The organism is Campylobacter australis, assembly GCF_050586305.1.
Classification (GTDB): Bacteria; Campylobacterota; Campylobacteria; order Campylobacterales; family Campylobacteraceae; genus Campylobacter_A.
The window spans coordinates 346029-403699 of the sequence record NZ_JAXUAA010000001.1 but is presented as its reverse complement, the minus strand read 5'-3'; the positions used below and the strand labels follow the sequence as shown (position 1 = coordinate 403699).

55 protein-coding genes (2 of these 55 cut by a window edge) are annotated in these 57671 nt (G+C 37.7%); 25 read left to right on the top strand and 30 right to left on the bottom strand.

Annotated features, from left to right (window positions below):
* A protein-coding gene (locus tag U5B17_RS02065) for a potassium/proton antiporter (RefSeq protein WP_430803699.1) crosses the window boundary here: on the top strand, nt 1-786 show its 3' portion. The gene continues 651 nt to the left of window position 1, outside the view; the window shows 786 of its 1437 coding nt (coding positions 652-1437); its start codon lies beyond the left edge, outside the window; its stop codon occupies nt 784-786.
* 30 nt (nt 787-816) lie between these two features.
* On the opposite strand, the gene U5B17_RS02060 is transcribed toward U5B17_RS02065, so the two are convergent.
* Nucleotides 817-2232, bottom strand: coding sequence for a Do family serine endopeptidase (locus U5B17_RS02060; protein WP_430803698.1), 1416 nt, complete (start codon nt 2230-2232; stop codon nt 817-819).
* A gap of 147 nt (nt 2233-2379) precedes the next feature.
* Between U5B17_RS02060 and U5B17_RS02055 the strand changes: the two genes are divergently transcribed.
* The gene (locus U5B17_RS02055; RefSeq protein ID WP_430803697.1) at nt 2380-3258 is read left to right on the top strand and encodes a DnaJ C-terminal domain-containing protein; all 879 of its coding nucleotides are present in this window, start codon (nt 2380-2382) and stop codon (nt 3256-3258) included.
* Between the two features lie 3 nt (nt 3259-3261).
* Nucleotides 3262-3636, top strand: a complete 375-nt coding sequence (locus tag U5B17_RS02050; protein ID WP_430803696.1) for a heat shock protein transcriptional repressor HspR — start codon at nt 3262-3264, stop codon at nt 3634-3636.
* A gap of 26 nt (nt 3637-3662) precedes the next feature.
* On the opposite strand, the gene U5B17_RS02045 is transcribed toward U5B17_RS02050, so the two are convergent.
* Both U5B17_RS02045 and secA read right to left on the bottom strand, forming a co-directional pair.
* Nucleotides 3663-4862 carry an ABC transporter permease gene (locus U5B17_RS02045; protein ID WP_430803695.1) on the bottom strand — a complete coding sequence of 400 codons (1200 nt, stop codon included), beginning with the start codon at nt 4860-4862 and terminating at the stop codon, nt 3663-3665.
* Nucleotides 4863-4993: 131 nt separating this feature from the next.
* Nucleotides 4994-7585: a preprotein translocase subunit SecA gene (secA, locus tag U5B17_RS02040; RefSeq protein ID WP_430803694.1), complete on the bottom strand. Its 2592-nt coding sequence runs from the start codon at nt 7583-7585 to the stop codon at nt 4994-4996.
* A 99-nt stretch (nt 7586-7684) separates the two neighbouring features.
* Here secA and lolA point away from each other — a divergent pair, with 99 nt between their 5' ends.
* Nucleotides 7685-8197 carry a LolA-like outer membrane lipoprotein chaperone gene (gene lolA / locus U5B17_RS02035; protein ID WP_430803693.1) on the top strand — a complete coding sequence of 171 codons (513 nt, stop codon included), beginning with the start codon at nt 7685-7687 and terminating at the stop codon, nt 8195-8197.
* Here the strand turns inward: lolA and U5B17_RS02030 are convergent, their stop codons facing one another.
* Entirely contained in the window at nt 8198-8737 is a 540-nt protein-coding gene (locus U5B17_RS02030) for a hypothetical protein (RefSeq protein WP_430803692.1), read from the bottom strand.
* A complete protein-coding gene (locus tag U5B17_RS02025) occupies nt 8734-10074 on the bottom strand; it encodes an ATP-dependent DNA helicase (RefSeq protein WP_430803691.1) in 1341 nt (446 codons plus the stop codon). The genes U5B17_RS02030 and U5B17_RS02025 overlap by 4 nt, the downstream gene beginning before the upstream one ends.
* 70 nt (nt 10075-10144) lie before the next feature.
* On the opposite strand from U5B17_RS02025, the gene U5B17_RS02020 reads away from it, so the two are divergent.
* From U5B17_RS02020 to U5B17_RS02010, 3 genes are read left to right on the top strand one after another with little or no spacing between them, the layout of a single operon-like run.
* Nucleotides 10145-12076, top strand: coding sequence for an SH3 domain-containing protein (locus U5B17_RS02020; protein ID WP_430803690.1), 1932 nt, complete (start codon nt 10145-10147; stop codon nt 12074-12076).
* Nucleotides 12073-12954, top strand: a complete 882-nt coding sequence (locus U5B17_RS02015) for a hypothetical protein (protein WP_430803689.1) — start codon at nt 12073-12075, stop codon at nt 12952-12954. The genes U5B17_RS02020 and U5B17_RS02015 overlap by 4 nt, the downstream gene beginning before the upstream one ends.
* Nucleotides 12935-13462, top strand: coding sequence for a DUF4139 domain-containing protein (locus U5B17_RS02010; RefSeq protein WP_430803688.1), 528 nt, complete (start codon nt 12935-12937; stop codon nt 13460-13462). Before U5B17_RS02015 ends, U5B17_RS02010 begins: the two co-directional genes overlap by 20 nt.
* 64 nt (nt 13463-13526) lie before the next feature.
* Here the strand turns inward: U5B17_RS02010 and U5B17_RS02005 are convergent, their stop codons facing one another.
* The 7 genes from U5B17_RS02005 to U5B17_RS01975 all read right to left on the bottom strand — a co-directional run bounded on the left by U5B17_RS02005 (nt 13527) and on the right by U5B17_RS01975 (nt 22434).
* Nucleotides 13527-16088, bottom strand: coding sequence for an autotransporter outer membrane beta-barrel domain-containing protein (locus U5B17_RS02005; protein ID WP_430803687.1), 2562 nt, complete (start codon nt 16086-16088; stop codon nt 13527-13529).
* Nucleotides 16089-16317: 229 nt separating this feature from the next.
* A complete protein-coding gene (locus U5B17_RS02000; RefSeq protein WP_430803686.1) occupies nt 16318-17604 on the bottom strand; it encodes a dihydroorotase in 1287 nt (428 codons plus the stop codon).
* 1 nt (nt 17605) lies between these two features.
* Entirely contained in the window at nt 17606-18535 is a 930-nt protein-coding gene (locus U5B17_RS01995) for an aspartate carbamoyltransferase catalytic subunit (protein WP_430803685.1), read from the bottom strand.
* Nucleotides 18536-18579: 44 nt separating this feature from the next.
* Nucleotides 18580-18810: a hypothetical protein gene (locus U5B17_RS01990; RefSeq protein ID WP_430803684.1), complete on the bottom strand. Its 231-nt coding sequence runs from the start codon at nt 18808-18810 to the stop codon at nt 18580-18582.
* Entirely contained in the window at nt 18807-19826 is a 1020-nt protein-coding gene (locus U5B17_RS01985; RefSeq protein ID WP_430803683.1) for a DHH family phosphoesterase, read from the bottom strand. The genes U5B17_RS01990 and U5B17_RS01985 overlap by 4 nt, the downstream gene beginning before the upstream one ends.
* A gap of 9 nt (nt 19827-19835) precedes the next feature.
* Entirely contained in the window at nt 19836-22034 is a 2199-nt protein-coding gene (gene flhA, locus U5B17_RS01980; RefSeq protein ID WP_430803682.1) for a flagellar biosynthesis protein FlhA, read from the bottom strand.
* A 1-nt stretch (nt 22035) separates the two neighbouring features.
* Nucleotides 22036-22434 (bottom strand): RrF2 family transcriptional regulator, encoded by a 399-nt coding sequence (locus tag U5B17_RS01975; RefSeq protein ID WP_430803681.1) that lies wholly within the window; start codon nt 22432-22434, stop codon nt 22036-22038.
* A gap of 163 nt (nt 22435-22597) precedes the next feature.
* Between U5B17_RS01975 and rpsO the strand changes: the two genes are divergently transcribed.
* The gene (rpsO, locus tag U5B17_RS01970; protein WP_230056214.1) at nt 22598-22870 is read left to right on the top strand and encodes a 30S ribosomal protein S15; all 273 of its coding nucleotides are present in this window, start codon (nt 22598-22600) and stop codon (nt 22868-22870) included.
* Nucleotides 22871-23694: 824 nt separating this feature from the next.
* On the opposite strand, the gene U5B17_RS01965 is transcribed toward rpsO, so the two are convergent.
* The 7 genes from U5B17_RS01965 to U5B17_RS01935 are packed head-to-tail and all read right to left on the bottom strand — an operon-like array spanning nt 23695 to nt 29276.
* Nucleotides 23695-23976, bottom strand: coding sequence for a FlhB-like flagellar biosynthesis protein (locus U5B17_RS01965; RefSeq protein ID WP_230056212.1), 282 nt, complete (start codon nt 23974-23976; stop codon nt 23695-23697).
* Nucleotides 23976-25655, bottom strand: coding sequence for a flagellar hook-length control protein FliK (locus U5B17_RS01960; protein ID WP_430803680.1), 1680 nt, complete (start codon nt 25653-25655; stop codon nt 23976-23978). Before U5B17_RS01960 ends, U5B17_RS01965 begins: the two co-directional genes overlap by 1 nt.
* Nucleotides 25642-26838, bottom strand: coding sequence for an MFS transporter (locus U5B17_RS01955; protein ID WP_430803859.1), 1197 nt, complete (start codon nt 26836-26838; stop codon nt 25642-25644). The genes U5B17_RS01960 and U5B17_RS01955 overlap by 14 nt, the downstream gene beginning before the upstream one ends.
* 39 nt (nt 26839-26877) lie before the next feature.
* Nucleotides 26878-27354, bottom strand: a complete 477-nt coding sequence (locus U5B17_RS01950; protein ID WP_430803679.1) for a hypothetical protein — start codon at nt 27352-27354, stop codon at nt 26878-26880.
* Nucleotides 27355-27624 (bottom strand): AtpZ/AtpI family protein, encoded by a 270-nt coding sequence (locus U5B17_RS01945; RefSeq protein ID WP_430803678.1) that lies wholly within the window; start codon nt 27622-27624, stop codon nt 27355-27357.
* Between the two features lie 9 nt (nt 27625-27633).
* A complete protein-coding gene (gene hemL / locus U5B17_RS01940; RefSeq protein ID WP_430803677.1) occupies nt 27634-28908 on the bottom strand; it encodes a glutamate-1-semialdehyde 2,1-aminomutase in 1275 nt (424 codons plus the stop codon).
* Complete coding sequence (locus U5B17_RS01935; protein ID WP_430803676.1) at nt 28905-29276, bottom strand: c-type cytochrome; 372 nt, start codon at nt 29274-29276, stop codon at nt 28905-28907. Before U5B17_RS01935 ends, hemL begins: the two co-directional genes overlap by 4 nt.
* 86 nt (nt 29277-29362) lie before the next feature.
* Here U5B17_RS01935 and folD point away from each other — a divergent pair, with 86 nt between their 5' ends.
* From folD to U5B17_RS01885, 10 genes are all read left to right on the top strand, one after another.
* Nucleotides 29363-30226: a bifunctional methylenetetrahydrofolate dehydrogenase/methenyltetrahydrofolate cyclohydrolase FolD gene (folD, locus tag U5B17_RS01930; protein WP_430803675.1), complete on the top strand. Its 864-nt coding sequence runs from the start codon at nt 29363-29365 to the stop codon at nt 30224-30226.
* On the top strand, nt 30223-31083 hold the full coding sequence (gene lepB, locus U5B17_RS01925; protein WP_430803674.1) for a signal peptidase I: 861 nt from the start codon (nt 30223-30225) through the stop codon (nt 31081-31083). The genes folD and lepB overlap by 4 nt, the downstream gene beginning before the upstream one ends.
* Nucleotides 31070-31714: a site-2 protease family protein gene (locus U5B17_RS01920; protein ID WP_430803673.1), complete on the top strand. Its 645-nt coding sequence runs from the start codon at nt 31070-31072 to the stop codon at nt 31712-31714. Before lepB ends, U5B17_RS01920 begins: the two co-directional genes overlap by 14 nt.
* A 36-nt stretch (nt 31715-31750) precedes the next feature.
* Nucleotides 31751-32194 (top strand): ribose 5-phosphate isomerase B, encoded by a 444-nt coding sequence (gene rpiB / locus U5B17_RS01915; protein WP_430803672.1) that lies wholly within the window; start codon nt 31751-31753, stop codon nt 32192-32194.
* A 2-nt stretch (nt 32195-32196) separates the two neighbouring features.
* Nucleotides 32197-32529 (top strand): hypothetical protein, encoded by a 333-nt coding sequence (locus U5B17_RS01910; RefSeq protein ID WP_230056201.1) that lies wholly within the window; start codon nt 32197-32199, stop codon nt 32527-32529.
* Nucleotides 32530-32545: 16 nt separating this feature from the next.
* Nucleotides 32546-33094 (top strand): adenine phosphoribosyltransferase, encoded by a 549-nt coding sequence (locus U5B17_RS01905; RefSeq protein WP_430803671.1) that lies wholly within the window; start codon nt 32546-32548, stop codon nt 33092-33094.
* Nucleotides 33095-33685, top strand: a complete 591-nt coding sequence (locus U5B17_RS01900) for a DedA family protein (RefSeq protein ID WP_230056199.1) — start codon at nt 33095-33097, stop codon at nt 33683-33685.
* The gene (locus U5B17_RS01895; protein WP_430803669.1) at nt 33682-35136 is read left to right on the top strand and encodes a leucyl aminopeptidase; all 1455 of its coding nucleotides are present in this window, start codon (nt 33682-33684) and stop codon (nt 35134-35136) included. Before U5B17_RS01900 ends, U5B17_RS01895 begins: the two co-directional genes overlap by 4 nt.
* Before the next feature lie 107 nt (nt 35137-35243).
* Nucleotides 35244-36347, top strand: a complete 1104-nt coding sequence (gene ychF / locus U5B17_RS01890; RefSeq protein ID WP_430803668.1) for a redox-regulated ATPase YchF — start codon at nt 35244-35246, stop codon at nt 36345-36347.
* Between the two features lie 151 nt (nt 36348-36498).
* The gene (locus U5B17_RS01885; RefSeq protein ID WP_430803667.1) at nt 36499-38730 is read left to right on the top strand and encodes a nitric-oxide reductase large subunit; all 2232 of its coding nucleotides are present in this window, start codon (nt 36499-36501) and stop codon (nt 38728-38730) included.
* Nucleotides 38731-38769: 39 nt separating this feature from the next.
* Here U5B17_RS01885 and lon read toward each other — a convergent pair whose 3' ends face one another.
* Both lon and U5B17_RS01875 read right to left on the bottom strand, forming a co-directional pair.
* Entirely contained in the window at nt 38770-41178 is a 2409-nt protein-coding gene (lon, locus tag U5B17_RS01880; protein ID WP_430803666.1) for an endopeptidase La, read from the bottom strand.
* Nucleotides 41179-41187: 9 nt separating this feature from the next.
* A complete protein-coding gene (locus tag U5B17_RS01875; RefSeq protein WP_430803665.1) occupies nt 41188-41835 on the bottom strand; it encodes an outer membrane protein assembly factor BamD in 648 nt (215 codons plus the stop codon).
* 108 nt (nt 41836-41943) lie between these two features.
* Here U5B17_RS01875 and fliW point away from each other — a divergent pair, with 108 nt between their 5' ends.
* The 7 genes from fliW to hpf all read left to right on the top strand — a co-directional run bounded on the left by fliW (nt 41944) and on the right by hpf (nt 47401).
* Nucleotides 41944-42354 carry a flagellar assembly protein FliW gene (fliW, locus tag U5B17_RS01870; RefSeq protein WP_489699215.1) on the top strand — a complete coding sequence of 137 codons (411 nt, stop codon included), beginning with the start codon at nt 41944-41946 and terminating at the stop codon, nt 42352-42354.
* A 4-nt stretch (nt 42355-42358) separates the two neighbouring features.
* The gene (locus U5B17_RS01865) at nt 42359-44527 is read left to right on the top strand and encodes a hypothetical protein (RefSeq protein WP_430803664.1); all 2169 of its coding nucleotides are present in this window, start codon (nt 42359-42361) and stop codon (nt 44525-44527) included.
* Between the two features lie 46 nt (nt 44528-44573).
* Entirely contained in the window at nt 44574-44945 is a 372-nt protein-coding gene (locus U5B17_RS01860) for a hypothetical protein (protein ID WP_430803663.1), read from the top strand.
* A gap of 8 nt (nt 44946-44953) precedes the next feature.
* On the top strand, nt 44954-45547 hold the full coding sequence (locus U5B17_RS01855; protein ID WP_430803662.1) for a prepilin-type N-terminal cleavage/methylation domain-containing protein: 594 nt from the start codon (nt 44954-44956) through the stop codon (nt 45545-45547).
* Nucleotides 45544-46374, top strand: a complete 831-nt coding sequence (locus U5B17_RS01850) for a prepilin-type N-terminal cleavage/methylation domain-containing protein (protein ID WP_430803661.1) — start codon at nt 45544-45546, stop codon at nt 46372-46374. Before U5B17_RS01855 ends, U5B17_RS01850 begins: the two co-directional genes overlap by 4 nt.
* Complete coding sequence (locus U5B17_RS01845; protein ID WP_430803660.1) at nt 46371-46808, top strand: hypothetical protein; 438 nt, start codon at nt 46371-46373, stop codon at nt 46806-46808. The genes U5B17_RS01850 and U5B17_RS01845 overlap by 4 nt, the downstream gene beginning before the upstream one ends.
* Nucleotides 46809-46873: 65 nt before the next feature.
* On the top strand, nt 46874-47401 hold the full coding sequence (gene hpf, locus U5B17_RS01840; RefSeq protein WP_230056188.1) for a ribosome hibernation-promoting factor, HPF/YfiA family: 528 nt from the start codon (nt 46874-46876) through the stop codon (nt 47399-47401).
* 46 nt (nt 47402-47447) lie between these two features.
* Here the strand turns inward: hpf and U5B17_RS01835 are convergent, their stop codons facing one another.
* The 9 genes from U5B17_RS01835 to purL all read right to left on the bottom strand — a co-directional run.
* Nucleotides 47448-48278 (bottom strand): CheR family methyltransferase, encoded by an 831-nt coding sequence (locus tag U5B17_RS01835; protein WP_430803659.1) that lies wholly within the window; start codon nt 48276-48278, stop codon nt 47448-47450.
* Nucleotides 48268-48831 (bottom strand): CheB methylesterase domain-containing protein, encoded by a 564-nt coding sequence (locus tag U5B17_RS01830; RefSeq protein WP_430803658.1) that lies wholly within the window; start codon nt 48829-48831, stop codon nt 48268-48270. The genes U5B17_RS01835 and U5B17_RS01830 overlap by 11 nt, the downstream gene beginning before the upstream one ends.
* 57 nt (nt 48832-48888) lie before the next feature.
* Complete coding sequence (locus U5B17_RS01825; protein ID WP_430803657.1) at nt 48889-49314, bottom strand: fatty-acid--CoA ligase; 426 nt, start codon at nt 49312-49314, stop codon at nt 48889-48891.
* Nucleotides 49315-49323: 9 nt separating this feature from the next.
* Nucleotides 49324-52440: a cytochrome c biogenesis protein gene (locus U5B17_RS01820; protein ID WP_430803656.1), complete on the bottom strand. Its 3117-nt coding sequence runs from the start codon at nt 52438-52440 to the stop codon at nt 49324-49326.
* Between the two features lie 267 nt (nt 52441-52707).
* Nucleotides 52708-54240, bottom strand: a complete 1533-nt coding sequence (gene purH, locus U5B17_RS01815; protein ID WP_430803655.1) for a bifunctional phosphoribosylaminoimidazolecarboxamide formyltransferase/IMP cyclohydrolase — start codon at nt 54238-54240, stop codon at nt 52708-52710.
* A 13-nt stretch (nt 54241-54253) separates the two neighbouring features.
* Nucleotides 54254-55141, bottom strand: a complete 888-nt coding sequence (locus U5B17_RS01810) for a hypothetical protein (RefSeq protein WP_430803654.1) — start codon at nt 55139-55141, stop codon at nt 54254-54256.
* The gene (locus U5B17_RS01805; protein WP_430803653.1) at nt 55141-55911 is read right to left on the bottom strand and encodes a DnaJ domain-containing protein; all 771 of its coding nucleotides are present in this window, start codon (nt 55909-55911) and stop codon (nt 55141-55143) included. The genes U5B17_RS01810 and U5B17_RS01805 overlap by 1 nt, the downstream gene beginning before the upstream one ends.
* A 3-nt stretch (nt 55912-55914) precedes the next feature.
* Nucleotides 55915-56976 (bottom strand): SDH family Clp fold serine proteinase, encoded by a 1062-nt coding sequence (locus U5B17_RS01800; RefSeq protein WP_430803652.1) that lies wholly within the window; start codon nt 56974-56976, stop codon nt 55915-55917.
* On the bottom strand, nt 56976-57671 hold the 3' portion of the coding sequence (gene purL, locus U5B17_RS01795) for a phosphoribosylformylglycinamidine synthase subunit PurL (protein ID WP_430803651.1). Its footprint extends 1500 nt past the window's final position; the window shows 696 of its 2196 coding nt (coding positions 1501-2196); its start codon lies beyond the right edge, outside the window; the stop codon is at nt 56976-56978. The genes U5B17_RS01800 and purL overlap by 1 nt, the downstream gene beginning before the upstream one ends.

Below are 57671 nucleotides of genomic sequence, written 5' to 3'. Positions count from 1 at the left end.
TCTGGACTTTACCCAGTTTTTTCGGTTGCTTGGATACTGCTTTTATATACAGTTTGTGCAAAATTAGGAGGTAATGGGTATTTAGCTGTTTATATGGCTGGAATTTTCATAAACAAAAAAGAGTTTGTGCATAAGAAAAACTTGATTGGCTTTCACGATGGTATAGCATGGGCTATGCAGCTTGTTGTATTTTTAACACTTGGACTTTTAGTAACACCTTCTGAGCTTCCTAGCATAGCACTAATGGCATTTTTACTAGCCCTATGGCTCATCTTTGTTGCTAGACCTATAGGCGTTTTTGTATCGCTAGCATATTCAAGATTTGGGCTTAAAGATAAACTTTTTATCTCTTGGGTTGGTCTTAGAGGGGTAGTTCCTATCGTGCTTGCAACCTATACATATGGTGGCGGATTAGAGCATGCAAATATGATATTTAATATTATATTTTTCATGGTCTTAATCTCCATTTGTCTTCAAGGCGCAAGTATCCCATATGCTGCAAGAAAATTTGATGTCGTTCTTGAAGAAGAAACAAAACAGCCACCCCTTAGTAGCTCGCCGATACTCACATACGCCCTCAAGCAGTTTTGCATACAGCCAAACTCAACTCTTGTGGGCAAAAGCCTAGCAGAGATAAATTTACCAACAACTTTGCTAGTCATTATGATAAAACGCAACAATGAATACATAAAACCAACTGGCTCATTTATCTTTGAAATCGCAGATACATTGCTAATACAATGCGAAAGTAGTGAAATTTACGATGAGTGTATGTCTAAATTTTAAAAGAGCCAAGACGGCTCTTTATATTTGAGATTACCTTATAACTAGTCCTTGAGCCACGCCTCGTCTATTTACCCAAACTAGCTTTTTGCCTTTATGTTTTTTAATGACTTTTGTAAAAGTATCTATATCAACAATAAGCTCATCAGCCACTTGCATGATAATATCACCACGCTCAAAGCCGTACTCTTCAGCCTTTGAGCCACTTTTTACCTCAGTTACTAAAACGCCATTTGTCTCTTTTGGTATTTTGTATTTATATTTTATGTCATCAGTCAAATTTGAAATTCCAAGCCCATCAACAACACTTTCATCAGCCTTTGCTACCTTTGCTCCGATATCCATGCTAGAAAGCTTTAGTTTGTTTTTATTCATCTTGCCATTTCGCTCAAAAGTTACCTCTACTTCACGATTTGGTGAAAGCGATCCGATATAGTTTTTAAGATCATTTGCATCTTTTATATTTTTATCATCTATCTTAACGATAAGATCACCGCGCTTTATACCAGCTTCATCAGCTGCAAATCCCTTTTCTACGCTACTAACAAGCGCTCCTTCTTTGTTTTCATAAAGCTCTTTTTGGTCATTTGTCAAATTTGCTATCATTACGCCAAGATATCCGCGCTCTATCTTACCGTCATTTATAAGTCTTTGAGCAATATCCTTTACCATACTTGAAGGTATCGCAAAACCTATACCGCTACTATCTCCGCCACGAGAAAGAATGGCTGTATTTATACCCACCAAAGCTCCACGACTATCAACCAACGCTCCGCCCGAATTTCCAGGATTTATCGAAGCGTCGGTTTGGATAAAATTCTCATATTGATTTAAACCTATGTTGTTTTTATTTAACCCAGATATAATGCCTCTCGTAATCGAGGAACCAACGCCAAATGGATTTCCTATCGCAAAAACCACATCACCTTCAAGCACCTTTGATGAGTCTGCAAATTTTATCGCATTTAACCCCTTAGCATCTATCTTAATAACGGCTAGATCAGTCTTTGGATCAAGCCCTACAACCTTTGCCTTGTACTCTTTATCACTGCCTGAAAGCACGACTGCTATCTCATCACTATCCTCCACAACATGGTTATTTGTAATAATGTATCCATCGCTTGAAATGATAACGCCAGAGCCTAAAGAGCTACTTTTTTGACGCTCTTGCGGTATACCAAAATTAAAGCCAAAAAATTCTCTAAACATAGGATCGTTTAAAAACTCATCAAAGCCATGCGATCTTACTTTGCTTGTTTTTGTGGTTGAGATATTAACAACCGTTTTTTTCGCATCGGCAATTGAGTTATGATACGAAAGGATCGCATTATCGTTACCATTTTGCAAAGGTGAAACTCTTGAAATATTAGAATTTGCCTCTTCGATATTTACGCTTGCAGCCACAAGCATAGTTGAAAGAAATATTGACGAATATATTATTTTTTTCATTTTTTATCCTTAAGACTTGAAATTTTGGTTATTATAAGACATTGTTCGCAATAAATTTTTAATGGCAATTTTTAGCAAAGTAAATACAAACTTGATTGACATACACTAAAGTTTTATGATACAATACATATAAAAAAGAGGTGAAAAATGAGCGAAAGTTTATATGAAACACTAGGTGTTTCAAAGTCGGCTTCTGCTGATGAGATAAAAAAATCATACCGTAGACTAGCCAGAAAATACCATCCAGACATCAACAAAGATGCTGGTGCAGAGGAGAAATTTAAAGAGATAAACGCAGCGTATGAGATTTTAAGTGATGAGAAAAAACGCGCACAATACGACCAATACGGCGATAGTATATTTGGTGGGCAAAATTTCCATGACTTTGCTAGAGGCTCTGCAAATATGGGCGATCTCAATGAAATTTTACGCAATATCTTTTCTGGTGGTTTTGGAGCTGGCAGTTTTAGTCAAACAGGTGGCTTTGGTGGCTTTAGCCAGCAAGGTTTTGGTGGTTTTGGTGGCGTAAATCTTGATATAAATGCCAGAGTTAGTATACCTTTTGATGTTGCGATTATGGGTGGAGAACATAAGATAAATATAAATTCAGAAAGTCTAAAGATAAAAATTCCAGCCGGTATAAACAACGATGAAAAACTACGCGTCAAAGGCAAAGGCAAGAGCTCCATGGGGCAAACTGGCGACCTTATACTTAGTGTAAATATCGAGGATAGTGATGAGTACGAAAGAGATGGTGATGATCTTATAAAAGATGCGTTAATACCGCTTAAAACTATGCTTTTTGGTGGAAAATTTGATGTAAAAACTTACAAAAAAGATGTTACAATAAAAATCTCCCCCGACTCTAAAACTGGTACCAAAATTCGCCTAAAAGGCTACGGTGCTCAAAACAGAAAGAGTGGGATTTATGGGGATTTATACCTTAAAACAAGGGTGCTACTGCCAAATATTGATGAACTTGATGACGAGCTTGTAAAACTTTTAAAAGAAAAACTTCCGGAGTAAAATATGCAAAATTATGATGAGCCACTTTATCTAATAAGTGTCGTAGCAAAAGTTCTTAGTGTGCATCCTCAAACCTTACGCCAATACGAAAGAGAGGGGCTTGTCGAGCCATCACGCACTGATGGACGAATGCGTCTTTACTCACAAAGAGATGTTGATAAGGTAAAGATGATACTACGACTAACAAGGGATCTTGGCGTAAATTTAGCTGGAGTTGATGTGATACTTCAACTAAAAGACAAGATGGATGAATTTGAAGCTACTATTAATGAACTAAAGGCCCAACTTGGACAAAAAAATACAATCATACCTAGCAAAAAAGCTCTTGTAAAGCGCAAAAATAACTTTGATATTATTTTTTACGAGAGTAAGAGTTAAATTTAAGGGGTTACCCCCTCTTAAATTTATTCATTTCGCAATGTTTGTAAAACATCAACTTGGGCTGACTTTTTAGCTGGATAGTAAGATGACATGCAAACTATCACGATAGCCCCCACAACTATCATCGTAAAATCCCCCAAAGAAAGCTCCATGGGTAGTTTTGAGCTTCCATAAACATCTGCTGGCAGATCAATTATATTAAAACTACCAAGCAACCAGACGCCAAAAAGACCAAGAAGCAAACCAAAAACTATCCCACTTCCACCTATAACTAGCCCCTGATAAAAAAAGCTTTTTTTTATCTCGCTCTTACTAGCGCCAAGTGCCAAAAGAAGAGCGATCTCTTGACGACGGTTCATAACTGTCATAAGAAGCGAGCTAATAATATTTAGTGAAGCTACCAAAATAATAAGCATTAAAACAATAAAAAGTGCTCGCTTTTCAAGCGCAAGAGCTGAGAAAAAATTTCCATTTTGCTCCCACCAGCCTATGGCTTTCATACCAGCAGGCAGGGCAGCTTGCACTCGCTTTATGTCATCAAATGGTTTTTGTGAATAGATATGTATGCCATCATAAGCATCATTAGGGTATTCTAAAATTTTCCTAAGTGCGCTTGCTGAAGTATAACTATAAGCCTTGTCATAAGCAACAAGTCCAGAGCTAAAATTTGCCACCACATCAAAGCGCTTCATTTTTGGGATAAGTGCAAAACCGCTTGGATCAGCCTTAGTAAAAATAACCGTAGTCTTTTCACCGTTTGGTAAATTTAGCCCCTCGCTTAAACCTTTGCCAACAAGGATCTCAAACTCATTTAACTCAAGCTCCCCAAGCCCATCTGCTATGACTTGATTTATCTGCTTCTCATCTTTTGAATTTACGCCAAAAAGTAGCCCACCTTCAAGCTTATTTGCCCCACGCAAAATGACTTGCGTACTTATAAATGGGCTAAAGCTTAACTCTGGAAATTTTTGTTTAAGCTCATCTACAAGCTTATCATTTACTGAGCCTTGAAATGGGCTAAGTATAGATATTGGGTAGTTCATAGTAAAAAGCTTACGCTCAAATTCTTTGTCAAATCCATTCATAATAGCCATCGCAACGATTAAAACCATAAGACCTATACTTACACCAAGAAACGCAAGCACGGCACTTAGCGTGATAAATGGCTGACTTTTATCAAAACGCAAATATTTAAAAAGTAGATATTTTGGCAAGCTTTGCAAAGATAATCCTTGAAAATTTATTTAAGATAAACATACAAAAACAAAGAAAAAATAGCAAGCCCGCTTAAGAAAAGATCTAAAATTTTAAGCAAAATTTAGATCAACCAAAACAAGCTTGCTACAACTCACTTTTATGCAAAAACGCCTTTTTTAGGGCCGCTTTTGCCGTGACACTCTTTGTATTTTTTACCGCTACCGCATGGACAAGGGGCATTGCGTGGAATTTTTTTATTTCCACTTAACTGCTCCTCTGCTCTTAACATCTCATTTTGCTCATCTTGCATGCGTGATCTCATAGCAGCAGCCTCATCTTGCAGTGCTTCATCACGAGGCTTTAGCCTTAAAAGACTTAACATCTTTACGCTCTCAGTTTTTAACCGAGTTACAAGCTCTACAAAAAGGTTATAACTCTCTTTTTTATACTCGGTAAGAGGATCTTTTTGGTTATACCCACGAAGTCCGATACCTGTTTTTAGTATATCCATCTGATATAAATGCTCTCTCCATGCACCATCAAGCACCTGCAGGTAAAGCACTTTTTCGATCTCTCTCTTTTGCTCAGCACTTAATATACTCATCTTTTTAGCATAACGCTGCTCTAAAATCTCACAAATTTTAGCCACAAGTTCATCGTAATCAAGCCCCGCAAGCTCGCTCTCATCGATACTTTCAGAGCTATCACTCTCAAGATGTGAAACTAAAGCTTTAAGATCAAAATCCTCTTTCATAGTAACCTCAAATATCTCAACACTTTCAAGCAAATTTGTAACATATGCGAGTCTATTTTCGGCTATCTTTTCACTCATGTCATACTCTTTATCAAGAAGCTCATCGCGGTATTTATAGATAGTCTTTCTTTGCTCATTTGCCACATCGTCGTATTCAAGAAGGTGTTTTCTAGCTTCAAAGTGTAAATTTTCAACCTTTTTTTGTGCATTTTCAACCGCACGAGTAACAAGTTTACTCTCTATACTTTCACCCTCATCAATACCAAGTCTATCCATGATAGCCTTTATGCGATCAGCACCAAAAATTCTAAGGAGATTATCCTCTAAACTAAGATAAAAGCGACTCATACCAGGATCGCCTTGACGACCAGCACGACCACGGAGTTGATTATCTATGCGACGGCTTTCGTGACGCTCTGTACCGATTATATAAAGTCCGCCAAGGGCACGCACTTCATCATCTATGCGTATATCAACACCCCTTCCAGCCATATTTGTAGCGATCGTTACCGCACCTTTTTTGCCAGCTTCAGCGATGATCTCTGCCTCTTTTTCATGGTTTTTAGCATTTAGAACAGAGTGTGCGATACCAGCCTTAACAAGCATTTCATGCAACATCTCACTTCGCTCAATACTTGCCGTTCCCACAAGAACTGGCTGACCTTTTGAATTTGCCTTTTTTATCTCATCTATAACAGCTTTAAATTTTTCAGCCGTTGTCTTATAAATAAGGTCGTTTGCATCTATTCTCTTAACAGGGACATTTGTGGGAATAGAGATGACTTCTAGCTTATAAATTTGCGAAAACTCAGTAGCCTCGGTCTGCGCTGTACCAGTCATGCCTGCCATTTTTTTATACATTCTAAAGTAGTTTTGATAAGTTGTATCAGCTAGAGTTTGGCTCTCTTCTTGAATTTGCACCCCTTCTTTTGCCTCAAGTGCTTGGTGCAAACCCTCGCTAAAACGCCTACCCTCGCTTAAACGCCCAGTAAATTCATCAACTATGACTATCTCATTACCACGCAAGACATAATGGACATCTTTTTCAAAGAGATTGTGAGCTTTTAGGGCTTGGTCTAGATGATGGCTTAAGATAGCATTGTTTAGATCATACAAATTTTCAACGCCAAATAGCTTCTCAGCGTTATTTATACCCTCTTCTGTGATGATGATATTGCGGTTTTTCTCATCCACAACAAAGTCACCAGTAGGTTTTGAGCCTGGCACGCTTAGATCAGCTGGCTCACCGCGCACAAGCTTTTTAGCCACCTCGTTTGCTTTGATGTAGCCATCAAGAGTGCGATTAGTAGGTCCTGAGATGATTAGTGGGGTTCTTGCTTCGTCAATTAATATACTATCAACCTCATCAACTATGACAAAGTTATGCCCACGCTGAACCTTATCGTTTGCATCAAATTTCATATTATCTCGCAAATAATCAAATCCAAATTCAGAATTTGTTCCATAAGTTATGTCTGCGTCATAGGCTGCTTTGCGAATACTGTCACTATTTTGACCGCTTAAAGCAACATCAACGCTAAGCCCAAGAAAGTTATAAAGCACACCCATTTGAGTCGCGTCACGCTTTGCAAGATAGTCATTTACAGTTACTACATGCACGCCCTTACCACTCATCGCATTTAACACAACAGGTAGTGTCGCCACAAGGGTTTTGCCTTCGCCTGTCTTCATCTCAGCTATGCGACCCTCGTGAAGTACCATGCCACCGATGATCTGGACATCAAAATGACGCATACCAAGCGTTCTTTTGCTAGCTTCTCTGACGATAGCAAAGACATCATTTAGCATCTCATCTTCGCTTTTTCCAGCTCTAACTTCATCTTTTAAAGCGTTAAATGCGGCTTTTAGCTCATCATCGCTCATTTTTTCATATTTTGACTCAAGCTCATTAACGCCTTTTAGTCTTTTATAATATTTTTTAACCTCTCTATCGTTTTGTGTTCCAAAAATTTTCTGAAATATAGTTGAGATCATTCATAACCTTTTTACAAAATTTTTAACTTTTGATTGTACCATAGTTTAACTATTTATTTAATTAAACTTAGTTAAAATAGCGCATTTTAAGGAGAAAAAATGAGAAAATTTTTATTATCATCACTTTTAGTGGTTGGAGTATTTTGTTCTGATCTTAGCTTTAAAAGCTTGCAAAGTGAATTTACACAGGTTGTAAATAGCAAAGATGCTAGCGTGAGCTATGTTGGAAAATTTTATGCAAATGCTGATAATACCGCGCTTTGGATATATTCATCTCCGACACCAAAAAAGATATATTTTAGCGACACACATGTTGTTGTGATAGAAGATGAGCTTGAGCAAGCTATCGTCTCAAAGCTTGACTCAACACCAAATTTAACGCAAATTCTAAGCTCTGCAAAAAAGATAACCCCAGATCTTTACAAGGCGAAATATGACGATGTAGAGTATCTGATCACCATGAAAAATGGGCTACCTTTAGTCATAGACTACAAAGATAAGTTAGAAAATAAGATAAAAGTTACCTTAAAAAATGTCATCAAAGATAAGGCAATCTCAAAAGAGCTTTTAACCCCAAATGTCCCAAAAGGCTATGACATCATCACTCAATAATCAAGGCTCGCCAAAGTCAGAGCCAAAATTTTCGATACTGTTTAGGTCGATTGGGCGATTTATATCATTTAAATTTGGCGAGATGATTATATTGTTTGAGTTATTTTTATTTGTTCTTGTTGAATTTTCATTATGAGAAGTCGGCGCTCTTAAGCCACATAGATCGCGCATTTTTATAGCATTTATTATATCCTCTATCTCGACCTTTTCGACAACTTTCATAGCTATTATCAAAACATCATCGATAGTTAGACCGTGCTTTTTTGCAGCATATTTTATATATGCTTCTTTAAATTTTTCCTTACCAAGCGAAGTAAGAAGATCTTCTGCATAAAAACTTCCAATAATAACATTTAAAGCATCTAACACATAAGCTTCGTTGGAATTTAGATCATTGCCAATAAGCTCCAAGCTAAGTCGCATCTTTTTTGTAGTACCTTGTGCCATTTTTGAATAAACATCAACTTCAAATTCATTTACTCTAATGGCATCTGCACTTGCAAAAACTGCCAAAAATATAGCCAAAAATATCTTTTTCAAAAGCTCTCCTTGATGTTTTTAAACTCATTTTCTGCGTAAAATTTACGAACTTCATCGTCTATTTTAACCACACTTTGTAAATATCTACTAAAGTCAAGCCGTTTATTATAAAAAAGCTTAAGATAAGCTGGATCAATAGCGCGCGAAAGTGCGACATAAAGCTGACCATTTGCAAAAATGTTATTTAGATCGCACATTAAATTTTTTATACTCATGCCCTGCGATTTGTGAATGGTAAGAGCGTAAGCTAGTTTAAAAGGAAACTGTGAGAAGGTCGCAAGCGTCTCTTGCCAAATCTCTCCGTCGCGCATAACAAATTCCATAAGCTCAAAGACATTTCGTCCGACTTCACAAAGCTCCCCATTATCTTTTTTGACTATCACCTCGCTTATCTCATTGCCATCACGCACGACTTGGACTATCTCGCCACGCTCGCCGTTATAATAACTACCCCATTTATTAGTGGCAAATATCACCTTTGCTCCAAGCTTTACTTCAAGCGCTTCTGGGACATTTAGCGAGTTTTTAAAACTTTGCAAGCGCTTTTGGTTTAGGGTTTCGTCTATGATTTTTAGCTCTGCTTTTAGGGTGAAATTTTGAGAATTTAGACGCGCTAGCATTATGTTATTTAACCTATCAACACCAAAATTTGTCCCAAAAAGTACGCTTGTGTTTGCATCTGGCTCAAATTTAGGCGTTAAAAGTGAAGAGATATATCTTATCACATCATCGCCTACATCGCCCACTCGAAGCTTTGAGAGCATGGTGTAAAATCGCTCATCTTGTGTGCGTTTTGAAATTTTTAGCTCAACATTTACGAGTTTAAAAGCCTGCCAAGCATGCGAGCTAAATGCGTATTTAAAGCTAAAAAGCGCATTTTGGTTTTCATTTTTTTTCACCGGTGGAAGCTGATAAAAGTCGCCCACAAACATCAAGCGACCCTTAAATTTTGAACTATTAAGCCTTAGATATATCATTTCAAGGATATTTGCACTAATCATTGAAATTTCATCAAATACGATAAGATCGGCACTATCAAGTATCGCTCTAAGTTTGCTTAGCTTATCTTTTTGTCTTTTATCATAAGCTTTTAGCTCATTAAAGTCATTACAAATGCCAAATTTAAAGAAGCTATGTACGCTCACTCCGCCGATATTTACGGCGCTTATACCAGTGCTACCAAGCACGATGACATTTTTAAGCTCGCTTTTATAGTGGGCTATGACCGCGCTTGTAAGGTAGCTTTTGCCAACCCCTCCGCCACCGGTTAGAAAAAGATTTGAGTTTTTTAAAATTTGCAAAATTTCTTCTAGCAATACTTGACCTATTTTTTGCAAAATTATACCAAAATAAGTCATAAATTTACATTTTTAAGATAAAATCATAACTTTAATCTCAAGGAAATTCATGAAAAAAAAACTTATTTTACCGCTTTTTATAGTTCTATTTTTAGGGTGTTCTGATAAAAATCAAAAACTAAACGACCATACTTTAAGTCAAATACCAACCTCAAGCATAAGCCTTATATATCTTGGCGAACAAAGTGTAAAAAATTTGCCTCAAAGCACGATAAACGAGCAACTTGATGGAGCTGCGTTACTTAAAAAAAGATTTAACACATTTGATACAAAAATTAGTAAAAAAGAGAAAAAAGATGCCTTTTGGGCACTTGATATATATAAATTTAGAGAAAAACGCCCATATTATGGCTCAAATTTTCGCCCCGTTACAAAAGAGTGGTTTGATCAAGCTCATCAAAACGCCAACAAAGAGAGCTTCTTAGCGCTAAACACACTCGCAATAACCACGGCAAATACGGCACTTCGCAACCTTCCAAGTAGTGATCCGCTATTTTATAACCCACAAAATGCCGGAGAGGGCTATCCTTTTGACTACTTGCAAACCTCTGCACTAAGCATTGGTTTTCCGCTTTTTGTCTCACACCTCTCAAAGGATGGCGCATGGGCAATGGTACGAGATGATGATGTTTGGGGTTGGGTAAAAGTAGAGGATATAAGATTTATCTCACATTCAGAGGCACAGACATATAAAAACTCGAAATTTTTAACAATGCTAAAAGATAAAACTCCAGTTTATAACGATCGTGGCTGGTTTTTATTCTATGCAAGACTTGGATCAATACTGCCATTTTTAAGTGAGGATACACAAACTTTTTATGGCGAAATTTACACAAGAGCTGGCAAGCATAAATTCAAAATTCCCAAAACACAAGCAGCGCACTTCCCACTTGCTTTAAATCAAGCAAATATAAATATAATGGCTAGCTCGCTTTTAAATGAGCCTTATGGTTGGGGTGGCGTGGATAATCTACGCGACTGCTCCTTGCTTACTAAAGACATGATGGGCGCATTTGGAGTTTGGCTGCCTAGAAACTCTAAAGCTCAAGCAAACATCGGCAAAAAAGTTGAGCTTTCGTTTTTAACAAACGAACAAAAGATAGAAGTTATAAAAAAACAAGCTGTGCCCTATATGACACTACTTCACTCTCCAGGACATATCATGCTTTATGTGGGCATTAAAGATGATCAAATTCTTATATTTCACGACGCGTGGGGGATAAAAACCGCAACAGATGGACGCGCACTTATAGGTCAAACCGCGATAACAACACTTGATGTAGGACGAGATGTTGTTGGAGTAGAAACTGGTTCGTTACTACTTTCAAAGATAAAGTCGATGAATATCTTGCTGGCAAAAGATGACAGACTTACAACATTAAATGACTTTTCAAAAGAGCCAGCTTTAGTTAGCGTAAACACCAAAACCATCAAAGATGAGCCGTGCAATGACGCTGACGCAAATGCCACATATCCCGCTCTAAGCCACATAAATGCGCCACTTGTCGATGCTGGTAGATGTAGAGACTACGAGCTACTTCAAAGCCTGTACGGAGATAGCGAAGCAAGCGTGAAAGCAAACTTAGTCGATGTCATTTGGCTAAAGGACTTTGGTGCAAAAAAGCTTAAATTTAACATACAAAACGGCGCCGCTAAGGCACTTCAAGCGGTGAGTGACGAGCTAAATGAGCTAGCCAAAAAAGATGAAAAAATCCTAAAATTTTTAAAAGACAGCGGAACATTTAAGTGGCGTCCAATCGCTGGCACAAATCGCTTAAGCACCCACAGCTACGCCATTGCGATTGATATAAATGTAGATGGTAGTAGCTACTGGAGATGGAGTAAAGAATACAAAAATACCTTACCACAAGCCGTCGTGCATGCATTTGAACGACACAAATTTATCTGGGGTGGGCGCTGGAGGCACTTTGACAGCATGCATTTTGAGTATAGACCTGAGCTTTTTAAGGAGAGCAAATGAAGAAAATTTTACTTTTTCTAACGGCGTTTGTCTGGCTAAATGCGGATAAAAATTTGATGGAAATTTATCAAAATGCTGAGTTTTTACACCAAAGCTTTGATAATGTAAAAGATGAGCTTATCGTTGCCGTACCAGATGGTGTGCAAGTGGATGATGTAGATGTGCGCTCAACTTGCGATGTGACAAAAATGAGCCTTAGTAAGCCTCTTAGTACACAAAATGCAAAAGTGAGCGAGCTAAAACTTCAAATGTCAAAGATTGAAAATGAGATTTTAGCGCTTAATGACAAGCACGAATTTTTGCATAGCATTGCACCAAAAGCGAGCGATTTTGAGACACTAAAGGCAAGTGGTGAGAAATTTTACGAGCTTATTTTAGCTGATAAAACAAAGCAAAATGAGCTAAAAGAATGGCTTTTAGAGCTATCTAAAGAGCTAGATAAACAAACACAAGAGCTAAGGTATCAAAACCTTACTATAAATTTTGCTTGCGAGCCAAAAAGTGTGGATGTGAAATTTGAGCTATTTGAGCCAAGTTTGCTAAAAAATGAAGTCCGCGCTAGCACGCTTACTCAAAAGCTTGAAATTTCACAAAGTATAAGCGTCTTTAACCCTCTACCAACACCACTTGACAACTTAAGTATCGCCGTTTATCCATTTAACTACGACGCTAGATTAGCACCCGATGAGTTTGTGCCTAGATACTATGATGAAAGTGCAATAAACTACGATATGCATCCTCACATGGCTGTAACTATGAGTGCAAAAGATAGTGCAAAATTTGAAAAAGCTCGTGCAAAAAGCGAGCAACTAAGCCTTGCGGATACCTACAAGCTTGAAGGGCTAAATATCGGTGCGTTTGAGCAAAAAAAACTTTGAGTACGATAGGCAAAGCGTGGAAGCTAAATTTAGCATATTTATAGATGGTTATGCAGATGTCAATGCCTTTTTAGTAGCAAATTTCACTCCTAAAAATAGGCTAAATACGGCAAATGCCAGCTATAAAGTAGATGGCATAAATATAGGTGAAAGCCTCGCGCAAGGCTTTGAAGCAAACGCGCCAAGCGTGCTATATCTAGGCAAAAATCCGCTCATAAAAGTAAGCAAAAAAGTTGATGAAAAGATGAGTAAATCTAGCTTTTTTGGCAACACAAAAACAACTACAAACTCTTGGGACTACGAGATAACAAACGGCTCAAACCGCACTTGGGAGATAACTTTAGCCGAGCGCATACCATTAAGCACAAGCGATGACATAAAGATAAGTGAAAAAAGCAACGACAAAGCAAGCACAGACAAAGAGGGTAGAGCTGAGTATAAATTTAGCCTAAAAGCAAGCGAGAAAAAGAGTATAAACTTTGGCTATGAAGTGAGCGAGCCAAAGTAGCTTTAAGCTAAAACGGAGTTTGATCCAAAATAAATCAAACTCCGCGCTTAAGTCAAATTCTCACTTAAAACTTATACCTTACACCCACGGTGCCGTTGTAGTAGTTTTCCTTACTCTTGCTTTTATATCCAAAGTTTATGTTTGTAGATAGATTTGGAGTTATAGCAAAATCAACCCCCGTCTGCATAGTGGCGTAAGTCTTTTTCTTATCGTCATTGCCGATGATGATTTGATTATTTGAGCCTATGAAATTTGCCATAAAGTCATCACCATGCTTGTAAATTTCACGCTCAATACCTGGAGTAATGTATGCAAAACTTCCGTCATTTATATATGCCCTAAACTCTGCTCCAAGCTTTAATGATAGTATTTTTGAACTTGTTTTATCATAGTTTAGTCCAGCCGCGCCACTCTCGCTAAATGCGTCATTTTTGACATAAGAGTATGAAACTCCAGCTAATGGCTTGATAAATTTCCCCTCATTTATCTCATAAACATAGCCGTATTCTAAATCAACACTTGCAAATTTTGAGTCATATTTTGCGTCGCGTTGCTGTGATGTGAGGCTATCTGTGCGCTTAAAATCATTTTTGCCAAAGCCAAATGATACTTTCGCATCTATCTCATGAGCGTCTATAAAACTTCGTGAATACACACCAAACTGATAGTTATCAGCGTCGTTTTTGACTACTTTATTATCGCTTTTTGACTTAGCATATGTCATGAAGCCACCTACGATGGTGTTATCAAACGCTTTATCATATCCGAGTGTAAAGCCGTAAATTTTAGGATTTGCTCCGCCTTTTATCTTTGCTTTTCCGCCCATTAGCGTTCCCCAAAGGTTATTGTCATACTTAAAGAGGTCTGTATAAGCTCTAACGACTGAGCTTAGCGCGCTGTGATCGCCACTGGCAAATGTCGTACCGCTTAGGCTATTTATCGCACTTGCAAGAGCTAGGTTGTCATTATATGGGTTGCTAAGTTTAGCAAGGCGTGTTGTGGTAGCTAGGTTTGTGTTAAATTTTATTATATCGGTTGCAATACCGCGATTTAGCGAGTCTGAGACGCTTTGTATTTCGTTTTGCACGGTTCTTACAGCCTCAATGATAGTAGCCTTATCCTCGCTCATAATGGCTAGAATTTGATCATTTCCTGAAATTTCACCGAGTGATTTTACGATGTTTTGCTCGTTTGTAGTTAGGGCGTTATCTTTATTTTCAGCGATTGCTTTTGCTTTTTGTGTAGCGGCTGCAACTTGCTCTTTTTTAACCTCAGCTACCTTTTCCTCTACCTTAGCAAGCTCACTTTTTGCCTCATCAAGTGCTTTTTGTTTAGCACTTACATCGCTTGCACCAGTTTTTTTCGCCTCATCTAAAGCCTTTTTAGCCTCATCAAATTTAGTAGCAGCTTTTGCTTGTTCTGATTTTACAGCCAAAGCGCTATCGTTGATAGCTTCTAGCTTTTCGGTAGCCTCTTTTTCTGTCACACTTATTGCCGCTGGAGTTGGCTTAGGTGTCGGCTCTTTTAGACCTAAAATTTCTAAAATTTTGTCTTTATTGTCAGCAAGTAGTTTATCTGCCTCATCATAGACTCTATATAGCTCAGCCTCTTCTAGTCTTGAAATTTCAACTAGCTTTAGCAAAGTATCCATATCGGTGTTTTCATCTATTTTAGTAAGAAATCCATCGTAATATTCTCTACTACCTGCCGCACCTGCACCTATTGTTATATCATTGTCTCTTAGATATTTATTAAGCGTTGCAATACTTTGAGTTTTATCGCCAGTAGCCGACTTGATAGCCTTTGCTAACTTTTCTATCTCATCTACATGCTTTTTCTCTTTTACACTTTCATTTTTCATTGTCTCCTTGCTTTTTAGTATGGCATCCACATCACCAAATTCAGATAAACGAGCACCGTACTCTTTTAAAAGAGCATTATCAGTATTTTGCGTCTTTAAAGCTACATAAATAGCCTCAAAAAAGCCTTCTTTTATGACATTTTCTTTAAAGCCTGCTACGGTTTGTGTCATCTTATCTTTTATGGCACCTGATAAAATTTCTAAGTCTCTTTTGCTAAACTCTAATGATGATGAACCGTATCCTTTAACCTCAACCTCACCATTGCCATTTAGGCTAAAATTTACACCATTGCCATTTTCATCTGCAAGCCATATATCATTACCCCATGTATTTATACGAACTTTTACACCATCTTCTTTAGTAAAAGTAAAACGATTTTTGGAATTTATACTAATATGACCATACTTATCCTCAAGCTCAACAAAGCCATCATCTTCCCTAGAAGACCCATAGTCAAAGCCCTCTTGAGCTGTCTTTACAAGTGAAAAATATCCATTTAGCAACTTACCAAGAGCCGCATTTTCTCCACTTTCTTTTATGCTATCGGTAGTTAAATTTTTTACACCATTATACCCAGTGATCTCATCTGCATATTTTGAGACATTTTCACTAAGTGGCTTTAGGGTATTGTTATAAAATTTTAAATTCTTACCCAACGACTCTGCGGCTTTTGGATTTTCTTTTATCGTCGGTGAACCGGCAAAAGCACTTGAGCTAATAGCTACGCTAAGCAAGATACCGCTTGCAACTTTTGAAATTTTCATGCAAAACTCCTTATAAAAAAGATAATGTTAATTATACCCCCCCCCCCCCCCTTAAATTAAACTTAAATTTAGCTTAATTATTAAAAATTTGTCTAATAGAAAGTATGATTTAAAATAATATGATAATTGATATAATTTTTTGTATTTTTAGATATAAGGAAGAGTAAAATTTTAATTTACTAAATACCAAAAAGCAAAAGTAAATTAAAATTTCTATAAAAAATAATACTTAAATCCCAAACTCTGCAAAATCAAATACAACTCGTCCACTTTTAATCGTTTTTACAGCTGAGCCTTTTATCTTTTTGCCAAAAAGTGGTGAGTTTATCGACTTTGAACGATTTACTTTCTCATCGTAGATATACTCTATATCAGGATCGATTATAGCGATATCAGCTAGCATACCAGCGGCTATCTTGCCTTTGTTTGTAGCTTTGATAATATTTGCTGGATTATATGAAGTAAGCGCGCTCATTTGCTCTAGGCTTATCACACCCTCATTTACTAGGCGCAAGGTCAGCGGCACTAGCGTTTGAAGCCCGATGATACCAAATGGCGCCTTGTCAAACTCCACTATCTTCTCATCGCTGTGGTGCGGGGCGTGATCGGTAGCGATGACATCTATAAGCCCACTTTTTAGCCCATCTCTTACCGCCTTTACATCGCTTATCTCGCGAAGAGGCGGGGACATTTTAAAATTCGTATCATAGGCGTTTCGTAAAATTTCCTCATCGCTAAATGTAAAGTGGTGTGGCGTCGCCTCGCATGTTATGCGTATGCCATCACGCTTTGCCATTTCGATGATCTTAAGCGAGTAAGCCGAGCTAACATGCGCTATGTGAATGTGTCCACCTGTAAGCTTGGCTAAGAGCATATCGCGACTTACTGAAATTTCCTCTTTCTCGCGCGCCATACCACGAAGACCCAAAATCGCCGAGACTTTACCTTCGTGCATCACACCACCGCGACACAGCGAGCAGTCCTCTGAGTGGCTAATGCAAAAGCTACCAAACATATTTGAGTACTCAAGCGCGGCACGCATCACAGACGAGCTAGTCACCGGCAATCCATCATCGCTAAACGCCACAGCTCCAGCACTTATAAGATCGCCCATCTCAGTTACTTCATTACCTTTTAGGCTCTTTGTGATGGCAGCGATTGGCAAAAGATCTATGAGTCCTAACTCTTTAGCTTTTGCGATCATCGCACTTGTGATGTAGGCGTTGTCATTTACTGGGTTTGTATTTGCCATAGGCATGCAGGTAGTCACGCCTCCCGCTACCGCCGCGCGAGAGCCTGAGATGATGTCATCCTTATACTCCTGTCCTGGGTCACGAAAATGCACATGCATATCGATAAGCCCTGGAAATACCAACTTACCGCTTGCATCTATGACGGTGTCAGCTTGCGGGGTGGCGTTTGAAATTTCAGCGATATTTTCACCTTTGATGATGATGTTTGACTTTATAATGCCGTCGTGATTTACGATAGTTGCGTTTTTTATAAGCGTTTTCATTTTAACTTCTATTTTTCATCAGTGTGTTAAGTATCGCCATACGGATGGCAACGCCGTTTTCGACTTGATTTAGAATGCGTGAGTTTAGGCTATCTGCGACATCTGAGTTTAGCTCAACACCACGATTTATAGGGCCTGGGTGAAGCACTAGCGCGTCAGGCTTTGCTAGCTTTAAGCGCGTACTGTTAAGCCCAAAAAATTTAGAGTACTCGCGCGAGCTAGGAAACGCCACCTCGCCATCGCCCCTTTCAAGCTGAATTCGAAGCATGATGATAGCGTCCACCCCCTCACACGCCTCTTCCATACTCTTTGCTATCTCACAGCCAAAAACTCCTGCCTCAAGTGGCATCATCATCGCTGGCGCAAAAAGACGGACATTTATGCCAAGCTTTCTCATCGCCCAAATATCCGAGCGAGCCACCCTACTTCTAGCGATATCGCCGATGATCGCCACAGTCGTTGAGCCATCTAGCCTTTTACCGTTTTCTCTTAAGGTAAAAAGGTCTAGCAGGCACTGGCTTGGGTGCTCGTTCGTGCCATCTCCGGCATTTACGATACTAGCATCAGTGTGCTGTGTGGCTAGAAGCGCAGCGCCTGAGCTTGGGTGACGAAGTACGATGATGTCGCTTCGCATGGCTTCTAGGTTGTTCATGGTGTCAATTAGTGTTTCGCCCTTATTTACACTTGAGCTTGATGCAGTGAAATTTATCGCGTCTGCACCTAGCCTTTTTGCTGCTATCTCAAAGCTCGTACGCGTGCGAGTTGAGTTTTCGTAAAAAGCATTTATCGTGGTCTTTCCGCGCAGATGATCGCTCTTTTTGATCTCTTGTAAATTTAAATTTTTAAACTCCTTTGCGGTATCTAAAAAATGCATTATCTCGCTAACTTCTAAGTCTCTCGTGCCTATTAAATGTTTGCGTGTGTAGCTCATTGCCTTACCTTAAATTTATCTGATACTAGCGTAAAACGCGACCTTTATTTCTCAAAAAGTTTTGAATGGTGTTTTTTCATGTACTCAACTATAGCTATAACCTCATCAACACCCTCAGCATCAGAGCCCTCAAGCGCGTCATCTATGCACTCTACATAGGTACTTGCCGCCTCTTCAAGCTTTGATTTTTTTACTCCAGCATAGTAAAGCAACCCCTCCAAAACAACGCTAAGCTCGTAGCTTAACTCCTCTACGCTCACATCTTGCTCTCTCATAAATCCTCCTGTGTTTTTTTGTTTATCAACTCAACTATCTGCTCTTTTATCGCAGCGTAGCTGTATCCATCTTTAAAATTTGCGTATAGTCCGCCACTGGCATTGACATGTCCGCCACCACCCACCAAATGCCTTGCCATCGCGCTCACATCGACTTTGCCGTTTGCGCGAAAGCTTAGTGTTTTTTTATTTGTTACATCAATGAAAAAGTCAAAATCAGGATTTGCCACTAAAAAATCGTTGCCAATAACTGAGGTATTGCCGATATTATAGGTTAAAATCCCTCTGTGTTCATTGTAGGAGATTGCGAATTTTTCGCGGTTTTGTTTGAGCAAATTTACAACATAAGCCGAAATTAGGTTGCTAAGCGTATCATCTTTGTCAAATTTAAAAAACTCTTTTTTGATCGAATGAACCGCACTATCAAGCCCGATATAGTCGTTTTTCTCATCAAAAAACTTGCTTGCTTGAGCCAGCAAAAACTCGATATATTCGTTATTTTCACGCTCAAACATTACTTTATTTATCTCTTTTGCGTTTGCTACAAGCCCAAGGCAGACCTTCCCCATCTCAAAGTCCTTCTCGTCCTTTAGCCAAATATCAACCGCATTTACTACATCGCAAAATTTTGCAAGCTTATCGTTAGCACCTAAAATTTTAGCGAAAAAATCATAAGTGATCTTAGTCGCACATCTTGAACTATCCAAAAAATACCACCCATAAGCACTTGCGCACTCAGCGCCAGTCGCGTGATGATCCAGCAACCAAAGCTTAGCATTTTTGCCCTTTAGTCTCTCTTCAAAGTCCTCACACTGAGACATTGTCAAATTTAGATCGGTTATTAAAATAACGCTTGGCTCGTTATCATCAAGCAAATTTAAAATTTCACTAAATTTTTCATCGATCTCGCGACCATAGTTTGAGTTAAAAAATTGTAAATTTTTAAAATAGTGTGCCGTCACAAACTGCGCGCCATATCCGTCTAGATCAGTATGTGAAAGATGATAAATTTTCATTATTTTCCTTTATAAATTTTCTATATTTATTACACCAAGTGTTTCAAAAGGCGTGTTTGGAGAAATTTCAGCAAAGCTTAAAACAACGATATCAATGCTAAAATTTGCACAAATATCAGCAATAAATTTACGCAAACTTGGCTCAACACAAACAACCATCGGCCCACTTTGACTTATCGGTCGGCGCTGCTTTTCAGTACGCAAAGCCTGTACTATCGCAGAAGTTTGGGCGACATTTATCATAAGATGATACGCACCGTCCTTGTACTGCACGGCTTCAAGTAGCTTTTGCTGGGCAGCAGTTTCAAATATGTAAAAACTTAGTTCGCCTTTTTCGTTTGCATAAAGTGATGTTATCACGCGAGAGAGCGAAGCTCTTACATGCTCGATGATCATATCTAAATTTTTACTAACTTCTGCTATATCACTAATGGCTTCAAGTATGCTTATAAGATCTTTAATTGGAATGCTATTTTTAAGTAGCGCACGAAGTACCTTTTGGATAAGCCCCACGCTGGCCACTCGCATAGTATCTTCAACAATAACTGGGAATTCAGCTTTAAGCTTGTCAAGCAAGTTTTGCGTCTCTTGGCGCGTGAGAATTTCGTGCGCATTTTGTTTAACCAGCTCGCTAATGTGCGTGCTAATCACGCTTGCTGGATCAACTATCGTATAACCTGAAAGAATTGCATCTTCTTTTGTATTTTGATCTATCCACAGCGCATCAAGTCCAAAGGCTGGCTCCTTGGTAGGAATTCCCTCGATATCTTCGCTCACAAGCCCACTATCCATCGCAAGAAATTTATCCGCATAAATTTCACCCTGCCCCACAACTATACCTTTTAGCTTAAAACGATACTCGTTTGGCGGAAGCTGTAGGTTATCTCGGATACGGATTTGTGGCATCAAAAAGCCAAGCTGTGTAGCTATATTTCGCCTAATACCACGAATTCTTTCTGTTAGATCCGTCTCAGCCAGCTTTATAAGTCCATAACCTATCTCAAGCTCCAAAAACTCTGGCCTCAAAATATCATTCATCTTTTTCTCTTCTTCGCGCGCTATCTCTTCGATACTCTTCTTAGGTGGTCTTTGAGTATCTGCACCAGCTGCGCTAGTAGCAGCTGTACCAGAGGTTGGTGAAGCACCACCTTTTGCTTTTGAGCCAGCAGCAGAAGATGATATATCTAATAAATTTCCATCCTTACTCTGCTTTACAATATATCCAAGTCCGAGAAAAATAATAGCTATAAAACCAAGCGAAACCGTAGGAAGGCCTGGAACAAGAGCAAACATAAAAAGTATAAAACCAACGATAAATAAAATTTTATAATCGCCCGTAAGTTGGTTTATAGAGCCCTCAGCAAAGTTATCACCCTCTTTGCTTGCGCGAGTGATGATGATGGCAGTTGCTGTTGAGCTGATAAGTCCTGGGATTTGGCTAACTAAACCATCTCCGATAGTAAGTATCGTGTAGTATTGTGCTGATGTAGCCATATCAAGACCGTGCTGAAATGAACCTATCGCAAAGCCACCTATGATGTTAATGATAGTGATGATAATGCCAGCTACCGCATCGCCTTTTATAAATTTACTAGAACCATCCATGGCTCCATAAAAATTTGCCTCTCCTATAACCGCATCACGCCTCTCTCTTGCAGTTTTTTCATCTATCAGTCCCGCATTTAAGTCAGCATCTATCGCCATTTGTTTACCAGGCATAGAGTCAAGCGTAAAACGCGCCTGTACCTCAGAAACACGCGTCGAACCCTTTGTTACGACCATAAAATTTATAAGTACTAATATACAAAAAACAATGATGCCAATAACAAAATTTCCGCCCACAACAAACTCACCAAAGCTTGAGATGATGTCACTCACAGCCTCTGGGCCATTGTGCCCTTCACTAAGTATCATACGAGTTGTAGCGATATTTAGCGAAAGGCGAAATAGTGTGATGATGAGAATGAGTGTTGGAAAAGTGGTAAGGTCGGTTGGTTTTGGTACATATATTGAGATTAGGATTATTAGTACTGAAATAGCAATAGAAATCGCTAAGAAAAAGTCAAGTACGCCACTTGGAAGCGGAACTATGATTATAGCTAAAATAGCCATAATAACACCAACAATACTTAGCCCTTTAAACTGGCTAAATTTATTGACATATCGTAACACTGGCAAAACAAGCGTATTTATGTTGTTTTTTGCCATTTTATCTCTTGATAATATCAGCTAGACTAATGCCTTCAAGCACCTCATCAACCTTTTGTTGTAGGTTGTTAAACATCGACCAAATTTGGCAATTTGCCGCTTTATCGCAGTCAAGCATAGAATTTGAACATTCAAAAACGCTAGTTGGACGCTTTTCAACGCTTTCTATAATGGTTTTTACGCTTATATTTTCAGCCGCTTGCATTAGTACAAACCCACCATTTGCACCTTTAAAAGATTTTAAAATTTTATCTTTTGCTAGGGATTGTAAAATTTTTGCTAAAAAGCTCTTTGAAATGTTTAGCTCGCTTGAAAGAGTATCTACATCAACTGGTTCTTTACGCTGCGAGATAAAAATGAGCGATATTAGCGCGTATTCGCTTGCTTTTGTAAAAAGCACATTTGCTCCTTGGTTTTTATTAGGTCCTATATTTTATTAAATTTTTACTGCATTTTTCATTAAAATTAATAGTTTTTATTTTTTTAGCCATTTTTAGCTAATTTTATGTTTTTTATGATATAATCGCTCTTTTTAAATCAATCTACCAATCAGGAGGTCTAAAATGGCTTTGGATTCGGCTAAAAAAGCAGAAATAGTTGCGAAATTCGCTAGAAAAGATGGTGATACTGGATCACCAGAGGTGCAAATAGCACTACTTACAGCTCGTATTACTGAGCTTACAGAGCACCTTAAAATATTTCAAAAAGACTTCTCGTCAAGGCTAGGTCTTTTAAAGCTAGTTGGTCAAAGAAAAAGACTGCTAAAATATTTTAAAAACAAAAACTATACAGCTTATACAAAGCTTATCGCTGAGCTTGGTATCCGCGACAAGTGATTTGGGGCTTTGCCCCTTTTTATACATATCTAGCTTTTTCTTTTGAGCTGTAAGTTTTTAGTATCTCCTAAAATTTCAAGACCTATTTTTCATCTATTTGATCGATTTTATCTTTTAAAAAGGCAAAATTTGGATCTTTTTCAAGCTCGTAAGTTATTATTTTACTCTTTGATTGCTTATCCATCAACCTCATAGCCAACTGTGAGTTGTCTGAGCCAACATCTGTTATTGAAGCTGGAGCTACATAGTTTGCCAGCTATTCGCTTGCCTTTAAGTCATTATGCCTTCTTGTAAAAATTCAAGCCATTTTTGCTTAAATTCATTAATATCTGAATACATATCAAGCATATTATAAAGCTTGCTGTCTTCATATCTTGCCACACCTTCATGTTTTTATACTCATCAACACTCATAACTTTTGCTTTTATGAATTTGTTAAGCTTATAATCTGCAGTAAGTCCTAAAATTTGTGTGTTTTATATAAAATCCCTAAGCTCTTTTTGGCTAGTTTGCTTACTGAAGCATCAAGACCATTTAATTTGCCACATATGCTAACTTTTAGACTCGAAGTATATCCACTAAGCGGCAAAAGCCCTTTGGCATCATCTTTTAATCTACTTTTGCTTTGAAATTTATCAATGCTTTGATTTATAACATTTGACGGCTAACTTGCTAATTTTTCATTTTGTTTATAAGATTATCTAAGCGTCCCTTTTTACATTTAACTCGTACAAAAATGTATTTGATGAGCTTACTATGTTTATCATCATAGCTCCTTTATGATACTTTTTAGAGTATATCAGCTAAATTTATATGTGTTTTAGCTATTTTTTGCTTGTCATCTTATAAAGAAAGCTAAAAATTTCAGCTACAGCTTTATAGAGATTGGGCGGAATTTCTTGATTTACCTCAACTTTACTTAAAATCTCAACTAGATCTGGATCCTCTTTTATTGGTATATCATGCTCTCTAGCAAGCCGCATGATGTTATTAGCAACCTCTCCAGAGCCGCTGGCTAGGACTTTTGGAGCATTATCTTTACTTTTGTTGTATCCAAGCGCTACAGCTTTTTTCTTTGGAGGAATTTGTGGATTTATCTTTGGCATCAAGCCCTCACATCATAGCCCATCTCAAGTCCGCTAAAGTCCTTAAAACGCTGCTTTATCTCATCTTTTGGCATAGTTTTTATACTAAATCCACTAACCATAAGCCCGACCGAATTTATCGCCTGCTTTAGCTCCTTTTGATTTTCAGTTATGAGTGACTTAAACTCATCTCTTTGTGTGGCTATCGTAATATCGATATAGCGCTTTTCACTGAGTGTTGTCATCACATTTATCTGTCCAAAATTTTTAAAATTTAGATCAATTTGAGCATAGTACTTATCTTTTTTACCGCGCTTAAAAGCCACTTTTGCATTATCAACATCATCCCAAACATAGGGTAGATAAGTTTGTACGCCACCACTTAGACTTGAGACTATTTGATGTAGTTCTATTTGGCTTATCATTTTTGAAGCCATCTGGCTTATTTGTTGTGAATTGTTAAGTCCAGCACTTTTATCTTGTAAGCTTAAAAGCGTGCTTTTCATATCATTACTTAGTGTTTTTGCTATATCGGCACTACTTTTGTTTTCAACCTGAGAACCGTCATTTGAAGCTACATGCAGCTGTTTTATGATTGTTTTTAATTCATCTAAATTTGTCTTTGCATTAGTAGCTGTTTGATCTATAAAATTTAGGCTCTGGCTTAGTCTTCTAGCCGCACTTTGTAGCTTGTCTTGCAAACTGCCTTCACCTTGGGTTGCAGTTGTGTAAGTTTTTACAAGTTCCATTTGGCTGCCTATCTTATCAAGCCCATCAAGAGTGCCTAAAATTTCCTTTGAGATCTTTGCAAATTCTCTTAAATTTGAACTAAATGCCGTGCTTTGGTTTAGCTTTTCACTGCTAAAACGCTCCATACCAGAGATTAAGCTTTTGATGGTTTCGCCTATTTTTGACATCTGCGACTTTATACTCTCACCACTTAAATTCGCACCTTTTTCGGCTATATTAAAACTTTGCTTATCAAGAAATTTAGCCATATCATCAAGTTTGTTTAGCCCACTTAAAAGCCCTTTTATGGGTGATGAATTGAGCGTGGCTACACTTTGGGCTTTAGCCTCAGCAAGGATAGAGTTTAGCTTAGAAAAAGAGCCTTTTGTATCAAGAGTTTCGTCATTTGCCAAATTTACTATCTCATTTAAAAGAGCTTGGTTTGATAAATTTTTTATATCAGAAAGTAGTTTTTGCACCGATGATGGAAGCTTTTGGGCGCTTAGAGCCTCTTTTAAATTTGCTTCTAGCATAATGCCTGAGCTTTTTATCTGGTCATTTAAAGTGGCTGCTTTTAAATCGGCTATGGGTCTTAAAAACTCCTTTAGCTTTAACGCAAGCTCTTTTAAGGTTGGATTTTGCATGATCTCAGTATCTGCATCAAGTATAGCCGAAAGTCCTTGTAGGTCCTTAGCTAAATTTGGCGTTATCTTGGTATCTCTAGCTTGTTCGATAATCTTTGCTGTTTTATTAAGGGCGTCTGATTTATTAAGCTCATCCATAACACGGTTAAGCAACCTATCAATACTATCAAGAGCCTCTTTCCCGCGCTGTTCGCCTGCACTTTGGGGTTGTACTGGCTGTGGCTGGTTTTTAAAAAGTCCGCCTTGTTGGGGTCTTACCTGTGTATTTTGGTTTGGCTGAATGCCACTTTGTGAAATTTGTTGCGAGCTTACATTAGCTATCGCCATTTTCTAGACCCTCTTTTACTATCACAGGTGTTCGTATAACATGTGGTTCATATGTGGTTCTATGTTCAACTGGTATGGTTCGCTGAGTGGCCGCAAATGCAAGAAGCGCTATCAAAAGCACGATATAAACATATATAAAACCATCTGAACCTAAAAATTTTATAACTACACCCATGATTATAGATGAGACAAGTGAGCCAAAAGAGTAGCTAAAAAGTAAGGCTCTGCCCACATTTACAGCATCAGTGCTTCGCTCTTCTAAGACATCATTTGCCCTAGCAAGAGAGAGTGCATAAAGACAAAAAACGCCACTTCCTAAGAAAAATGAGAGTAGGTAAAGAAAATTTATATTTCTGCCTGCAAATAAAAATAAAATAGAAGCCACCAAAGAAACCAAGCAAGCTATAATGATGGCTGGTCTTCGACCTATCTTATCAGATATAGAGCCCAATAAAAACTGCGACACAAACCCACCACACATCGCCGATGTCATAAAAAATGATACCTCTTTTGGAGTAAAATCTTGAAGTAGTATAAAAAGTCCAGCCATGCCAAAAAATCCATTTATAAGTATGCCAGCAACAACACTACCAGCTAGGGCAAGCGGAACTATAGAGAAAATTTTAGGGATACTAACTTTTTGTTTGGGTGGAATTTTGGGTGGGTTAATACGGATAATGTTTAAAGGTATGCTTGAAAGCATAATAAAAGCAGCACTAATGATAAAAATTTCATCGACCTTTAAATTTAAGGCAAGTATCAAAATACCCATCGCAAAGCTGACATAAAAGACACACTCGTAAAATGCCAGTATCCTTGAACGATTTGCATTTTTGGCTCGTTCATTTAACCAACTTTCAGTAATAACCAAAAGTCCGTAGTAACAAAATCCAAGCATTGTACGCAAAATAGCCCAAAAGTACAAATTTGAACTTAGATTATGAAGCATTGCGCTTACGCCAAAAAGCGCTGTAAATATGCCAAACGCCCGTATATGTCCTGACTTTGATATAATGTTGTTTGAATAGATCGTGCTAATGATAGCACCTACAAAAAAACAAGCGTTAATAAGCCCTATCTCAATCTCCCCAACATCCATTTGCTTTAACAAAGTAGAACAAGAGCTAACCACAAGTCCATTACCAATAAACATTAGCGAGATACTAAAAAATAGCGATCCCATAGTTTTTATCGTTCTTTTACTGCTTCCCAAATCATCTTCCTAAATTTTTTCTTGCCAAAGACTAAGCATTAATGCACCAAAAGGCATACCAGACAAGCCAATCAAAAAGCCAAAGATATCAAGACTTTCTTGACGCCGTAAAACCAAAAAACCTAACAAAACTAAAGCATACGCTATAAGTCTATAAGGGACAAAAGCGGTAGTTAGACTCATGTCTTTTAAGCTTATTTTTTGCTTTTTTAGGCGATCTTTTTCATCTTTAAGGCTAAAATTTTCAACATCACTTTCTTGTATATCGTCATCTTCATCATTTTGCTTAACACTTTGCATAAATTCCTCATCATCAAGCCTAGATAAAACGCGTTTTTTATAGCTATAAAAACTAGCCGCGACAACGGCAAGCGAGCTAAAAAACGCCACCTGCGAGCTAAGCATAAATTTTTGCGAAACAAAAAGTCCAACGCAAAGCAAAACTAACCAAAAAACAGAGTAGATAAAAGACAGTTTTTTTAGCACTTATTCATCTTCATCGTTAAAATCGCCCTTTTTATAGCGGTTTTCATCTTTTAGCTCATCAAGACTTTTTACTTGGTGCTTATATGCTTTATAAACATTTAAACAAGCCGCAGCAATACCAAAAGCAAGTCCTACAAATATCATAGCAGTCCAGCCAGTAATACTCTTTAGCCAAAAGCCAAGCCCCACACCAAGTGCAACAGCAACAACTATGGAAATTCCCAGGCTTAAATACTCAGCCGCATCAACTACTTGTTTTACCTTTGCCATGTCTGACCTTTATGCTATCTCATCAAAGCTTTGTTCTGCCATTTTTATTGCAAATTCTATATCCTCTTCACTCATCGCATCACAAATAAACCCTGTTTCAAACTGGCTTGGAGCAAGATAAACTCCGCGTTTTAGCATAGCATTGTGAAATTTTGCAAACATTTTTGTATCACTTGTAAGTGCGTCCGCATAGTTTTTAACTGGTTTGCTAGTAAAAAAGTATCCAAACATAGAGCCACGGACATCTGTTTGAAGGGCTATATTATTTTTTTGCGCAGCATTACTAAAGCCTTGCATTAGCCTTTTTGCAAATTTTTCAAGCTTTGCATAAAGCTCTGGAGTGTTATTTATCTTTGTAAGCGAAGCTAGTCCAGCAGCCATAGCAACGGGATTTCCGCTAAGTGTTCCAGCTTGATACACTGCTCCATCTGGGCTTAAGCAGTCCATTATATCGCAACGACCACCAAATGCTGCCACAGGCATGCCTCCGCCGATAACCTTACCAAAAGTTATCATATCTGGCTTAACATTATAAACCCCCATCGCTCCTATAGCCGAAGCTCTAAAGCCACTCATAACCTCATCAAATATAAGCACAGCACCATTATCATCACAAAGTTTTCTAAGTCCAGCCAAAAAGCTCTCATCAGCTGGAACAAAGCCCATGTTTCCAGCGATAGGCTCGATGATAACTACGCCTATTTCGTGATTTTTAAAAATTTCTTCAACACTTTTTATATCGTTATAAATCGCCAAATGTGTATTTTTTACAACATCAGCAGGCACACCAGCACTTGAGGCATTGCCATAAGTTGTTGCACCACTTCCAGCCTTAACCAAAAGTGCATCAGAGTGTCCGTGATAACAACCTTCAAATTTTATAAGTCCATCCTTCTTTGCATAGCCACGAGCTACCCTTATCGCGCTCATCGTTGCTTCTGTGCCAGAGCTTACAAAACGAACCTTTTTAATAACATCAAATTTTTCACAAATCAAACGCGCTAAATTTGTCTCATTTTCACAAGGCGCTCCATAACTAAGACCGTTTTTAACAGCCTGTATAACAGCATTTTCAATATCCTTATCGCAATGCCCAAAAATAAGAGGTCCCCAGCTTTGAATAAAATCAAGATATTTTTTACCCTCAATATCAAAAAGATAAGCCCCTTGTCCTTTTTGTATAATCACTGGTTCAGCGCCCACGCTACCAAAAGCGCGAACTGGCGAATTTACTCCGCCTGGTATAAATTTTTTTGCTTGGATAAATGCATCTTTGTTTGTCACTTTTTAGCTCCTTTTTTTGGTTTTTTATCTTTTAAACTACTAACATAATCATAAAGCAAAACTATCTCTTCATCTGTCAAGAAATAGCTTGGCATAACGCTTTTTGGGTTTTCCAGTCCGTTTTTAAACTGCTCGATAGTAAGATTATTTATAGGTGGTGAGATAAGCTCTTTGTCTATGATTTCTTTAGTTTTTTTATTTTTGTCTTTATATTTTGATATTAAAATCCCCTCGCCATTTTCTCCGTGGCATTTATTACAACCTATACCGCGCGGGTTTTTATAAAGCATACTTGCATGCTCTTTTTTGGTTATAAAATCAGCTCCAAACATCAAAAAAGGCAAAATAAGTAAAAAAATAGCCCGCATTTTTCTCCATGTTTTTCAAATTTTAAATAAATTTTGGGTATGATACTATTTTTGTAATTAAAATAGCTTTTAACGAAGGATAAATTATGCAAATAATTGACGGAAAAACATTAAGCGCAAAGGTAAAAGAGCAGATAAAAAAAGAGACTGATTCACTTATACAAGCTGGTATAAAGCCCGGTCTTGCAGTTATTTTAGTTGGCGAAGATAAAGCCAGCCAAACATATGTGGCTTCAAAAGAAAAGGCATGTATTAGCGCAAATATAAACTCTATAATGCACCGATTAAGCGAAAACACAAGCGAAAGTGAGCTTTTAGCACTCATAAATGTCTTAAATTTAGACGATAGCGTGGATGGAATTTTAGTGCAGTTACCGTTACCAAAGCATATTGATACAGATAAAATTTTAAAAGCCATAAGAGCAGACAAAGATGTTGATGGTTTTCATGCTCTAAATGTTGGAAAGTTAGCCAGTGGGCTTGACGGCTTTGTGCCTTGCACACCACTTGGTGTAATGGTAATGTTAAAAGAGTACGGCATAGACTTAAGCGGCTTAAATGCCGTTGTTGTAGGACGAAGCAATATTGTTGGAAAACCTATGGCAAATTTACTCCTAAACGCTAATGCAACTGTAACCATAACCCACTCTAGAACAAAGAATTTAGCTGAAATTTGCAAAGGCGCTGATCTTTTAGTCGCAGCAATTGGTAAGCCAAATTTCATAACCGCTGACATGATAAAAGAAAATGCTATCGTCATAGATGTAGGCATAAACCGCTTAGATGATGGCAGGCTTGTAGGCGATGTTGATTTTGAAGCAGTTAAACAAAAAGCAAGCTTTATCACACCGGTTCCAGGTGGAGTTGGTCCGATGACTATTGCAATGCTACTTTCAAACACACTAAAGTCAGCAAAAGAGCGAGCTAATAGGCTAGGTTTAAAAATATGAGAAAATTTCTAGGCAGACTTTATAGCTTTAGCGCCAGCTGGACTGGAACGATAATTATCGTCGCATTTGTGATATTTTTCGTCGCCCAAGCATTTGTTATTCCATCTGGATCAATGAAAAACACACTTTTAATAGGCGACTATCTTTTTGTAAAAAAATTTAGCTATGGCATACCTGTGCCAAGAATTCCTTGGATAGAAATGCGTGTCTTGCCTGATTTTCAAGGCAATGATCATCTCATAAACGGAGATATGCCAAAGCGCGATGATATAGTGGTTTTTAGAAGCCCTCAAGATGATAAGGTACATTTTGTAAAAAGACTATTTGCAGTTGGCGGAGATGAGATAATCGTAACTGAAAAAAATGTATTTTTGCATCATCATGAAGGAGATGAATATATAAAAGCAAATTTTAAACCTGAAGAGATCGTTACTCTAAACGGCAAACTATTTGTGCATGAACCATATAAACACAAAGGCGTTCATTATGATAAAAAAGTAGCGATGTTTGATATAATGGTTTATGCTCTTAATCAAAACAAACTAGCGATGAAACCGCTTCTTCTAAGCGAACTAGAGTCTCATCCAAACTATGACTTTAACGCATTTTATTTTAAAGTCCCACAGGATGAGTTTTTTATGATGGGGGATAACCGCGATCATTCAAACGATAGTCGCTTTTGGGGTACTATTACATACAAACATATTGTTGGAAAGCCATGGTTTATATATTTTAGCTGGGATAACGACTATAAAATTCGCTGGGAACGCATAGGTAGATTTATAGATAGCGTAGAAAATAACGACGAGATAGTAGATTTGGCAATAAAAGAGGAAGAGGTTGATGGACTTTACTAGCTTTAATCCCATTTTTGCCCTGCTTTTGCTAGCCGCACTTATTATCGCTATAGTTGGTCATGAGATAATGCATGGCTGGGTAGCCTTTAAATTTGGTGATAGTACAGCAAAAAACCTTGGCAGACTAAGTCCAAGCCCCATAAAGCATGTTGATCCGATAGGAACGATACTTGTTCCTACCTTGCTATATTTTACAACTGGATTTTGCTTTGGATGGGCAAAGCCAGTTCCTGTAAATATGTCAGTTGTGCTTAGAAATGGTGGATACAAAGCTGGCGTATTTGTAGCACTTGCGGGTATTTTTTATAATATCTTTTTGGCAATTTTATTTTTATTTTTACTTAAAAATTTTGCAAGTCATTTTAATGAACTTAATGTACAATTTATATTTTTGCTCTTTAGTGTAAATTTATTTTTAGGACTTTTTAATCTCTATCCATTTCCGCCACTTGATGGATTTAAAGCTGTTGTATACATACTTTGTATGCTTGGTCTTAAAAATTTAGCCGACAAGCTTTATGCTGCTGAGCGCTGGGGTATGGTGGTTTTGATAGTTGTTGTTATAAGTCCTATTTCTCAATATGTTTTTGCACCTATACATAGCGTATTTAAGCTGCTTGTGACATTATAGTGTGTATAATTTTAAAAATTTTATAAGAGAGTTTATATGAAAACTGATACGATTTTAATAGCCTCTGACCATGCTGGTTTTAAGATGAAAGAACAAGTCAAGGAGTATCTGAATGCAAAATTTGACTTTCAAATAATTGACCTTGGCACAAATGACGCAAAAACTAGCGTTGATTATCCAGATTTTGCGCACTCACTTGCTAAAAAAATAGACGACAAAACCTATGGCATTTTAATATGTGGTACAGGTATTGGAATTTCAATAGCTGCAAATCGTCATGAAGGTGTGCGTGCTGCACTCTGTCATAATGTAGATACGGCGATCCTTGCAAGAGAGCACAATGACGCAAATGTCATAGCATTTGGAGCAAGAGTTGTTGATTTTGACCTCGTAAAAGAGATGCTAAAAGCATTTTTTACAACACAATTTGCTGGTGGCAGACACGAAAACAGAGTAAAAAAGATAGAAACAAAAGGATAGATATGTTTGGCGACTGGCTCTTTATCACGATACTTGCGTGCATTTGTATATATCTTGTGGTTATGGTTTTTTATTTTAAAACTTTACTAAAAAAAGAGCGAACAACCAAAGATTATATGAAACATAACCTTCAAGACACAGAAGTAGTCATCCGCAAACTACAAATTCAAATTCAACGCAGTCTAGGTAACATAGATATCTTAACTGAAGAGCTTACAAAAAGCAAAAACGATGTAACTTCACTACGCACAAGAAATTCTCAATACCGCCTAGAAAATGACAAGCTTCGTGGCAGAATTCGTGAGCTTGAAGGCAAGATCGAAGCGTTACTATAAATTTAAAAGGAACAAAATGATAGTTTTAGACAAAAAAGAGCAAGATTATCTACTAAGCACTATACGCTGCATAAACGACTTTCCAAAACCGGGCATCGTTTTTCGCGACATCACAACGCTTCTAAATGATAAAGAAGCGTTTAAATTTCTCATCGATCACTTACAAAAGCGCTATGAGAGCTACGGACTTGATTATATCGTTGGGATTGAGAGTCGTGGGTTTATATTTGGTGCTACCCTTGCAGCACGACTAAATATAGGCTTTGTACCCATAAGAAAGCCTAAAAAACTACCATATATCACAATCTCGCAAAAATACAGCCTAGAATACGGCGTCGATGAGGTGCAGATGCATATTGATGCGTTTGGCGATACAAAAAACGCAAAAGTACTTTTAATAGATGATCTAATAGCAACTGGTGGCACAGCAAAAGCGTCTGTTGAGCTTATAAAACAAGCAAACGCAAACTGCGTTGAGGCATGTTTTATCGTAAATTTAAAGGATCTTGGCGGAGAAAAAGAGATAGCAAAACTTACCAAAATTTATAGCGTTTTGGAGGTCTAGGTGGAAGAGTTTTTCATAGGACTTCTAAAAGAATACGGCTACATTATACTTTTTATCTGGTGTATGATGGAGGGAGAGATGGCGCTTATCATGGGCGGAATACTCTCTCACTCAGGAGATATGAATCTAGGGCTTGCGATATTTATTGCTGGGCTTGGTGGCTTTGCAGGAGATCAGGTGTATTTTTACATAGGCAGATACAACAAAAACTATATCACAACAAAACTTCACTCACAAAGACGAAAATTTGCTATTGCCCATATGTTGCTTAAAAAGTATGGCTGGCCCATCATCTTCGTGCAACGCTATATGTATGGCTTTCGCACTGTTATACCGATGAGCATAGGCGTAACGCGATATAGTTCTAAGAAATTTGCCTTTATAAACCTAATATCAGCTTGGTGCTGGGCGGCTATCACAATAATACCTGCTTGGTATTTGGGAGATAAAATTTTAGAGGTCTTAAAATATGCAAAAGAGCATTGGTATATCGCAGTGCCAGTGGTTTTGATGTTTTTAGGGAGTATTTTATATGGGTTTAAGCATATTGAAAACAAGATATTAAACGAAAGGAAAAAGAAAAATAGATGAAATTTAGCATAGTTGATAAAAAGATAGACGATATCAAGGCTGATTTAGAGCTTATTTTTGTAGTTGATAAAAATTTAAAGCATAAATTTATCAAAGACGAAAAGACATTTAAATTTACAAACTATAAAGGCGACGGAGTTTTGCTTTTAAGCGAAAGCAAAAGAGTTTATGTGCCACTTAGCAAGCTTGGATATGACGAGCTTAGGATAGCTAGTGCAAAGGCATATAACGCCATAAAAGCACTAAATATAAAAAGCATAAAACTTAACTCATATGTAGTAAAATGCCAAAAACTCAGCTTTCAGGCGATAGTTGAAGGGATGTTGCTTGGAGGATATGAGTTTAACAAATACAAAGAAAAAAAAGAAACTTATAGCTTAAAAGAGGTGATTTTTAGCCCAGATGATTTTAATGGCGAAAAAATTCGCCCAGATGATGCCAAGGATGGATTTTTACACGGTCAAATCATGGCAAATGCAACAAATTTTACAAAAGATATAGTAAATGAAATTCCAGAAATTTACACTCCTCTAAAAATGGCACAAGACGCCCAAAATCTTGCAAAAGAGCTAAAAAATGTAACTTGCAAAATCCATGATGAGAAATTTTTAGCAAAAGAAAAAATGGGGGCATTTTTGGCAGTAAATCGAGCCTCCATTCATCCGCCAAGGCTAATACACCTAACATACAAACCAAAATCACCTAAAAAGCGTATCGTATTTGTAGGCAAGGGGCTTACTTATGATAGTGGCGGACTTAGTTTAAAGCCAGCTGATTATATGATTACGATGAAAGCCGATAAAAGTGGTGCAGCGGCCGCTCTTGGTATCATAAAAGGGGCTAGCGAGCTAGAGCTACCATTTGAAATTCATGCTATATTGGGTGCAACTGAAAATATGATAGGTGGCAACGCATACAAGCCAGATGATGTCTTGATCTCTCGCTCAGGAGCTACAATCGAAGTGCGTAACACCGATGCCGAGGGGCGTTTGGTGCTGGCTGACTGCCTTGATTATGCGCAAGATTTTAAGCCTGATTTGCTTATCGATATGGCAACGCTCACTGGTGCTTGCGTGGTAGGACTTGGCGAATACACAAGCGGCATAATGGGAAATAACGAAGAGCTAAAAGCCGAATTTAAAGCAAAATCAGCAAAAAGTGGTGAGCTAAATACGATTTTAGAATTTAACCCATACCTAAAAGAGCTTGTAAAAAGCCAAATCGCAGACATCAGCAACACCGCAAGTAGCAGATACGGCGGAGCGATCACGGCTGGAATTTTCTTAGACAAATTTATCAAAGATGAGTATAAAGACAAGTGGATACACCAAGACATTGCAGGACCAGCATATGTCGAAAAGGCATGGGGATACAACCAAGCTGGCGCAAGTGGTGCTGGCGTTAGGATGAATTTATACTATTTGCAAGCATTGGCAAAAGAAGAGAAGTAGGCAAATTTACCTGCACAACTTACAAGGACAAAGTGGTTATTTACAATCTTAGCCACTTGTCTATGTTTTGAATATAAAATAAAAACATAAAAAGGAGAAAATGATAAATGAGTCTAGGCGTAGGCATCGTAGGACTTCCAAATGTGGGCAAATCAACAACATTTAATGCCCTGACAAAGGCACAAAATGCCGAAAGTGCTAACTATCCATTCTGCACGATCGAGCCAAATAAGGCGATCGTGCCAGTTCCTGACAAGCGATTAAACGAACTAGCAAAGATAGTAAATCCAAATAAAATTCAGTACTCAACGATAGAATTTGTCGATATCGCAGGGCTTGTCAAGGGTGCTAGCAAAGGCGAAGGGCTTGGTAATAAATTTCTCTCAAACATCAGAGAAACTGAGGTGATTTTGCATATCGCGCGATGCTTTAACGACGAAAATATCACGCATGTCGAAGGTGGTGTTGATCCTGTACGAGATGTGGAGATCATACAAACAGAGCTTATTTTAGCCGATATTGAGCAATTAAGCAAGAAAATCGAGCGCCTAACAAGAGAGGCAAAAGCTAACGCAAAGGGCGCAAAAGAGAGCTTAGAGATAGCAAATTTGCTTTTAGCTCATCTAAATGATGGCAAGTCGGCAAGTAGCTTTACTGATCGTGAAAACGAGACATATATCGCACTAAACAAGGAACTTCGTTTGCTTTCAGCAAAAGAGGTTATTTATGGAGCAAATGTCGATGAAGAGGGACTTTTGGCAGATAACGAATATGTAGCAAAACTAAAAGAATACGCAAGCCAGTCAGGACATGAAGTCATCAAGCTCTGCGCTAAAATCGAAGAGGAGCTTGTAGGTCTAAACGATGAAGAGGCACATGAATTTTTAAGCTCTTTGGGGGCAAGCGAGAGCGGTCTTGAAAAGATCATTCGCACAGCATTTGCAAAGTTAAATTTGATAAGTTATTTCACGGCTGGTGTTGTAGAAGTCAGGGCTTGGACTATAACAAACGGCTGGAAAGCCCCAAAAGCAGCATCCGTGATACACAACGACTTTGAGCGTGGCTTTATCCGTGCGGAAGTCATCGGCTATGATGACTACATCGCGTGTGGCGGCGAAACAGCTGCAAAAGAGGCTGGTAAAATGCGCCTTGAAGGCAAGGACTATGTCGTAAAAGACGGCGACGTGATGCATTTTAGGTTTAATGTCTAACAAATTTTGCCCTGCAAACCATATAGCAGGGTAAACTTCTATCCAAATTTCTAAAAAAGAGCAAAAGAGTATTTTAGTCTTGATATACATCATTGAAAAGCAATAATAAAACACGATAAAATTACTCCGAATTTTAAAATAAGGAGCTTTTATGCGTGAATACAAAAAGTATTGGTTAGCACTGGTTGCAGTTCTTACCATCGCTTTTGGAATTTTAGGCTATTACGGCGTCGAGGTGTATCGTAGCTCACCTCCAATCATAGACTTTAAAGATCAAAACGGCAATACCGTCATCTCAAAAGAGAAAATTCTCAAAGGTCAAGAGGCTTGGCAAAGTATTGGCGGTATGCAGCTTGGTTCTATTTGGGGGCATGGAGCATATCAGGCACCTGACTGGAGTGCTGACTGGCTACACAAGGAGCTTGTGGCATTTTTGCAAATCCTCTCACAGCAAAAATATGCCAAAAACTATGATGAGCTTGATGAAGCCCAAAAAGCAATACTAAAAACAGAACTAAAGGCTCAATACCGCACAAACACCGTTACAAACGACAGCGTAATTCTTAGTGCTGACAGGATAGCTGCGATAAAGATGGTAAGCGATGAGTATAGTGCTTTATTTGGCGATGATGCGAAATTTGATGAGCTTCGCAAAGCCTACGCTATGAAAACAAATACACTCCCAGGCAAAGAAAACAGAGATGAGCTAAATGCCTTTTTCTTTTACACAAGCTGGGCAGCTAGCACAAACCGACCAAATTCTGAGGCAACATATACAAACAACTGGCCTCATGAACCTTTAATCGACAATGTTCCTACTAGCGAAAATATATTTTGGTCAGTCACAAGTATAGTTTTGTTGCTAGCAGGTATTGGGCTTCTTGTGTGGTTTAGCGAATTTTACGGTAAAAAAGATGATGAACATTTGTCCCCACCAAGCTCTGATCCACTATCACTTTTATCACTTACTCCAAGCCAAAAAGCGCTTGGCAAGTATCTATTTGTTACGATTGCTCTTTTTGTATTTCAGTTTATGATGGGTGGATTTGTTGCTCACTACACAGTCGAAGGGCAGCACTTTTATGGTATAGATATTTCGCAGTATATACCCTACTCGCTAGCTCGTACTTGGCATATTCAATCTAGTATATTTTGGATAGCTACTGGATTTTTGGCGGCTGGGTTATTTTTATCACCGATCATTAATGGCGGCAAAGATCCTAAATTTCAAAAACTAGGGGTTGATCTGCTATTTTACGCGCTTTTGGTTCTTGTTGTTGGTAGTTTTGCTGGCGAATATCTAGCCATAGCAAACATCATGCCTATAAATTTAAGCTTCTGGCTAGGACACCAAGGATACGAGTATATCGAGCTTGGCAGAGTGTGGCAGTTCATACTTTTTGTAGGGCTTGTGATATGGATGGTGTTGCTACTTCGTGGATTTGTCGGTGGTCTTAGAGCAAACGGAGATAAAAATTTGCTGGCAATATTTTGTGCATCTGCAATCGCAGTTGGTCTGTTTTATGGCGCTGGACTTATGTATGGTCAGCATGATCCAATCCCTGTTATGGAGTACTGGCGCTGGTGGGTTGTACATCTTTGGGTTGAGGGCTTTTTTGAAGTGTTTGCTACAGCTTCGCTTGCATTTGTTTTTGTCAGCCTTGGTCTTGTCTCAAAGAAATTTGCCACATTTAGCACACTTGCGAGCGCATCTATCTTTATGATAGGTGGGATCCCTGGAACATTTCACCATCTATACTTTTCAGGCACAACTACGCCTATCATGGCTGTTGGTGCAACCTTTTCGGCTCTAGAAGTAGTTCCGCTCGTGCTTTTAGGCTCTGAGGCATTTCATCAGTATCGCCTGCAATTTGCCACAACTTGGACAAAAACGCTTAAGTGGCCACTTTATTGCTTCATAGCAGTTGCATTTTGGAATATGCTAGGCGCTGGTGTTTTTGGCTTTCTTATTAACCCACCGATAGCTTTATTTTACATACAAGGTCTTAATACTACGCCAGTTCACGCGCATGCGGCGCTCTTTGGAGTTTATGGCTTTTTAGCACTTGGCTTTGTCTGGTTAGTTGCCACATATCTTTACAAGGGTCAAAGCTTTGATGATAAACTTATGAAAATAGGCTTTTGGTCACTAAACTGGGGACTTATGCTAATGATCTTAACATCGTTGCTGCCGATAGGAATTTTTCAAGCATTTGCAAGTCTAGAGCATGGTATGTGGTATGCTAGAAGCGCTGAGTTTTTACAAGGTGAACATCTACAAGTACTACGCTGGGTAAGAATGATTGGCGACACGATATTTATTATAGGCGGTCTTTGCTTCTTACTGCAAATTCTAAAATTTATAACAGGTAAAAAGGCTTAAAATTTGGCTAGGAGAACTCCTAGCCAACTTATATCTATACTATTTTACAAATGCATGCTTTAACACATCTTCTATAACATCTACGGCAATTATATTAATGTCATTTTTTACATCTTCTGGAATGTCATTTAGATCGCGTTCAAAATTTTTGCGCGGGATTAGCGCTATTTTTATACCAGCCTTATGAGCAGCGATGAGTTTTTCTTTAAGTCCTCCAATAGGCAGCACCCTACCACTTAGTGTGATCTCGCCAGTCATTGCGACATCATGGCGAACCTTAATATCTGTTAGTATCGAAGCGATCGCCGTTACCATCGTAATACCAGCACTTGGACCATCTTTTGGTGTTGCACCTTCTGGAACATGCAAGTGAAGGTCGTAGCGACGATAAACATCACTAAAATCTAGCTTTCGCTTATCATCGTCAAATTTTGGCACGATCGACATTGGAACTTTGATTTTTTTGTTATCGATTAGCACTTTTACTAGGCTAAATGCAATCTGTGCGGACTCTTTCATTACATCGCCAAGCTGACCTGTGATTTGCATGGCGCCCTTGCCTTGAATGCGAATAGCCTCGATACGAAGAACATCACCGCCAACACTTGTCCAAGCCAGACCATTTACCTGTCCTATCCTGTCCTTTTTATCCGCGGACTCTATCTCAAAGACCTTTTTTTCCAAGAAATCTTTTAAATTTTTAGCCGTTACATTTATCTTGCCTTCATTTTTAGTAAGGATATTTTTAGCCACTTTTCGCAATATATCGGCGATCTTGCGACGTAAATTTCGTACTCCACTTTCGCGTGTATATTCAGCGATGATTAGACTTATGGCATCCTTACTGATCGTGATATCGCTTGGTTTTAAGCCGTGCTTTTTAAGCTCTTGCGGTATAAGATACTTTTTTGCGATCTCAAATTTCTCCTGTGGTGTGTATGAGCTAAGCTGAATAAACTCCATACGATCGCGTAGCGGCGCTGGTATAGCACTTACATCATTTGCCGTAGCGATAAATATCACCTTGCTTAGATCGATGTTAAAATTTAGGTAGTAATCTCTAAATTTATTATTTTGCTCAGGATCTAAAATTTCAAGCAAAACAGCCGTCGGATCGCCACGGTAGCTTCTGCCAACCTTATCTATCTCATCAAGCACCACAACAGGGTTCATCTGCTTAGCCTCTATAAGCCCTTGCACAATGCGTCCGGGCATCGCGCCAATGTAGGTTCTACGGTGTCCACGAAGTTCATTTACATCTTCAAGTCCGCCAAGCGCTATACGCACAAGCTCGCGTTTTAGCGCCTTTGCGATAGAATTTGCAAGGCTAGTTTTACCCACGCCTGGAGGACCTGCAAAACACAAGATGGCACCGTTATTTACCTTTTCGCTAACACCGCGAAGCTCTAAGAGCTCACGCAATGCAAAATACTCCTCTATGCGCTCTTTTGGCTTTTCTAAGCTATGATGATCAGCATTTAGGTACTTGCTTACCTCGGCGATTGATGAGCGTTTTTTGGCTACATTTTCAAACGGCACCTCAAGCGTCCAATCAAGATAACTTTGTATCGTGTTTGCATCAGCGCTATCAGGGTGCATGCGGCTAAGCTTGTCTATTTGTTTTTTTATCTCTTTATAGGCGTCTTCGCCCATAAATTTTTTCTTGCCATCAAGCTTTTTACGATACTCCTCGATCTCTTCATCTCTATCAGAATTCGCCCCTAGTTCGGCTTGAATTTGCTTAAGCTGCTCTTTTAAAAAGTACTCTTTGTTTGTCTTATCTATCTTAGAATGGACTTTATTTTTTATCTCTTTTTGAAGCTTATTTGCCTCTATCTCCTCAATAACATAATCAATGAGTTTTAGCAATCTCTGCTCCAAATTTTCCTCAATAAAAAAGCTATAAGCTATCTGCTTTTTAAGCCTTAAAGCAGACGAAACAAGGTCACAAACCCTAACAGCCTCCACACTCTCTTCGATGGTCTTAAGCAAATCTGGTGGGAAAAAGTGGCTAAATTGTGATAACTCTCTTACTTTTTCTCGCAAAACAACGATTAAGGCATCAGTTTTTACCTGTGAAGGACGCACAACATGAAGTATATCCACGACCGCTTGCAAAGGCATTTTAGACATTTGCTTAACGATGCGACCCTTTTCCATACCTTGAAATAAAATTTTAACACGCCCATCAGGCAGTGGCACACGACGCATTATAGTGCCTATAACCCCAGCATCATAAATGCTCTCAAAGTCTCTTGCACCATCATTTTGTGGTTTGCTAGGCACGATAAGCACAGGCGACTCATTTGCCAAAGCGACATCAAGTGCGCGTAAATTTTCCTCATCACTTAAAAATAGTGGTGTTATCATAAACGGATATAAAAACAGCTCATCCTCAACAATTATCGGAAGCTCTGTTGGTAAAATTCTAGATTCATTTATCTGCAAATCATTCTCCTACTCAAACATACTACGATACCAAGGTAAATTTGGCTCAAGCAAATTTGCATCCTTTAAAGTAGATGCATCTAGCTTTTTTCTATAAATTTCAGCCGAAACATCTCGTCCTGTGCGGATATAAAGATCGTAAATCTGCATATCAAGGTAGTATGTGGCTAATTTAAATTTTATAAGCATTGTCTCAATAAGTGGGCGAAATTTTGTAAATGGATACATATAAAGAAATTTCTCTATCTCAGCGATGCTATCTTCCATTAGTTTTTGGTTTCTATTTGGTTGGCTAAAGCTATCAAAATTTGCCTTTATCTTAAGATACTGGGCAAATTCTGTTTTTTCGCCATTATCTCCATACTTTTTGATATACTCATCAAGATAGTGATTAGCTAAAATATACTCCTCTTCGTCAGCATGAGCTTGTGCAAGTATAAGCAAAATTTGCTCTAAAAGCGGACTTGCAACATGCTCGCTTGCCATAGATATATAGTGTTTATCCGCGCTTTCTAGATCAACCGCCTTTATATCGGCAATGATTTGCTCGTACCACTCGTCTGGACTTAGATTATAAAGCTCAGTATATTTTTCAGCGCACCCAAAAAAGATAGACGCAACGCCAAATACTAGTAAAAATTTAGTGATTTTTAACATCAAAACCCTTTAACTTATTTTTTATATTTTTGCTATTTTACATTTTTTGCGATTATTTTTGGATAAATTTATAAATTTTTTGTTTTTTAACAAGAAAAATGATACAATATGAGCAAACTTAAAATAGGAGAAAAAATGACATTCACCGTTAAAAGTCCGATACTTGGTTTTGAGCATATAAAAACGATGGAACTTATCGAGCTTGATAAATTTTTTGTAAAACTTCAAAGCAAAGATGATGCAACATCTTTTACTATGATAAACCCATATGCACTTAGAGACTATGAGTTTGAAATTCCAAGCTACTATGAAGAACTTATGCAGATAAAAGATACGAGTGAGCTTCGCGTTTATAACATTTTGGTAGTATCGTTGCCGCTTGAAAAATCACATGTAAATTTTATGGCTCCTATAGTTTGCAATATGGACAACATGACACTTTCTCAGGTAGTTCTAGACATGAACCTATATCCGCAATACGGACAAGCTGAGCAGATAGAGAGCTTTATACAAAAATAATTTTATGCACTTTTGGCGGCACATTTTACTTACTTTGTTTGTCTGTGTTGCCGCCTTTGGCGTTGTTGCTGAAATTTCAAATGGCATAGACTGTGAGCACAAAAATAGTAAATGTGGTCTAAAAGCCTATTACAAAGATGGTGATGCTAGCATTTTTAAAAAGTTAAGCTCTAAAGACACTTCGTCCGTATATGCAAGTAAATTTAGCCCCTTAAATGTCGATGAAAACGGCGGTTTTTATATAGATGAAAATATAAATTTTAACTTTAGCTCAAGACGCAATGAACGCTATTTTTACCCTTATAAACCATTTGCCGATCCGCCAAATGCACCTCTTCAAATTTCACAAAAGAGCTGGAGTGTAGAGTGGAAAGGCTATATTTATGTACAAGATACTGGGACTTATGCCTTTTTTACTGATGATAATAGTGTAAATTTTAGTATTACATTAAACGATAAAAAGCTTCAAACTATCTCACTAAAAGAGCCCTTTTTAACATCAAATAATTTAGACATAAGCAAAAATTTCATCAAACTAACACAGGGCTATCACGATATAAACATAAAACTTAAAACAAATTCCAAGGACGCTATTTTTTCGCTACTTTGGTTAAATTATACAAACCCAGAAAAAACGACAGGAAGGGCGAAATTTAAAAATCCACAAAATATATTTGAGTATATGAGAGTTATTAGCAAAGATAGCTTCTCGTGGCAAGTGCCACATGCTAGTACAAATTTAAGCTCAGATGAAGTGAGAGTTATAGATGAGAGATTTTTTATACAAGATAAAAGCAGCGAATGGAAATTTTATAGTCCGATGGTAACAAAGCACGCGGGCAAGGCGTATCGCTACTGCTTAGTTGCAAAAAATGGGGCTAATAGCCATCAGATATTTGACATATATGCTAAATACACAAATACGACAATAAAAAACAACAAGCCAAACACAAACTATGAGATTTCAAAAAAGCTTGCTAGTGTCAGGGTAAATGAGTGCTTTTTACAAAGCTTTGAAGCAAGTAAAGCTGTGGTGCTAGGTGCATTTAAAAACGGTGAAAGCAGAGCTAAAGTCTTAGAATACCTTAAAGATCATTATGATGATCACGATGCCTTTGCTGTTTTGCCAGCAAATTTTATACTTCAAACAGATGAGGCAAACACTATCAAAACTGGTAAAAAAACGAGTTGGCATATCATAGCAAATGATATAAACGGTAAAATCTCAAAAACATATAGTACAAAACTTACTCAAAAAACTATAAATTTAAATGAGAGAGAAATTTTAACAAATACCCTAACCCCAAAACCAAATGATGTCTACTGTAAAACAGACACAAAAGAATTTTCCCTTGGCCCATCTATTGTTTTTAATGGTGGAGTTAGCGCACAAGAAGATGTTATTTTTGATGATGTTGTAAGCTTTGAGATAAATATTTTAGATGATGAATTTAGTCAAATAGACAGTCAAAAGTATCAAAATTTTAGCACCCAAAATGACTTTAAAAAAGCAAAAACCATAGAGCAGGTAAAAAACTACGGATATGAATGTAAGGATTTTTTGATTAAGGGTATAACTGCTGGGCTTTCAAGCGATGGGCTGGTTTCTTGCTATGTTAAAAATGCGGATGATATCACATTTGATGTTTTGCCCGCAAGTTTTGATATAAACGCAAGCATTAGTGGTGCGTTTGATGAGAATTTTGTATATGTAAATGACAAAAACAAAAGCTCACACTCACAGATGTCAGCTAGCTTGATTTTGGAATTTTTAGCAAAAAGTTATGATAACAAAGAGCTTAAAAATTTTACAAAAAATTGCTATGCAAAGGATATTTTAGTAGAAATTTTACATAAAAAAGATGAGAAATTTTACTTTTTACAAGAAAACAACGGTACTTTTGCTATCAAAAAAGAGCTTTTTAAAGATGGTAAAGCAAAGCAAGCATTAGCTTTTAATTTTAATAAAAGTGATAGCAAAGAGCCTTTTTTGATAGATGCAAGCAAATTTGAAATAAAAAATTTATATACAAAAGATAGCAAAAGCCTTATAGCAAATCAGCAAAACTCTGATAAAAAAGTCGCATTTCTTAGCGCTAGAGTATATTCTGCGCTTCATGAACTTAAATTTAATGATATAAAAGTAGATGAGCGCTACGGCTTTTTTTTGTGAAAAAAACTGCAAATTGATAGAAAATTTTGACTTTTTTGGTGAGCTAATGCCAGCATCTTCAAACTGGCGAATAAATAAAAAACATAGTGAAAATTTTGGTATTGCAAAAAATTATGAAAGTTTATTTGTGGGAAGCGATGAGAGCAAATTTAAGGGTGCTAGTAAGCTAGAAAATGGCGTTAGAGAGCTTACATTTGAAAACAACAGTCAAAAAGAGGGGCTAAAGGATAAAATTTCGCCTATTTTTGATGATAATATAACCTGGTTTGAGCAAAAGCCTTATTTTTGGCTTAGACTTTATAGACAAGATGATGCTTGGCATGGTAAATCATACAATACAAATGGCGAGCAAAAATCAGCGGGCGAGTTTATATACAAATCTACACAAGAGCGTAAAAATCGCCGCATAGAGTGGTAAAAGTCATAATGAAAAAAGGCTTTTCTCTCATAGAAACCATCGTGTCAATAGTAATAATAGGCATTATAAGCTTAGCTTTGCCAGCCATTATGAAACTAAGCGCTAATGCAAATGCAAAAAGTACGCTAAGTCAAAGCGTTACAAATGCAAAAAGCGCCCTTGTTTTAGCCATAAAATCGCCCTACACATGTGCCTACATAAACAAATATAAAGGTCAAAGCGTACCTATTTTTGCTAGTGAAAATTTCTATATCAAATTTGGGCTTTTTGGTGAAGGGCGCAGAAATTTTGCTGATACTAAAATTTTAGCTTCACACGATGGTAGCTGCTCTAACTTACAAAGCATAGATAAGATAAAAAGCGAAAATTTTATCCCAAATAATACGAGCGATTTTACACAAAACTTTAGCTATGAAATTAGCACACATCCTACAAGAGCGCCATTTGATGAAAGTATAAGCACTTTAGAAAATTTTGACACAAAGCTAGTTACCATAAACGGTAAAGCAGGTACTGGTGATCAAAGTCAAAATATACGCATGCATGCTATCGTTACAAATATCGGCGAACTTGAAGGTGTGATGATAAAGCAACTAAAATGAGAAAAGCTTTTAGCCTTATTGAGGTTGTTTTAGTTGTAGTTATCATAGCGATAATGGCAACAGTAAGCATAAATTTATTGCTCGTTCTTTATAAAAATTATTCTACCAGCGAGCGTATGGTAATACTTGAGCTACAAAGCCAAAATGCACTTGAGTATATCGGTAAACTACTTGCTGTGCGTATCCCTGAAAGCGCGGTGGCAAAAGAATGGGATAGTAATATTTTTTTACCTCTTTTACATAAAGGTGGCTCAGACTATGACACGCTTGAATTTGTAGCTTATACGCCTGAAGCCTTTTTTGAGGGCTTTTATAGTGGCTTTGCAGACCTTCAGGCAAGTACAAAACAAACCATAAAAACACCCTTAAGCAGACTAACAAAACTAGATAGTGTTATCAGCGATCTAAATCCAAAATTTGGCTCTGGTTTTGAACTTGCTGTGATATTTAAATCTCTAAACTATAACGCTAGCGATTTTGGTTATAGTGGTAAGACAAATTTAGACACAGCAAAAATCAAAGATGACATCACTTTTGAGATTGGGAAAAGGCGTTTAGATGGGCTTGTAAGCGAGCATTATCACATAGCGCATACAGCTTACGCCATAAGAGTGGTTCCTAGTCAAGTTACAGCACAAAACGATCTTGTGCTTTATTTTAACTACCGCCCATGGCTTAATGAGAGTGCAAAAGACGGCGAAAGTGCAGTATTAGCCAAAAATGTAAGCACATTTGTATTTGGTGCAAATGATGGATCGATAAGGCTAAAGCTATGCCTAAGCAACCAAAATTTAGATACTTTATGCAAAAGCAAGGTCGTGCAATGAAAAGTGGCTTTAGTTTACTTATAGCGATATTTTTTATGATTGGCGTGATGGGCATAGCCATGCTTTCTTTAAAATTTTCGGCAACTAGCTTAAACTCAGTTACCCAAAGCTACATAAACGAACAAGCAGAAATTCTCGCCCAAAGTGCTACAGAATACGCCATGCTGCGACTTTTAAAGCATGACTTTAACCAAGGATGCCTAACAGACATCAGCACAACTTTTACCCCGTCAAATACAACCCTAAAGCTCTATGATATAAAAATTTCAATAGAACTTTTTGGAAATATTGGCAACTGCAAAGGCATAAAAATTTCAGAGCCTAGTCAAAATGGTAGCGTTATAATCGATGTTGGTGTTACTTATAATAAAAGTGAAGACGATGCGCAAATTTATCCAGTGAGATTTTTTAAGAGAACTTTGCAAAAACTTTAAATTTTATTATTACTTTAGCCTCTTGTTGTTATAATACTAATACACTTTAAAGTAAGGAGGATGCGATGAATACAAGCATCACAGGCAGACAAATAGAACTTACCGAGCCTATAAAAGGCTACATCGAAAATGCGTTTGAAACGCTTGGCAAATACAACCTAGACATCATCTCAGGCAGATGTGTAGTTTCAGCTGATGAAAAACAAGGCAAAAAGGGTTTTAGTGCCGAATTTGCACTAAATTTAGCACACAAAGACACCATAGTTATCCGCCAAAAAGACAAAGACTTGTATGCTGCGATAGATCTTGCTATTGAGCGTGCTTCAAAAGTTTTAAGAAGAGAGCATGATAAAAGAACAACCGTAAAAGGCAAGGCTGACGATAAAGAGACGCGCTCGCATATTGGAGAAGAGAAGGTAGAGGGCGTAGATGAGATAGTCCCTATGGAGCTTGAGCTTTACAAGCCACTTGAAATAGAAGAGGCACTAGAGCATCTAAAAACTAGCGACATGCAGTTTTATGTATTTAATGACATTGATGCAAAAATGCGTGTTATTTATAAAAGAAATGACGGAAAATTTGGTCTTTACTAAAATTTGGGGCAGCTTGCCCCTATCATCTACATCCTATAAATAAAACTTAAATCTTTGCGTAGTATGTCGTTCCTCCGCTAAAGCGTTTTTCGTATAGCGGAGTATAAGGCACAAGATCGGCATGACCAGCATAAAATCTACCATGATCGCCAAGCATCCTATGGAGTCGCTCAACGCATTTTAGTCTAAACTCATCGTCAAAATATATCATCATATTTCGTGAAAGGATGATGTCAAATTTTCCAAGCGCAAAAAGCGCATCGTCAAATACATTTAACACTTTAAATTCACACTTGCAAAGAGCTTGCTTTTTTATTTCAAATTTTTCACCCTCAAGTTTTACGAAAAACCTACTTTTTTGAAAATCATCAAGCCTATGTATACTCCTACTATTATAATGTGCGCTCTGACAATGCTTTATAGCTTCTGAGTTTATATCAATACCAACGATACTTATAGCACCCTTTTCTATCCCCATTTCCACAGCAAGCATCGCAAGTGAATAAACCTCATCTCCAGTAGAGCAAGGAGCACAGAGGATTCTGGCCCCACCAAGGTCTCTTGCGTAGTTTATCACATCTTTGAGCTGTGGCAGCTCTCTATAAAAATATGTTTCATTAACTGTGATTAAATTTAAAATATCTTGCCTTAATGTGTAGTTTGTGCGTATCAAACTTACAATATCCTTAAAAGTTGAAATATTGTTGTTTTTAGCAAAACTAGTTAGGCGTTTAAGTGTTATATCTCTTTTAGACTCAAGATCAACACCGCATAAAATTCTGATATTTTTTATGAATTCGTTAAAGTTTTCCATATCTTTTGGCTCTGGAGTATCAACAACATGTCCAGCGACAATCTCTGGTTTATTAAAGAACATCTAAAAACTCCTGTAACTCTTTTTTTATACTCATAACATTTAACACTCGCACTTGCGGATTTAGCTCTTTTGCCCGCTTTGGCATGCCATAAACTATAGCACTCTCTTCACTCTCAGCAAGACATTTTGCTCCAGCTTTAAAAAGTGCCGCAAGCCCAGCAGCTCCATCATCACCTATGCCTGTTAGCAATACAGCCATAACCTCAGTGTGTTTGCAAACACTAATACCAGAGTGAAAAAGAACATCGACATTTGGAGTAAAGGTGGTGACTTTTTCTGGTACTGGCTTTGCTGATATTGGCAGTACATCGCTAATTATAAAATTTTGATCACAAATATAAATTTTATCTTTTAAAATTTTTCGCTCAGACAAAAGCTCCACATCCACACCGCACTCTTTGCCAACTTGCGAAGCAAAAGATGGTATGAACATTTTATTCATATGTTGGGCTATAACTACACTAGCACCGTTTAGTCTAATATCCTTTAAAAGTTTTTTTATATGTCCTGGACCTCCCGTGGAAGCACCGATAAGAACTAGCTTTTGAGCCATATACTACCTTTGTAAATTTTTACAGATTTATAGTTTAACATAATTTTATTATTTTTACTACTTTGCTCGATTATTTATTCCATCAGTTTCACTTATCTCTATCTCGCGCTCGTAAGATGGATTTTTCTTTTTTGCATTTGTACCCAGATAAAGTATAAGCTTTGCATCAACATTTTTATGAGAAGCCACAAGAGTTATAAATTTTAAATACTTTTTAACATCATCTAAAGCTTTATCATCTTGTTTTGGTGGAATACTAAGTTTTTCTACAAATATCCTACAAGTACCAAAAATATCATTTTTACTAGAATTTGGGTTTAAAACAACACCAAGCAAGTCATCTATAGTTATAGTTTTTTCTTGCTGAGATGGTGTAATTTTGGTATTTAAATTTGGGTTTTGTGTGCCAGCTTTTAGCTTTAATATCAAAAAAAGTAAAGCTAAACAAAGTAATATAAAAATAGCAACTAAAGCCCAAATCAAGAAATTTCCTTATAGTTTTTGAGTGCTTTTTCGTTTATAATACGCAAAAATAGACAACGCAAACATTACAGCAACCGTAACATATACAAAGTTTGGTATCGGCATCGGATCACCTGTGGCATAAGAGTGCATACCTGCAAGATAGAAATTTACACCAAAATATGTCATTATGATACTCCAGTAAGCAAACATAGATGCAACGGCAAAGGCATATTGGCTATTAAGCTTTGGAACAAATCTCATATGAAGCACAGCCGCATATACAAGGATAGAGATCAAAGCCCAAGTCTCCTTACTATCCCAACCCCAGTATCTGCCCCAACTCTCGTTTGCCCAAACACCTCCAAGAAAATTTCCAAGTGTCAAGAGGCTGATACCAAGTATCATAGCCATCTCGTTTATACGAGTAGCTTCGGTGATATTTCGCATTATCTCTTTATTTTCTGAATTTTTTCTTTGCATTGCTATAAGCACTAGAACAAAAAAGCCAAGCAATGAGCAAAGTCCTAAAAAGCCGTAGCTAGCCGTGATAACAGAAACATGGATAGTTAGCCAGTAGCTTTGAAGCACTGGAACAAGAGTAGTTATCTGTGGATCCATCCAGCTAAGATGTGCAACAAATAAAGTTATACCAGCTAACATCGAAGTAAGCGCTATAGCGATAGGGCTACGCTTTGAAAAGACGATACCAGAAAGTCCAAGAGCCCAAGCTATATAAACCATCGACTCATACGAGTTACTCCACGGTGCGTGCTCTGAGATATACCAGCGAAGCCCAAGCCCTGCTGTGTGTGCGATAAAAGCAAGTAAATTTATAATATATATAGCTTTTATAACTGGGTTTATGTTTAGTCTTGGAGTAAGCATCTTAATAAATATAAATATCAAAAGCGCGAAACCTGCAAGAAGATAAACTGGTGTCAAACGCTCAAAAATTTGCACCTTGTTAAATAAAATTTCCATATCTACGCGTGATTTTGAAGGGATAACACTTGAGCCGTATCTCTCTTGATAAATTTTTATATTTGCAAGTTTTTCATCGGCTAACGACCATTTTTTAGTATATTCATTAGCATTTGAGCTAGATTTTTCGCCAAGCTTCATGGCTGCTTCGACTGCTTCAAAATACTCCTTCATTATGTTAGCGATTACACCTGACTCCTCTGGAGGGAAACTCATCATAGCTGAATACGGCGATGACCATGTATTTGACGGATCATTTTGCTTTGGAAATACCTTAAAAATTTCACCTATAAAAGCAATATAAAAGACATTCACGCGCTCGTCTATTTTAATAACATCCTTATCAAAAGTCCCACGAGAGCCTGGGTGTTTTCGGCTTGCAACATCAGCAAAACGACCTAGCTTATACTCGCTTTGGCCGTCTTTAAGCGTAAAAAACTCAACAAAACTTGCAAATTTTTTAGCTGGGTCGATACCAAGCTCTTTTTTAAGCTCTGCACTACTTCCAAGAGCTATAACAGGCTCACTTCGCCAGTATTCTGGCTCTATCATTATAGATAGCAAGGCTTGGTTAGAATTTAGCTTATTTACACTATCTTTTCTATGAACTTTATTTAAGATATCACGACTAACAGTATCAAAAGGCTTCATCCTGCCGTCTGGGCTTTGAACTAAAATTTTACCAAGTTTATCAGCATGCTCTGCATTGATATGTGGCAAAAAGTCGTTTGCTACAATATTTTGCGTGTTAAACACAGCAAAAAGAGCAAACAAGGCAGCAACAACCTTTTTACTTGATTCAACATCAACAAGATGAGCCAACTTTCTAAAGCGAGAACCTGGGTTTATGATGTTTAGGATAAAACCTAGCCCCATTATAAAGTAGCCGATGTAGGTTGGAATTTTGCCTGGATCTCTATTTACAGATAAAACCGTGCCTTTTTCATCTTGGTCATATGAGCTTTGGAAAAAGCGATATCCTGCGTAATCTAGGACATTATTCATGTAAATTCTATAATCAAATCCTGGCTGAATTTCTGAGTTTGGATCTTTTACCACAACATCACTAGCATATCCCATAGGCGAATTTGAGCCTGGGTAGCGTTTTAGTTCAAAATCTTTTAAGTAAAGGCTAAAAGGTAGCTTTATCCTTTGAGCCCCCCAAGATACGAAAAATACTTTATCTGCGATAAAAGCTCGCACTGGCTCAGAAATGTTATAAAACATAGCAACTTCTTTACTTTCGCCATTATGTTTTAGCTCAGCAACGATAGCATCAAATTCGCTCGTTTGTGTCGAAACCAGCTTTTTTGAGGCTGCTGGAGAAGCAAATTTAATAGAGAAATTTATACCATTTATAGTATAAAGCTTTGCTTTGTCAAAAGCAACCTCCTCTCCCGCCTTAATAGTCTTTTTTTCACCATCAAACACAGTAATATCAGTATTTGAAACAAAAAACGAACGCTCTTTATTTATCTGAAACAAAACATAAGCTTGACCATGCTTTGGAAGTTTATTTAAGGCAAAAGATGTAGGTCCAAGCTCTAGCTCATCGCCTTCAACAAGGCTAGCCTCCTCTTTATCTGTTTCATCAGACAGCACAAGCTCCACGGCCGCCTTACCATTTGCATCATCTACAAATTTATATCCAGCTTTTGGGACATATTCTAGGTATTTTAAATTTGCAACCCCACCGGGTAGGTCAAGCGAGAGGTCAAAACCACTTCTGCTTAGCGTGGAAAGCTCTTTTGGTATAGAGACAGAGTACTGTTTCTCATCGATTACCGTGCTAAAATTTATAAACGAACCTCGCGTTAGTATGGTATTTGACTCTGTGTTTTCACGAATATGCATAGTACCTTCAAAGCCAAGATATCTCGTTATGCCAGCACCTATTAATATAATCAAAAAACTCACATGAAACAGCAAAGATGGTAACTTTTTTATATTTATAAGCTTATATGCAAATATATTGTAAGCCAAATTTATACCCAAAAGCACCTGAACAAGAGCAAACCAGCTCGCACCATAAACAACTTCCCATGCTGCTTGTGTCGTCTCGAGCCTCTCAATGATAGTTGCCACTGCAGAGCCGATAGCAAATATCAAAAATAGCACTATCGCAGATCCCATGCTAAAAAAAGTTTTTGTTAAATTTCTCATATGTCGCCTTTTTAGTAAAAGTCTTATTATATTATATTAGTTTAAATTTTTACTTTACTAATGCTTAAATTTTGTCGAAAAATAGAGTAGAAAAGTAAAATTTGTGGTCAAATTTATTGCACACTTGGCTGTAAGTAAAACTGGTGTAAATTTATGCTTAAAATTACGCCAAGCAATGTAGAAATTTTAAGCCAAGATAATACAATATAGTCTATCGCTGACTTAAAATTTCAAGCTAGTTAAAATACTCGCAATATGCACTAAATTTTAATGCAAGAAGTGGCGAACACCCGTAAAGTAAAGTGCCATACCATGCTCATTGGCCGCTGCTATAACCTCATCGTCACGGATACTTCCGCCTGGCTCGATGACGCATTTTACGCCGACTTCGTTTGCGATATCGATACTATCACGGAATGGAAAAAACGCCTCACTAGCAAGCACACAACCACTTAAATCAAGCCCCATATCTTTTGCCTTTGCCACTGCTGCACGAGCCGCATCAACACGGCTAGTCATACCCATACCAATCGCTACAACGGCTCCATTTTTAGCATAAACGACGCAGTTTGACTTAGTAAGTGCAGCCACTTTCCACGCGATATCGGCGTCTTTTAGCTGCTCGTTTGTAGCACTTATCTTGCCCATCTGCTTCATATTTTTTAGCTCATCGTCCTTGACCTCGTCGCGTTCTTGATAGACAAAACCGCCATCAACACGCCTAAAATCATACTTGTCGTTTGCACGAACTAAAAATTTATTATCTTGAGTGAAAATTTTAATGCGTTTTTTGGCGTCAAACACAGCTAAAGCTTCGTCTGTGACATTTGCAGCAAGGATTACTTCGACATAAATTTCATTGATCTTTTCGGCCAAAGCCTTATCTAATATGCCATTTATCGCGACAACCCCACCATAAGCTGAGATCGGATCGCATTTCAGGGCTTCAGTGTAGCTTTCTAGCAGGGTTGATTTTACCGCAAAGCCACAAGGATTGGCGTGTTTGATAATCGCCACAGCAGGAGCTTCATCAAAGCTAGTTGCAAGCATTAAAGCACCGTTTATATCGGTTAGGTTATTAAAACTCGCCTCGCCTTTAAGTGCTCTAAAATTGTTCGTAAAAAAATACTCAAACTCGTAAAGTGCACCTTTTTGATGTGGATTTTCGCCGTAACGAGTATCAAAAACCTTGCTTCCTACGATAAATTTACTCGCTCCAAAGCCGCCATTAAATCGCTCGTTCATGTAGTTTGCGATCATCGCATCATATGCTGCCGTATGCTCGTAAGCCTTTATCATCAGACTTCGGCGAAAATCAACATCCGCCCTGCCCTCTTTTAGTCGCGTCAAAATCTCATCATAGTCAAGTATGTCAGTCACCACCAAAACATCTTTAAAATTTTTTGCCGCCGAACGCAGCATCGCAGGGCCGCCGATGTCGATATTTTCGATAATCTCATCAAAATCATCAGTGCGGATCGTGGTCTGCTTAAACGGATATAAATTTACACATACTAAATCAATGCCACCGATACCATTTGCAACCGCTTGTGCGGCGTGGTTTGCATCATCTCTTTTGTGTAAAATTCCACCGTGAATTTTAGGGTGCAGGGTTTTTACACGCCCCTCAAACATCTCTGGCGAGGCTGTGTATTCGCTAACTTCTGTCGCGCTTATACCGTTTTCTTTAAGCAGTTTATAAGTCCCGCCAGTACTTAAAATCTCCCAGCCAAGCTCACTTAGCCCACGCCCAAACTCCACAACGCCGTCTTTGTCACTCACACTGATTAATGCTCGCATTTTTGCTCCTTTATCAACTGTATATGATTGTTACTATCGTTGCTATCAAACTTAAAAAACCTATTATTGTGCCAAATATCGTTATTTTTCTATCTTGTTTAGTTTTTTGTTTTTCATAAATAACTTGAACTAAATCTGAAATTTGTAATTTTAATTCACTATGTAAATTTTTAGTAGCCAATTTATCTGAGATAATTTTATAAATCTCATAGACTTGTATTTTTGTGGGTTTTATAGGATTATCAAAATAGGCATTAAGATCAAATTTTAAATATTCATCTCGAATTTCAATCATTTTTTTAAAATTCTTATCATTATAGTAGCTTGAGGTTTTATTTAAAAAATTAAAAATTTTTTTATTATAAGCCAATGCCAAAACAAATAAAATTAAAAATCTTTCAAATTTATCTTTTGAGTCAGCTATTTTGCTCATTACAGCTAAATTTCCATTATCAAAAACAGCTTTTAAATCATCATTATCGTAACTATTGTTGTTAGTTAATTTTAAAGTTTTTGAATGGCGAATAGCAAGTGAAATAATATTATTGTCACAATTTCCATTAAATAAATAAGCAAAATTCTCTCCATCTTGTTTGCAAATCACATTATCGAAATCAGATTGAAATTTATAAAGTTTTTCCAATTGTTCTTTATTATAATTTTTATCACTACTAAACGATATATTATCTCTAATTAATAAAAAATATGTATCAAAAAACTCATAAATTTCCCTATTTTCATCTATTTTATAAGAATAAAGTTCATTTTGAATACTTTCAAATAAAAAATTTATCTTATCAATTTTCTTTTTTTCTTGATGAAAATTTGTAAATTTTTTAAATATTTTCTCGTCATCAAGATACAAAATTTTTACAACATAAACATTATTGATGTTATCCATCAGCTCTCGTCTCGCTCTTTTTTAATACTCTCATACGCTTCATTTATCTCTTGTAGTTTTTTAGTCGATTTTTCGATGACATCTTCGCTTTCGCCCTGCCCCATAAGTATGTCTGGATGGTATTTTTTCACAAGCTCGCGGTAGCGTTTTTTCACATCAGCAAAACTTGCTGAGCGTGAAATTTCAAGCACTTCATACGGATCTTTTGCCCTGCTTTGGGTGCTTGAGTTTGAGCTGTTTTGATAGCGACTGCCAGTGTAAAACCGCTCAAAACGATCTATTATCATATCAAGCACAGAGTTGCTGATGTCAAAACCTCTTGCGATCTGTTCAATCACACGCCTCTCACCTGCACCAAACTCGCCGTCAATGTAGGCTAAATTTAAAAAAAATGTAATCCTAGCAATTGCAATTTGTTGGCTTAGGCGAAATTTCAGCTTATACTCTCGAGCCACATCGTAAGTCTCATCTACAAGCTCCTTTTCAGTGTCAAATACCGCTTTAAGCTCTGCTCTGCTAACACCAGTTTTAATAACTAAATCATCAAAAATTTCGCTTACAAGCTGGGCTTCTAGCTCACTTACTCTGCCATCGCCTTTAGCAATTTTTGCTAAAAGTGCCGTTAAGAATTTCGCCTCGTCTTGACTAGCTTGTCTGAAATTTATACCACTAAAATTTCCGCCAAATCCACCCTGCAAACTGCCAAAAATCCTACCAGCAAACTTAAAAATCAACCAAAATATAAATAGATAAAATAAAAACGATAACATATTTCACCACAAATGATAGATAGTGTTTTTGAGTTTGCCACCTATTAGCTCATTTTTACGCCATGAGCTATCATCATTCATCACGCTCCAGCGTCGCTCATCAGGGCGGTAAAACCAGTCTTTGTCGATCTGATAATAAATCTGCTTGCCGTTTGCTTCGATGATATTTGCGATGTTGTTATCGTGGTAGCTATTCTCGTCGTAGTCAGTAAATGCCCGCTGCCCCATCTCAGAATAAAGCATGGTTAGCTCTTGAAGCATCTCGTTTAGCTCATCGTCCATCTTTCGTACATGAAGTCCGATCTCCTCAGCCTCTCTTAGCATTATCGGATACTCGTGAGCTGGATAGTCGCTGTTTAGCTTTTCTGAAATTTGCTTGATCTTACTGTCATCATCGATGTGATAGCGTAAAATTTCACGGCAAATTTTAAGCGATAGCGAACTAGCACGATCAACCGCACCAAAAACGAGCGGATGGATGTATTCGTAAAGCGATTTATAGGGGTTTAGGTCGCTATCCTTCTCCTGCTCTTTCCATAGCTTTATCACACGGCTTAGCTCGTCCATCGAAACGCTTGAAAGCTCGTTGTTTTTAGTAGTCGGGCTTAGTTCGTGTTTTAGCGATGTATCAACAGGCGTAAGATACGCCAAAGGACCCATAAATATCTCGTTTGCTCCAAGTGCCATCATCGTAGCCGCCGAAGCACAATTGGCTGGGACAAGGGCTGTGATATTTTTGCAGTAGTTGCGAAGTGTAGAGATGATTTTAAGACTAGCGATACCACTACCACCATCGCTTTTAATATACAAAAAGGCATTGTCTAGCTTTTTACCCTTTAAAATTTCATACATCGCTGAAGCGTCGTTGCCGCAAACACTTCCAGCGTTTGAGTTATAGTAAGTTATGAGCGGTCCGCCAAGCTTTGCTTCAAGTTGCTTAATTAGCATTTGTGTTTGGTTAAATAAAACCGGCGGTTTGGTTACACTTTTTTTGTTGCCATTTTGTGTTAAATATTCATCATTCACGCCCTTTGCACTCCTATCTATCCACTCTTTAATACCCATTAGTCATCCTGTTTTATGATATTTCTAAACTTGTTAAAATAAATCTCACTCATCGCTTTTACACTCATTTTAACGCCGTCTATCTCAAAATTTTCGCTACCAACTACGCCGATTTTAGCTATTTTTAGACCAAATTTTGCCGCCAACTCAGCAAATTTAGCCTCATCTTTTACGCCTACAACTGCTCTTGAAAAGCTCTCGTCAAACACAAATCTTTCATCACCAAACTCGCATTTTACGCTTACGCCAAGCCCACTAACCGCCGACATTTTTGCTAGGCTCATCGCCACGCCACCAGTGCCGACTGAGTTTGCAAACTCCAAAATCCTGGCCTTGTTTGCTTCGATGACTAAATCCCAAAGTGCTCTTTCTTTTTTATAATCAACTTCTTTTAACTCGCCTCCAACTGCGTTAAATAGAGCTTTTAGATAAAGGCTTCCTGCAAATTCGCCAGTCGTTTCACCGACTAGATAAAGTGCCGTACCATTAGCTTTAAACACACTTGAAAGTGAATTTGCAGCACTATCATTAACGCCCACGCATACGATGCCTGGTGTCGGATACACGCCTACGCCATCTGTGTCATTATAAAGGCTTACATTGCCACTTACAACTGGCGTATTTAGCTGCTTACACGCCTCTTTTATCCCTTCGCAACCCTGTGCAAACTGCCACATAATCTCTGGATTTTCAGG

Excerpts from the sequence above, each read along its gene's own strand:
- U5B17_RS02060 (WP_430803698.1), bottom strand. The coding sequence starts at position 2,232 with ATGAAAAAAATAATATATTCGTCAATATTTCTTTCAACTATGCTTGTG.
- U5B17_RS02055 (WP_430803697.1), top strand. The coding sequence starts at position 2,380 with ATGAGCGAAAGTTTATATGAAACACTAGGTGTTTCAAAGTCGGCTTCT.
- U5B17_RS02050 (WP_430803696.1), top strand. The coding sequence starts at position 3,262 with ATGCAAAATTATGATGAGCCACTTTATCTAATAAGTGTCGTAGCAAAA.
- secA (WP_430803694.1), bottom strand. The coding sequence starts at position 7,585 with ATGATCTCAACTATATTTCAGAAAATTTTTGGAACACAAAACGATAGA.
- lolA (WP_430803693.1), top strand. The coding sequence starts at position 7,685 with ATGAGAAAATTTTTATTATCATCACTTTTAGTGGTTGGAGTATTTTGT.
- U5B17_RS02020 (WP_430803690.1), top strand. The coding sequence starts at position 10,145 with ATGAAAAAAAAACTTATTTTACCGCTTTTTATAGTTCTATTTTTAGGG.
- U5B17_RS02015 (WP_430803689.1), top strand. The coding sequence starts at position 12,073 with ATGAAGAAAATTTTACTTTTTCTAACGGCGTTTGTCTGGCTAAATGCG.
- U5B17_RS02005 (WP_430803687.1), bottom strand. The coding sequence starts at position 16,088 with ATGAAAATTTCAAAAGTTGCAAGCGGTATCTTGCTTAGCGTAGCTATT.
- U5B17_RS02000 (WP_430803686.1), bottom strand. The coding sequence starts at position 17,604 with ATGAAAACGCTTATAAAAAACGCAACTATCGTAAATCACGACGGCATT.
- U5B17_RS01995 (WP_430803685.1), bottom strand. The coding sequence starts at position 18,535 with ATGAGCTACACACGCAAACATTTAATAGGCACGAGAGACTTAGAAGTT.
- U5B17_RS01990 (WP_430803684.1), bottom strand. The coding sequence starts at position 18,810 with ATGAGAGAGCAAGATGTGAGCGTAGAGGAGTTAAGCTACGAGCTTAGC.
- U5B17_RS01985 (WP_430803683.1), bottom strand. The coding sequence starts at position 19,826 with ATGAAAATTTATCATCTTTCACATACTGATCTAGACGGATATGGCGCG.
- flhA (WP_430803682.1), bottom strand. The coding sequence starts at position 22,034 with ATGGCAAAAAACAACATAAATACGCTTGTTTTGCCAGTGTTACGATAT.
- rpsO (WP_230056214.1), top strand. The coding sequence starts at position 22,598 with ATGGCTTTGGATTCGGCTAAAAAAGCAGAAATAGTTGCGAAATTCGCT.
- U5B17_RS01965 (WP_230056212.1), bottom strand. The coding sequence starts at position 23,976 with ATGCCAAAGATAAATCCACAAATTCCTCCAAAGAAAAAAGCTGTAGCG.
- U5B17_RS01960 (WP_430803680.1), bottom strand. The coding sequence starts at position 25,655 with ATGGCGATAGCTAATGTAAGCTCGCAACAAATTTCACAAAGTGGCATT.
- U5B17_RS01955 (WP_430803859.1), bottom strand. The coding sequence starts at position 26,838 with ATGGGATCGCTATTTTTTAGTATCTCGCTAATGTTTATTGGTAATGGA.
- U5B17_RS01945 (WP_430803678.1), bottom strand. The coding sequence starts at position 27,624 with ATGGCAAAGGTAAAACAAGTAGTTGATGCGGCTGAGTATTTAAGCCTG.
- U5B17_RS01935 (WP_430803676.1), bottom strand. The coding sequence starts at position 29,276 with ATGCGGGCTATTTTTTTACTTATTTTGCCTTTTTTGATGTTTGGAGCT.
- folD (WP_430803675.1), top strand. The coding sequence starts at position 29,363 with ATGCAAATAATTGACGGAAAAACATTAAGCGCAAAGGTAAAAGAGCAG.
- lepB (WP_430803674.1), top strand. The coding sequence starts at position 30,223 with ATGAGAAAATTTCTAGGCAGACTTTATAGCTTTAGCGCCAGCTGGACT.
- U5B17_RS01920 (WP_430803673.1), top strand. The coding sequence starts at position 31,070 with ATGGACTTTACTAGCTTTAATCCCATTTTTGCCCTGCTTTTGCTAGCC.
- rpiB (WP_430803672.1), top strand. The coding sequence starts at position 31,751 with ATGAAAACTGATACGATTTTAATAGCCTCTGACCATGCTGGTTTTAAG.
- U5B17_RS01910 (WP_230056201.1), top strand. The coding sequence starts at position 32,197 with ATGTTTGGCGACTGGCTCTTTATCACGATACTTGCGTGCATTTGTATA.
- U5B17_RS01905 (WP_430803671.1), top strand. The coding sequence starts at position 32,546 with ATGATAGTTTTAGACAAAAAAGAGCAAGATTATCTACTAAGCACTATA.
- U5B17_RS01895 (WP_430803669.1), top strand. The coding sequence starts at position 33,682 with ATGAAATTTAGCATAGTTGATAAAAAGATAGACGATATCAAGGCTGAT.
- ychF (WP_430803668.1), top strand. The coding sequence starts at position 35,244 with ATGAGTCTAGGCGTAGGCATCGTAGGACTTCCAAATGTGGGCAAATCA.
- U5B17_RS01885 (WP_430803667.1), top strand. The coding sequence starts at position 36,499 with ATGCGTGAATACAAAAAGTATTGGTTAGCACTGGTTGCAGTTCTTACC.
- U5B17_RS01875 (WP_430803665.1), bottom strand. The coding sequence starts at position 41,835 with ATGTTAAAAATCACTAAATTTTTACTAGTATTTGGCGTTGCGTCTATC.
- fliW (WP_489699215.1), top strand. The coding sequence starts at position 41,944 with ATGAGCAAACTTAAAATAGGAGAAAAAATGACATTCACCGTTAAAAGT.
- U5B17_RS01865 (WP_430803664.1), top strand. The coding sequence starts at position 42,359 with ATGCACTTTTGGCGGCACATTTTACTTACTTTGTTTGTCTGTGTTGCC.
- U5B17_RS01860 (WP_430803663.1), top strand. The coding sequence starts at position 44,574 with ATGCCAGCATCTTCAAACTGGCGAATAAATAAAAAACATAGTGAAAAT.
- U5B17_RS01855 (WP_430803662.1), top strand. The coding sequence starts at position 44,954 with ATGAAAAAAGGCTTTTCTCTCATAGAAACCATCGTGTCAATAGTAATA.
- U5B17_RS01850 (WP_430803661.1), top strand. The coding sequence starts at position 45,544 with ATGAGAAAAGCTTTTAGCCTTATTGAGGTTGTTTTAGTTGTAGTTATC.
- U5B17_RS01845 (WP_430803660.1), top strand. The coding sequence starts at position 46,371 with ATGAAAAGTGGCTTTAGTTTACTTATAGCGATATTTTTTATGATTGGC.
- hpf (WP_230056188.1), top strand. The coding sequence starts at position 46,874 with ATGAATACAAGCATCACAGGCAGACAAATAGAACTTACCGAGCCTATA.
- U5B17_RS01835 (WP_430803659.1), bottom strand. The coding sequence starts at position 48,278 with ATGTTCTTTAATAAACCAGAGATTGTCGCTGGACATGTTGTTGATACT.
- U5B17_RS01830 (WP_430803658.1), bottom strand. The coding sequence starts at position 48,831 with ATGGCTCAAAAGCTAGTTCTTATCGGTGCTTCCACGGGAGGTCCAGGA.
- U5B17_RS01820 (WP_430803656.1), bottom strand. The coding sequence starts at position 52,440 with ATGAGAAATTTAACAAAAACTTTTTTTAGCATGGGATCTGCGATAGTG.
- purH (WP_430803655.1), bottom strand. The coding sequence starts at position 54,240 with ATGCGAGCATTAATCAGTGTGAGTGACAAAGACGGCGTTGTGGAGTTT.
- U5B17_RS01810 (WP_430803654.1), bottom strand. The coding sequence starts at position 55,141 with ATGGATAACATCAATAATGTTTATGTTGTAAAAATTTTGTATCTTGAT.
- U5B17_RS01805 (WP_430803653.1), bottom strand. The coding sequence starts at position 55,911 with ATGTTATCGTTTTTATTTTATCTATTTATATTTTGGTTGATTTTTAAG.
- U5B17_RS01800 (WP_430803652.1), bottom strand. The coding sequence starts at position 56,976 with ATGGGTATTAAAGAGTGGATAGATAGGAGTGCAAAGGGCGTGAATGAT.